General features: G+C 72.3%; 52 protein-coding genes (1 of these 52 only partly in view). 12 read left to right on the forward strand and 40 right to left on the reverse strand.

Annotated elements, in window-relative coordinates; genetic code table 11:
• Positions 1-19: 19 nt before the first annotated feature.
• Complete coding sequence (locus IE108_RS21345) at positions 20-790, forward strand: serine hydrolase (protein ID WP_373297020.1); 771 nt, start codon at positions 20-22, stop codon at positions 788-790.
• Here the strand turns inward: IE108_RS21345 and mycP are convergent.
• Entirely contained in the window at positions 775-1,971 is a 1,197-nt protein-coding gene (gene mycP, locus IE108_RS21350) for a type VII secretion-associated serine protease mycosin (RefSeq protein ID WP_064727000.1), read from the reverse strand. The two genes, IE108_RS21345 and mycP, sit on opposite strands and share 16 nt — an antisense overlap.
• Positions 1,968-3,695, reverse strand: a complete 1,728-nt coding sequence (locus IE108_RS35260) for a hypothetical protein (protein ID WP_308433794.1) — start codon at positions 3,693-3,695, stop codon at positions 1,968-1,970. The genes mycP and IE108_RS35260 overlap by 4 nt, the downstream gene beginning before the upstream one ends.
• Positions 3,696-3,977: 282 nt before the next feature.
• On the opposite strand from IE108_RS35260, the gene IE108_RS21360 reads away from it, so the two are divergent.
• Positions 3,978-5,180: an amino acid deaminase/aldolase gene (locus tag IE108_RS21360; protein ID WP_064727001.1), complete on the forward strand. Its 1,203-nt coding sequence runs from the start codon at positions 3,978-3,980 to the stop codon at positions 5,178-5,180.
• Positions 5,181-5,211: 31 nt separating this feature from the next.
• Here IE108_RS21360 and IE108_RS21365 read toward each other — a convergent pair whose 3' ends face one another.
• The 4 genes from IE108_RS21365 to IE108_RS21380 are packed head-to-tail and all read right to left on the reverse strand — an operon-like array spanning position 5,212 to position 9,814.
• Positions 5,212-6,216 (reverse strand): DUF2510 domain-containing protein, encoded by a 1,005-nt coding sequence (locus IE108_RS21365; RefSeq protein WP_064727002.1) that lies wholly within the window; start codon positions 6,214-6,216, stop codon positions 5,212-5,214.
• Positions 6,217-6,253: 37 nt separating this feature from the next.
• Positions 6,254-7,036: a 3-oxoacyl-ACP reductase gene (locus tag IE108_RS21370; protein WP_064727003.1), complete on the reverse strand. Its 783-nt coding sequence runs from the start codon at positions 7,034-7,036 to the stop codon at positions 6,254-6,256.
• Positions 7,033-8,442, reverse strand: a complete 1,410-nt coding sequence (locus tag IE108_RS21375; protein ID WP_064727004.1) for an aldehyde dehydrogenase family protein — start codon at positions 8,440-8,442, stop codon at positions 7,033-7,035. Before IE108_RS21375 ends, IE108_RS21370 begins: the two co-directional genes overlap by 4 nt.
• Before the next feature lie 7 nt (positions 8,443-8,449).
• Positions 8,450-9,814 carry a glutamine synthetase family protein gene (locus IE108_RS21380; RefSeq protein ID WP_064727005.1) on the reverse strand — a complete coding sequence of 455 codons (1,365 nt, stop codon included), beginning with the start codon at positions 9,812-9,814 and terminating at the stop codon, positions 8,450-8,452.
• 73 nt (positions 9,815-9,887) lie between these two features.
• On the opposite strand from IE108_RS21380, the gene IE108_RS21385 reads away from it, so the two are divergent.
• Both IE108_RS21385 and IE108_RS21390 read left to right on the forward strand, forming a co-directional pair.
• Positions 9,888-10,622, forward strand: coding sequence for a FadR/GntR family transcriptional regulator (locus IE108_RS21385; protein ID WP_064727006.1), 735 nt, complete (start codon positions 9,888-9,890; stop codon positions 10,620-10,622).
• A 79-nt stretch (positions 10,623-10,701) separates the two neighbouring features.
• Entirely contained in the window at positions 10,702-11,397 is a 696-nt protein-coding gene (locus IE108_RS21390) for a gamma-glutamyl-gamma-aminobutyrate hydrolase family protein (RefSeq protein WP_064727007.1), read from the forward strand.
• Positions 11,398-11,425: 28 nt separating this feature from the next.
• Here IE108_RS21390 and IE108_RS21395 read toward each other — a convergent pair whose 3' ends face one another.
• A complete protein-coding gene (locus IE108_RS21395; RefSeq protein WP_229852245.1) occupies positions 11,426-12,373 on the reverse strand; it encodes a LysR family transcriptional regulator in 948 nt (315 codons plus the stop codon).
• A 70-nt stretch (positions 12,374-12,443) separates the two neighbouring features.
• Between IE108_RS21395 and IE108_RS21400 the strand changes: the two genes are divergently transcribed.
• Positions 12,444-13,598 carry a TDT family transporter gene (locus IE108_RS21400; protein ID WP_064727009.1) on the forward strand — a complete coding sequence of 385 codons (1,155 nt, stop codon included), beginning with the start codon at positions 12,444-12,446 and terminating at the stop codon, positions 13,596-13,598.
• Here the strand turns inward: IE108_RS21400 and IE108_RS21405 are convergent.
• The 4 genes from IE108_RS21405 to IE108_RS21420 all read right to left on the reverse strand — a co-directional run bounded on the left by IE108_RS21405 (position 13,525) and on the right by IE108_RS21420 (position 18,928).
• Complete coding sequence (locus IE108_RS21405; RefSeq protein WP_064727010.1) at positions 13,525-14,250, reverse strand: helical backbone metal receptor; 726 nt, start codon at positions 14,248-14,250, stop codon at positions 13,525-13,527. The genes IE108_RS21400 and IE108_RS21405 overlap by 74 nt on opposite strands.
• Positions 14,247-14,816 (reverse strand): helix-turn-helix domain-containing protein, encoded by a 570-nt coding sequence (locus tag IE108_RS21410; protein WP_064727011.1) that lies wholly within the window; start codon positions 14,814-14,816, stop codon positions 14,247-14,249. Before IE108_RS21410 ends, IE108_RS21405 begins: the two co-directional genes overlap by 4 nt.
• A 415-nt stretch (positions 14,817-15,231) precedes the next feature.
• Complete coding sequence (locus IE108_RS21415) at positions 15,232-17,847, reverse strand: ABC transporter permease/substrate binding protein (protein WP_064727012.1); 2,616 nt, start codon at positions 17,845-17,847, stop codon at positions 15,232-15,234.
• Entirely contained in the window at positions 17,840-18,928 is a 1,089-nt protein-coding gene (locus tag IE108_RS21420; protein WP_064727013.1) for a quaternary amine ABC transporter ATP-binding protein, read from the reverse strand. The genes IE108_RS21415 and IE108_RS21420 overlap by 8 nt, the downstream gene beginning before the upstream one ends.
• Positions 18,929-19,121: 193 nt before the next feature.
• Here IE108_RS21420 and IE108_RS21425 point away from each other — a divergent pair, with 193 nt between their 5' ends.
• Together IE108_RS21425 and IE108_RS21430 are read left to right on the forward strand one after the other, a co-directional pair.
• Positions 19,122-20,027 (forward strand): 5'-3' exonuclease, encoded by a 906-nt coding sequence (locus IE108_RS21425; protein WP_064727014.1) that lies wholly within the window; start codon positions 19,122-19,124, stop codon positions 20,025-20,027.
• A gap of 167 nt (positions 20,028-20,194) precedes the next feature.
• A complete protein-coding gene (locus tag IE108_RS21430) occupies positions 20,195-21,037 on the forward strand; it encodes a siderophore-interacting protein (protein ID WP_064727015.1) in 843 nt (280 codons plus the stop codon).
• A gap of 84 nt (positions 21,038-21,121) precedes the next feature.
• On the opposite strand, the gene IE108_RS21435 is transcribed toward IE108_RS21430, so the two are convergent.
• Positions 21,122-21,703, reverse strand: a complete 582-nt coding sequence (locus IE108_RS21435; RefSeq protein ID WP_064727016.1) for a GNAT family N-acetyltransferase — start codon at positions 21,701-21,703, stop codon at positions 21,122-21,124.
• Between the two features lie 80 nt (positions 21,704-21,783).
• On the opposite strand from IE108_RS21435, the gene IE108_RS21440 reads away from it, so the two are divergent.
• On the forward strand, positions 21,784-22,755 hold the full coding sequence (locus IE108_RS21440) for an RluA family pseudouridine synthase (protein ID WP_064727017.1): 972 nt from the start codon (positions 21,784-21,786) through the stop codon (positions 22,753-22,755).
• Here the strand turns inward: IE108_RS21440 and IE108_RS21445 are convergent.
• The 16 genes from IE108_RS21445 to IE108_RS21520 form a co-directional block, all read right to left on the reverse strand.
• A complete protein-coding gene (locus IE108_RS21445) occupies positions 22,749-24,245 on the reverse strand; it encodes a cytochrome P450 (protein ID WP_064727018.1) in 1,497 nt (498 codons plus the stop codon). The two genes, IE108_RS21440 and IE108_RS21445, sit on opposite strands and share 7 nt — an antisense overlap.
• 52 nt (positions 24,246-24,297) lie before the next feature.
• Complete coding sequence (locus IE108_RS21450; protein ID WP_064727019.1) at positions 24,298-24,918, reverse strand: GTP-binding protein; 621 nt, start codon at positions 24,916-24,918, stop codon at positions 24,298-24,300.
• Positions 24,899-25,315, reverse strand: a complete 417-nt coding sequence (locus IE108_RS21455; protein ID WP_064727020.1) for a DUF742 domain-containing protein — start codon at positions 25,313-25,315, stop codon at positions 24,899-24,901. Before IE108_RS21455 ends, IE108_RS21450 begins: the two co-directional genes overlap by 20 nt.
• Positions 25,312-25,689: a roadblock/LC7 domain-containing protein gene (locus tag IE108_RS21460; protein ID WP_202544993.1), complete on the reverse strand. Its 378-nt coding sequence runs from the start codon at positions 25,687-25,689 to the stop codon at positions 25,312-25,314. Before IE108_RS21460 ends, IE108_RS21455 begins: the two co-directional genes overlap by 4 nt.
• A 26-nt stretch (positions 25,690-25,715) precedes the next feature.
• Positions 25,716-27,335 (reverse strand): sensor histidine kinase, encoded by a 1,620-nt coding sequence (locus IE108_RS21465; protein ID WP_064727022.1) that lies wholly within the window; start codon positions 27,333-27,335, stop codon positions 25,716-25,718.
• Between the two features lie 337 nt (positions 27,336-27,672).
• Positions 27,673-30,525 carry a DEAD/DEAH box helicase gene (locus IE108_RS21470; protein ID WP_079163451.1) on the reverse strand — a complete coding sequence of 951 codons (2,853 nt, stop codon included), beginning with the start codon at positions 30,523-30,525 and terminating at the stop codon, positions 27,673-27,675.
• Positions 30,526-30,591: 66 nt separating this feature from the next.
• A complete protein-coding gene (gene tatC / locus IE108_RS21475; RefSeq protein ID WP_064727024.1) occupies positions 30,592-31,542 on the reverse strand; it encodes a twin-arginine translocase subunit TatC in 951 nt (316 codons plus the stop codon).
• Between the two features lie 47 nt (positions 31,543-31,589).
• Positions 31,590-31,877, reverse strand: a complete 288-nt coding sequence (tatA, locus tag IE108_RS21480; protein ID WP_064727025.1) for a Sec-independent protein translocase subunit TatA — start codon at positions 31,875-31,877, stop codon at positions 31,590-31,592.
• Positions 31,878-32,151: 274 nt separating this feature from the next.
• Positions 32,152-32,346, reverse strand: coding sequence for a hypothetical protein (locus IE108_RS21485; protein WP_064727026.1), 195 nt, complete (start codon positions 32,344-32,346; stop codon positions 32,152-32,154).
• A gap of 10 nt (positions 32,347-32,356) precedes the next feature.
• Positions 32,357-32,617 (reverse strand): hypothetical protein, encoded by a 261-nt coding sequence (locus IE108_RS21490; RefSeq protein WP_064727027.1) that lies wholly within the window; start codon positions 32,615-32,617, stop codon positions 32,357-32,359.
• Between the two features lie 29 nt (positions 32,618-32,646).
• Positions 32,647-33,693, reverse strand: a complete 1,047-nt coding sequence (locus tag IE108_RS21495; RefSeq protein ID WP_079163453.1) for a helix-turn-helix transcriptional regulator — start codon at positions 33,691-33,693, stop codon at positions 32,647-32,649.
• Positions 33,694-33,711: 18 nt separating this feature from the next.
• On the reverse strand, positions 33,712-34,665 hold the full coding sequence (locus IE108_RS21500) for a helix-turn-helix transcriptional regulator (RefSeq protein ID WP_064727029.1): 954 nt from the start codon (positions 34,663-34,665) through the stop codon (positions 33,712-33,714).
• 137 nt (positions 34,666-34,802) lie between these two features.
• Positions 34,803-35,174, reverse strand: coding sequence for an FKBP-type peptidyl-prolyl cis-trans isomerase (locus IE108_RS21505; protein WP_064727030.1), 372 nt, complete (start codon positions 35,172-35,174; stop codon positions 34,803-34,805).
• A 60-nt stretch (positions 35,175-35,234) separates the two neighbouring features.
• Positions 35,235-36,242 carry an FKBP-type peptidyl-prolyl cis-trans isomerase gene (locus IE108_RS21510; RefSeq protein ID WP_064727031.1) on the reverse strand — a complete coding sequence of 336 codons (1,008 nt, stop codon included), beginning with the start codon at positions 36,240-36,242 and terminating at the stop codon, positions 35,235-35,237.
• Between the two features lie 144 nt (positions 36,243-36,386).
• On the reverse strand, positions 36,387-37,748 hold the full coding sequence (pafA, locus tag IE108_RS21515; RefSeq protein ID WP_064727032.1) for a Pup--protein ligase: 1,362 nt from the start codon (positions 37,746-37,748) through the stop codon (positions 36,387-36,389).
• Between the two features lie 9 nt (positions 37,749-37,757).
• A complete protein-coding gene (locus tag IE108_RS21520; RefSeq protein ID WP_064727033.1) occupies positions 37,758-39,017 on the reverse strand; it encodes an MFS transporter in 1,260 nt (419 codons plus the stop codon).
• Positions 39,018-39,132: 115 nt separating this feature from the next.
• Here IE108_RS21520 and IE108_RS21525 point away from each other — a divergent pair, with 115 nt between their 5' ends.
• Positions 39,133-40,143 carry a LacI family DNA-binding transcriptional regulator gene (locus IE108_RS21525; protein ID WP_064727034.1) on the forward strand — a complete coding sequence of 337 codons (1,011 nt, stop codon included), beginning with the start codon at positions 39,133-39,135 and terminating at the stop codon, positions 40,141-40,143.
• 41 nt (positions 40,144-40,184) lie between these two features.
• On the opposite strand, the gene prcA is transcribed toward IE108_RS21525, so the two are convergent.
• The 6 genes from prcA to arc all read right to left on the reverse strand — a co-directional run bounded on the left by prcA (position 40,185) and on the right by arc (position 46,384).
• Positions 40,185-40,952 (reverse strand): proteasome subunit alpha, encoded by a 768-nt coding sequence (prcA, locus tag IE108_RS21530; protein ID WP_064727035.1) that lies wholly within the window; start codon positions 40,950-40,952, stop codon positions 40,185-40,187.
• A gap of 62 nt (positions 40,953-41,014) precedes the next feature.
• A complete protein-coding gene (gene prcB / locus IE108_RS21535; RefSeq protein ID WP_064727036.1) occupies positions 41,015-41,860 on the reverse strand; it encodes a proteasome subunit beta in 846 nt (281 codons plus the stop codon).
• Positions 41,812-42,417, reverse strand: a complete 606-nt coding sequence (locus IE108_RS21540) for an endonuclease VII domain-containing protein (protein WP_079163455.1) — start codon at positions 42,415-42,417, stop codon at positions 41,812-41,814. The genes prcB and IE108_RS21540 overlap by 49 nt, the downstream gene beginning before the upstream one ends.
• A gap of 52 nt (positions 42,418-42,469) precedes the next feature.
• Positions 42,470-42,688: a ubiquitin-like protein Pup gene (locus IE108_RS21545; RefSeq protein WP_043374843.1), complete on the reverse strand. Its 219-nt coding sequence runs from the start codon at positions 42,686-42,688 to the stop codon at positions 42,470-42,472.
• Positions 42,689-42,869: 181 nt separating this feature from the next.
• On the reverse strand, positions 42,870-44,381 hold the full coding sequence (gene dop, locus IE108_RS21550; RefSeq protein WP_346010966.1) for a depupylase/deamidase Dop: 1,512 nt from the start codon (positions 44,379-44,381) through the stop codon (positions 42,870-42,872).
• A 236-nt stretch (positions 44,382-44,617) separates the two neighbouring features.
• A complete protein-coding gene (arc, locus tag IE108_RS21555) occupies positions 44,618-46,384 on the reverse strand; it encodes a proteasome ATPase (RefSeq protein WP_064731680.1) in 1,767 nt (588 codons plus the stop codon).
• A gap of 245 nt (positions 46,385-46,629) precedes the next feature.
• On the opposite strand from arc, the gene IE108_RS21560 reads away from it, so the two are divergent.
• The gene (locus IE108_RS21560) at positions 46,630-46,935 is read left to right on the forward strand and encodes a ferredoxin (RefSeq protein ID WP_064727038.1); all 306 of its coding nucleotides are present in this window, start codon (positions 46,630-46,632) and stop codon (positions 46,933-46,935) included.
• A gap of 44 nt (positions 46,936-46,979) precedes the next feature.
• Here IE108_RS21560 and IE108_RS21565 read toward each other — a convergent pair whose 3' ends face one another.
• The 3 genes from IE108_RS21565 to IE108_RS21575 form a co-directional block, all read right to left on the reverse strand.
• Positions 46,980-47,558, reverse strand: coding sequence for a hypothetical protein (locus IE108_RS21565; RefSeq protein ID WP_064727039.1), 579 nt, complete (start codon positions 47,556-47,558; stop codon positions 46,980-46,982).
• 240 nt (positions 47,559-47,798) lie between these two features.
• Positions 47,799-48,701: a tRNA (adenine-N1)-methyltransferase gene (locus tag IE108_RS21570; protein ID WP_064727040.1), complete on the reverse strand. Its 903-nt coding sequence runs from the start codon at positions 48,699-48,701 to the stop codon at positions 47,799-47,801.
• A 125-nt stretch (positions 48,702-48,826) separates the two neighbouring features.
• Positions 48,827-50,386, reverse strand: a complete 1,560-nt coding sequence (locus tag IE108_RS21575) for a site-2 protease family protein (RefSeq protein ID WP_064727041.1) — start codon at positions 50,384-50,386, stop codon at positions 48,827-48,829.
• A 171-nt stretch (positions 50,387-50,557) separates the two neighbouring features.
• On the opposite strand from IE108_RS21575, the gene IE108_RS21580 reads away from it, so the two are divergent.
• Positions 50,558-51,547, forward strand: a complete 990-nt coding sequence (locus IE108_RS21580; protein WP_064727042.1) for a RecB family exonuclease — start codon at positions 50,558-50,560, stop codon at positions 51,545-51,547.
• Positions 51,548-51,562: 15 nt separating this feature from the next.
• Positions 51,563-52,234 (forward strand): response regulator, encoded by a 672-nt coding sequence (locus IE108_RS21585; protein ID WP_064727043.1) that lies wholly within the window; start codon positions 51,563-51,565, stop codon positions 52,232-52,234.
• Between the two features lie 114 nt (positions 52,235-52,348).
• Here the strand turns inward: IE108_RS21585 and IE108_RS21590 are convergent, their stop codons facing one another.
• The 3 genes from IE108_RS21590 to metH form a co-directional block, all read right to left on the reverse strand.
• Entirely contained in the window at positions 52,349-53,953 is a 1,605-nt protein-coding gene (locus IE108_RS21590) for an ABC transporter substrate-binding protein (protein ID WP_064727044.1), read from the reverse strand.
• 374 nt (positions 53,954-54,327) lie between these two features.
• Positions 54,328-55,029, reverse strand: a complete 702-nt coding sequence (locus IE108_RS21595) for an HAD family hydrolase (protein WP_064727045.1) — start codon at positions 55,027-55,029, stop codon at positions 54,328-54,330.
• Positions 55,030-55,158: 129 nt separating this feature from the next.
• On the reverse strand, positions 55,159-57,260 hold the 3' portion of the coding sequence (metH, locus tag IE108_RS21600; RefSeq protein WP_064727046.1) for a methionine synthase. Its footprint extends 1,411 nt past the window's final position; only the last 2,102 of its 3,513 coding nucleotides appear in the window; the start codon falls outside the window, past its right edge; it ends in the stop codon at positions 55,159-55,161.

Below are 57,260 nucleotides of genomic sequence, written 5' to 3' on the forward strand. Positions count from 1 at the left end.
CGGGAGCGAGGAGGCATCGGTGGAGCAGGCGGGTGGGGCGGCGGACCGGGACGCGCTGCTGGGCGCCGCCATGGCACGGGTGCCCGTGACCGGCGGTGCCGAGGTGGCGGTGGCGGCGCTCGATCCGGCGTCCGGCGCGAGCGCCGCGTGGGGCGCCGGGCGCTTCGAGACGGCGAGCATCGTCAAGGTCGGCATCCTGGCGGCGCTGCTGCTGCGGGCCGGGGACGCGGGCCGGGAACCGACCGTCGCCGAGCGGGCGCACGCCGCGGCGATGATCGTCCGCAGTGACAACGACTCGGCGTCGGCGCTGTGGCGCGCGATCGGCGGGGCGCGCGGGCTGGACGCGGCGCACGAGCGGCTGGGGCTGACGCGCACCGAGGGCGGCGAGGGGACGCTGTGGGGGCTGACGCGGACCACCGCCGTCGACCAGGTGGCGCTTCTGCGGCAGTTGTTCGTCGCGGACGGCTCCCTGCTGGGCGGGGACGCGCGGGCCTGCGTGACCGGCTTGATGGGGCGGATCGCGGACGGTCAGCGCTGGGGGGTGTCGGCGGCGGCCGACGGTTCCGCGTGGGCGCTGAAGAACGGCTGGCTGCGGCGGAGCACGACCGGGTTGTGGGTGGTCAACAGCGTCGGGCGGGTCACCTCGGGCGGTCGCGACCGGCTGGTGGCGGTGGTGTCGCGGGGCAGCGCGACCCTGGCGGAGGGGATCTCGCTGGTCGAGGCGGCGGCCCGGGCCGCGGTGTCGGCGACCGGCGCCGGCGGGCCGGGGGCCGGTCAGAAGTCGTCGTAGCGTTCGCGGCGGCCGCGCCACAGGACCACGGCGGCGACCACCAGGACCCCGCCCGCGCCGCCGGCCAGCGGGGCCGCCCAGGCGGAGGTGGAGTCGTCGGAGGCGTCGGTGTCGGGGCCGGAACCGAAGTACTCCTCGCCGTAGGCGGCCGCGCGCAGCCCGTCCGGCTTCAGGCGGCCGGCCGCCTCGATGGCGGCGGCGGGGTCCACGAAGCCGAAGCCGCGGGAGTCGTCGCGGCCCTCGGCGGGAGCGTTGCGGGCGGTGTCCTCCAGCAGCCCCTTGACCTGGGCCGGGGAGAGGTCCGGGTGGGCCGCCTTCACCAGGGCGGCGGCGCCCGAGACGAAGGCGGAGGCGGCGCTGGTGCCCCAGCCCTCGTAGTACCGGTGGTCGGGGTCGGCGATGATCACGTCGACGCCGGGCGCGCTGACCGTGGCGTACCAGCGGCGGGTGGAGAACGAGGCGCGGGTGCCGTAGCGGTCGACGGCCGTGGCGGCGATGACGCCCGGGTAGGCCGCCGGGTAGGAGACGTGGTCGCCCTTCTCGCCGCCGTTGCCCGCCGAGGCGACGACGATCACGCCCTTGCCGAGGGCGTACTGGATGGCCTCGTCCTCGGCGGGTTCGGGGTGCGCGGAGGCGGAGTCGTCGCCGAGGGAGAGGTTGATGATGTCGGCGCCGTGGTCGGCGGCCCAGCGGATGCCGTCGGCGAGGGCGTTGCCCCGGGTCTTGCGGGCCTTGGCGCGGGACGGGTCGCCGTCCTCCAGGATCACGCGCAGGGGCATGATCCTGGACTCCGGGGCGATGCCCATGACGCCGTCGGCGTTTCCGGCGCCGTGGCCGTGCCCGGCGATGATCCCGGCCATGGCGGTGCCGTGCCGGGCCCAGGCGCGGTCGCCCTCGCTCGCGCCGAAGCCGACCATGTCCTTGCCGGTGAGGACGTTGCCGGCCAGGTCGGGGTGGTCGGCCTCCACGCCCGTGTCCAGGACGGCGACGGTGACGCCCGCGCCCTTGGTGGTGCGCCAGGCGTCCTGGGTGTGCATGGCGTCCAGGGCCCACTGCTGGGCGCGGATGCCGTCGGCGTGGGCGGCGGGCGCGGGGGCGAGCGCGAGGGCGGTGGCCAGGAGGAGGCTCAGGGCGCCTGCCGAGCGGCGGGTGCGGGGGGTGTGCGGCCGGGGTGTGTTCACGAGGGGTGCTCCGTGGCGGGGCCGACGTTCTTGCGCAGGGCGCGTTCGACGCGGTCGGCGAGGCCCTTGGCCTCGTGGCCGAGGCCGGCCTGGGCGGGGGCGGACGTGGCGCCGGACTCCATGGCCTCCCCGGCGGGCTGCGGGTCGTCGACGGTGCGGGCGTCGGCCCAGCCGGAGACGGCGTAGACGACGACGGGGGCGTCGGTGAGGACGGACACCGTCCAGGAGGCCCGCTGCCGGGCGCCGAACCCGGCGGCGGCCGTGTCCTCGGCGGCGTACGGCAGCGGCATGAGGTCGTCGCGGCCGCCCAGGCCCTCGGTCTCGAACCGTTTCGACAGTGAGGTCATGGCGGCGGCGTCGGCCTTGGTGAACAGCATGCCGACGGTGGTGACGTGGCTGCGGGTGGCGTCGGTGTACGTGGCGCGCAGCAGGCGCCGGCAGCCGACGGGGTCGAGCACCTTGGCCAGCAGCCGGTCGAAGGCCGCGGCGCAGTCGGCGTCGGGGGCGACCGCCACCCGGGTCCAGGTGCGGTCGGCACCGCCGGGGCCGGCGCCCTGTCCGTTCACGGTGGGCGGGAAGAGCTGGTCGACCGGCACGCTGTGCCACAGGTCGCCGGCCTCGGCGAAGGCGCCGCCCGCGCCGCCGTCGCCGGAGTCCCCGGCGAGCCAGCTGCCGGTCACCGCTCCGGTGAGGAGGCCCACGCCGAGTACGAGGCAGACGGCGGCGGCGAGGGCCTGCGGGCGCAGCCGGCCGCCGAGCGGGCGGGGCCGGGCGAGGCCGTCGTACCCCTCGGGCCGCGCGAACGACACCCTGGGCCGCCCGTCGCCGGGGGCCGCCGGGGCGCTCCAGGACAGCGCGGGGTCGGGCCGGGAGCCCGCGTCCCCCGGCTCGGCCGGCACGGGCCGCAGCCGCCGGGTCGTCTCGGAGGGGATCTCCGCGGGCGCGCCGGGACCGCGCGCCGTAGCCGCGTCCGGCACCGCGCCCGCGCGGGGTGCGGCCGGGGCTGCCGGGGACGTGCCGGGACGGGACGCCGCGCCGCCGCCGACCACGGGCGGGGCGTCGGGGAACCGGGCCGACGCACGCGGCGCGGGCTCGCGGCCGACCGACGGCGGGGCGTCCGGGAAGCGGGCGGAGGCGCGCGGCGGGGGGACGTTCCGTGGACCGCCCGACGGGTCGTCGAGGTGGAAGCGCGGGTATCTGGGCTGCGCGCGACCGGAGTTGCCGGGGTCCGAGGAGGTCCGGCCGGAGGTCCCGTCGGTGCCCCGGAGGGGTGCGGGCGGCCCGTCCGACGGCCGTCGAGGGGCCCCGGCCGTGTCCTGCGGTGCCGGTGCCCGGGACGGGCGGGGCGGCGCGGCGGGACGCGGTGGAGTCCGCGGGCGCTCCGGAGCGCCCGGGAGGGCGGCGGTGCCGGAGACGGACGCGGTGGGTGAGGCGGTGGCGGGCGAGGGGGAGGACGGTGTGCCGGAGCCCTCGGCGGTCTCCGTCGCCGGGATCGCGCTGCCCGGGCCCCACGCGGCCGCCGGGCGGGGACGTGACGGGGCCTCGGAAGCGGCCGGCGGAGGTGTGGCGGGCCGGGAGGGGGCGTGGGCCGGCGGGGGCGGTGTCGCGGGGGGCCGGGGGGATTCCGGGTGGTCCGAGGCGGTGCCGGAGGCGGGTGCCGGGTGGTCGCCCGGCGGGACGGTGGGGCGGGGCGGATGGGAGGCGCGGCGCGCTTCCGTGCTCATGCACCCCCCCGTTTCTCGGGCCCGGGCCGTTCTCCGGCGCGGGCCGGTGATGTCTCCTGCCCCGGCCCGGCGCGGACCGTTCCGTCCCGGGCACGCTACCCGCACGGAAGGGCCGTCATCCCGGCGCGGAGCCCGGCGGCCCGGTCGCCGGGGTCGTTCCGCCGTGCGTGCGCGTCACTCTACGGCGTGACCCCGCCCGGCGGGGAACCAGTCCGCACGCCCGTGGCATTGGCCCGGAACGTCCCCCTACCCTGCGGTAATCCCGTCTGGCAGGCTGCGGGCATGACTGCGCGCGCCGCCGACCGGGCCCGTTACGACCGGGCCACCGCCCATCTGGACGCCCCCGTGGCCATCGTGGACCTGGAGGCCTTCGACGCCAACGCGGACGACCTGGTCCGCCGGGCCGGCGGCAAGCCGGTCCGGGTGGCCAGCAAGTCCGTACGCTGCCGTGCCCTGCTGGAACGCGCCCTGGCCAAGGACGGGTTCGCCGGGATCATGTCGTACACGCTGGCCGAGTCCCTGTGGCTGGCCCGCTCCGGTTTCGAGGACGTGCTCCTCGCCTACCCGTCGGCGGACCGCTCCGGTTACGCCGAACTGACCGCCGACCCGAAGCTCGCCGCCGCGGTGACCGTGATGATCGACGACCCGGCCCAGCTGGACCTCGTCGACGCGGCCCGGGACGGTGGCCGCGAAGTCGTGCGGGTCTGCCTGGAGTTGGACACCTCGCTGCGGATGTTCGGCGGGCGGGTGCGGGTCGGCGCCCGGCGCTCGCCGCTGCACTCCCCCGCGGACCTGGCCGACCTGGCCCGCGCGGTGGTCCGCCGCGAGGGGTTCGAGGTCGTCGGCGTCATGGCGTACGAGGGCCATGTCGCCGGGGTCGGTGACGCGTTGGCCGGGCGGCCGCTGCGCTCGCGTGCGGTGCGGCTGATGCAGGCCGCCGCCCGGCGGGAACTCGCCGAGCGCCGCGCCGCGGTGGTCCGGGCCGTGCGGGCCGTGGTGCCGGGCCTGGAGTTCGTCAACGGCGGCGGCACGGGCAGCGTGCAGCACACCGCCGCCGAGGACGCGGTCACCGAGATCGCCGCCGGGTCCGGCCTGTACGTGCCGCGCCTGTTCGACAACTACACGTCGTTCACCGGCCGTCCGGCGGCGCTGTTCGCGCAGCCCGTGGTGCGGCGGCCCGGCGTCGGGGTGGTGACCGTGCTGGGCGGCGGCTATCCCGCCTCCGGCGCGGCGGGCGCCGACCGGCTGCCGGAGCCGTACCTGCCGGAGGGGCTGCGCTACGACCCCCAGGAGGGCGCCGGCGAGGTGCAGACGCCGCTGCTGGGCTCCCCGGCCGACGACCTGCTCATCGGCGACAAGGTGTGGTTCCGGCACGCCAAGGCCGGTGAGCTGTGCGAGCGTTTCGACGCGCTGCACCTGGTGGAGGGGGACGCGGTGACGGCGACGGTACCGACGTACCGGGGCGAGGGGCGGACCTTCCTCTAGGCCCCGACCAGGCCCCGGCGCCATCGCGCGGTCAGTCCGTCGGGCCGATGCCACTGCCCACGCCCCCGCCGGTGTCCGCGTCGCCGATGGGCCGGATGCCCTTGGTGATCCGGTCCATGTCGGCGAGCGGCGGCCCCTCCCCGCCCGCGTCGAAGACGTAGCGGACGAGGATCGGGGACTCGGTGCCGACGGTGGAGGGGAACACCAGCGACTGCACGTAGCCGCCGGGCCCCTTGGCCGTCCGCACCCGCCAGCGCACGTAGTAGCCCGCCCGTCCGGCGACCGCGACCTGCCCGGACGCCACCTCCTCATGCGACTTGATGCCGCCGAAGGGCTTGTTGCCGATCAGGTCGCGGTCGTAGGCGTCGTCGGCGGCGTCCTCGATGTCCTGCCGGGCGAGGGTCTTCGGGGAGGACTCGGCGTTCGACGTGACGGTGCGGGAGACGACCATTCCGTGCCGGCACACGCCGCCGTCCGCCGGGCAGTCGTAGGTGCCGTCCGTGGTCATCATGACGTCGTCCTCGGCGACGTACTCGGGCCGGACCCAGCCCCGCGGCAGCGGGAAGGTGACGCCGTTGAGCTGGTCCTCGACCACGGCGGGGCCGTCCGCGGAGGGTTCGGAGCGGGTGGGCGACGGCACGTCGGTCACCGGCGGGTTCCCGGTGTCCGTCGGGACGGCGGGCGGGGCCTGGGCCCCGGGGGCGGTTCCGTCGTCCTCGCCCAGGACGAACACGCCGGTGACGATGGCGCCGACCAGCACGGCCGCGGCGAGGGTGAGCGCCACGGCCCTCCCCCGCCCCGTGCCGCCCGCCCGTCCCTGGGCCGCGCCGGTGGACAGCGGCACGGTCGACGGCTGCCCGGGCGGCGCCTGGGACACCGGGTACGAGACGGGGGCCGCGCCGACCCCGGTGCCCACGGGCCCGCCGTAGCCGGTGTCCGCGGGCGCGCGCCGGTGTTCGGTCCAGGACGTGCCGTCCCACCAGCGTTCCTGATGGGCGGCCGAGGGGTCGCGGTACCAGCCGGGCGGCGGCGTCATGCTCATTCCGGCACTGTAGGACGAGCCGTGCGGTGATCTACAGCGGTGTGACGTACGCCCCGGAGATCCCGCCGTCCACCAGGAAGTCGGTGGCGTTGACGAAGGAGGAGTCGTCGCTGGCCAGGAAGGCGACGGCGGCGGCGATCTCGTCGGCCTCGGCGAACCGCCCGAGCGGAATGTGCACCAGGCGGCGGGCGGCCCGCTCCGGGTCGGTGGCGAACAGCTCCCGCAGCAGCGGGGTGTTGACCGGCCCCGGGCAGAGCGCGTTGACCCGGATGCCCTCCCGGGCGAACTGCACGCCCAGTTCACGGGACATGGCGAGGACACCGCCCTTGGACGCGGTGTACGAGATCTGGGAGGTGGCCGCGCCCATGCGGGCCACGAAGGACGCGGTGTTGATGATGGAGCCCCGGCCCTGGCGCCGCATGTAGGGGATGGCGGCCTTGCAGCACAGGTAGACGGAGGTCAGGTTGACCTCCTGGACGCGCTTCCACGCCTCCAGGCCGGTCTCCAGGATCGAGTCGTCGTCGGGGGGTGAGATGCCCGCGTTGTTGAAGGCGACGTCGACGCTGCCGTAGGTGTCGTACGCCGTGCCGAACAGCGCCTCGACCTGTTCCGGGTCGGTGACGTCGACGCCGACGAAGGTCCCGCCGACCTCCTCGGCCGCCGCCTTGCCCCGGGTCTCGTCGACGTCGCCGCAGACGACGCGGGCGCCCTCGGACGCCAGCCTGCGGACGGTGGCGAGGCCGATGCCGCTGCCGGCTCCGGTGACGACGGCGGTACGGCCGACAAGCCTGCGGCAGACGATCTCTTCGCTCACTGTGCGGGGCCCTCCGTGCTCGACGAGGCGTTGCTGATGAAGACGTTCTTGGTCTCGGTGAAGGCGGCCAGCGCGTCCGGGCCCAGTTCGCGGCCGAGCCCGGACTGCTTGAACCCGCCGAACGGGGTCCAGTAGCGCACGCTGGCATGGGAGTTGACGGAGAGGTTGCCGGCGCGGAGCGCGCCCGAGACGCGCAGCGCGCGGCCGACGTCCCGGGTCCACAGCGAGCCGGACAGGCCGTACTCGGTGGCGTCGGCCAGCCGGATCGCGTCGGCCTCGTCGTCGAAGGGCAGGACGACGGCGACGGGCCCGAAGACCTCCTCGACGGCCGCCCGCGCCTCCGGGCCGACGCCGGTGAGGACGGTCGGCGGGAACCAGAAGCCGGGGCCGCCCTCGGGGGCCTTGCCGCGGATGCCGTCGGCGTCGTCGGGGACGTAGGAGCGGACGCGGTCCAGTTGGGCGCGGGAGATCAGGGGGCCCATCTGAGTGTTCTCGTCGGCCGGGTCGCCGACGCGGACCGACTCGATCGCCGGGGCCAGGAGGGCGAGGAAGCGGTCGTACACGGGCCGCTGGACGAGGATGCGGGTGCGGGCGCAGCAGTCCTGGCCGCTGTTGTCGAGGAAGGACATGGGGGTGGCGGCCGCGGCGGCCTCCAGGTCGGCGTCGGCGAAGACGATGTTGGGGCTCTTGCCGCCGAGTTCGAGGGTGACGGGCTTGAGGAGCGCGGCGCCCTTGGCGGCGACCCGCCGGCCCACGGCCGTGGACCCGGTGAAGACGACCTTCGCCACGCCGGGGTGCTCCACCAGGGCGTCGCCCGCGACGGGTCCGCGTCCGGGCAGCACCTGGAACAGCCCCTCCGGAAGACCGGCCGCCACGGCGAGTTCGGCGAGCCGCAGCGCGGTCAGCGGTGTCGTCTCGGCGGGCTTGAGGAGGACGGCGTTGCCGGCCGCGAGCGCCGGAGCGGTGCCCCAGGCGGCGATGGGCATCGGGAAGTTCCAGGGGGCGATGACGCCGACGACGCCCAGCGGTTCGAGGATCGTCACGTCGAGGCCGCCGGGCACCGGGATCTGCCGTCCGGTGAGCCGCTCCACTCCCCCGGCGGCGTAGTCGAGCAGGTCGCGGACGTTGCCCGCCTCCCAGCGGGCGTTGCCCACGGTGTGGCCGGCCTCCCGGACCTCCAGCGCGGCCAGTTCCTCCAGGTGCCCGTCGACGGCGGCGGCGAAGCGGCGCAGCAGCCGCGCGCGGTCGGCGGGGGCGAGGGCGGCCCAGGCGGTCTGCGCCCGTGCGGCCCGTACGACGGCCGCGTCGACGTCGGCCGCGGAGGCGGCGGGGACGGTGGCGACGACCTCCTCGGTGGCGGGGTTCAGTACGCGCAGTTCGCCGGACGTGTCGTGCGACTCGGACAACGGTGCCTCACATGCGTTCGAAGGAGCGGCGCAGTTCCCAGTCCGTGACGGCGGCGTCGTAGGCGTCGACCTCGACGCGCGCCATGTTGCGGTAGTGGGCGACGACCTCGTCGCCGAAGGCGGCCTTGGCGAGCGCGCTGTTCTCCCACAGCTCGGCGGCCTCGCGCAGGGTGCCGGGAACGTGCGCGTAGTCGGCGGTGTAGGCGTTGCCGGCGCAGGGTTCGGGCAGTTCCAGGCGCTGTTCGACACCGTGCAGGCCGGCCGCGACCATGCCCGCCACCGCCAGGTACGGGTTGACGTCGCCGCCGGGCAGCCGGTTCTCGAAGCGCAGGGAGGCGCCGTGGCCGACGACGCGCAGGGCGCAGGTGCGGTTGTCGCGGCCCCAGGCGACCGCCGTAGGCGCGAAGGAGCCGGGCTGGAAGCGCTTGTAGGAGTTGATGTGCGGGGCGTACAGGAGGGAGAACTCGCGCAGCGCCGCGAGCTGTCCGGCGAGGAAGTGCCGCATGACCTCGGACATGCCGCCCTCCCCGTCGCCGGCCATGGCGCCGGTGCCGTCCTCGCCGGCGAGGGAGAGGTGGATGTGGCAGGAGTTGCCCTCGCGCTCGTTGTACTTGGCCATGAAGGTGAGGGACATGCCCTCCTGGGCGGCGATCTCCTTGGCCCCGGTCTTGTAGATCGCGTGCTGGTCGCAGGTGATCAGGGCGTCGTCGTAGCGGAAGACGATCTCGTGCTGCCCGGGATTGCACTCGCCCTTGGCGGACTCGACGGTGAGGCCGGCGCCCGCCATCTCGTTGCGGATGCGGCGCAGCAGGGGTTCGACGCGGCCGGTACCGAGCACCGAGTAGTCGATGTTGTACTGGTTGGCCGGGGTCAGACCGCGGTAGTCCGCGTCCCAGGCCTGCTCGTAGGTGTCCCGGAAGACGATGAACTCCAGCTCGGTGCCGGCCCGCGCGGTCAGGCCGTGGCCGGCGAGGCGTTCGAGCTGGCGGCGCAGGATCTGGCGGGGCGCGGCGGGCACCGGGCCGCCGTCCTCCCAGGCGAGGTCGGCGACGACCATGGCGGTGCCCGCGTTCCACGGCAGGCGGCGCAGGGTGGCCAGGTCGGCGTGCATGGCGAAGTCGCCGTAGCCGCGGTCCCAGGAGGACATCGCGTAGCCGTCCACGGTGTTCATGTCGGCGTCGACGGCGAGGAGGTAGTTGCAGCCCTCGGTGCCGTGTGCCAGGACCTCGTCGAGGAAGAAGCGGGCCGCGAACCGCTTGCCCTGGAGGCGGCCCTGCATGTCGGGGAAGGCCAGGACGACGGTGTCGATGTCTCCGGCGGCGACGAGGGCGTGCAGTTCCTCGACCCCGAGCGGGGGTGTGCGGTCGGGCACGGGGAGAGCCTCCTTTGGCCGGGAGCCATAAGGTATTGCCGGGAACCATTGCTTGGGAAGGGGGCGCGGCCGCATGCCGGAGGAATCCGGGGGGAGCGTGGCGGACCGGCTCGCACCGGTGCTGCGGCCGGTGCGCGCCGGCAACGGCTTCGAGGAGGCGCTGGAGCAGATCCTCCAGGTGGTCAGGCTGGGCCTGGTGTCCGACGGGGAGCGGCTGCCGGCCGAGCGGGAGCTGGCGGAGCGGCTCGGGATCAGCCGGGTGACGCTGCGTGAGGTGCTGCGGGTGCTCCAGGACCAGGGGCTGGTCCTGGCCCGGCGGGGCCGGTACGGCGGAACGTTCGTGCTGCCCCGCCCCGACGCGGGCGGCGAGGACGAGCTGCGGCGCCGGGTGGCCGGGGTCGACATCGAGGACGTACTGCGCTTCCGCGAGGTGCTGGAGGTCGGCGCGGCGGGTCTGTGCGCGGCGCACGGGCTGCCGGACGACGGGGCGGGGCGGCTGCGCGGGGCGCTGGCGGCCACGCGGGACGCCCCGCTGGGGCGGTACCGGCGGCTGGACACGATGCTGCACCTCACCCTCGCGGAGCTGTCCGGCTCACCGGCGCTCGCGGCGCAGTACGCGGCCGTCCGGGCCACCCTGAACGACCTGCTGGACTGCATCCCGCTGCTGGTGCGCAACCTGGAGCACTCCCAGCACCAGCACGCGGCCCTGGTGGACGCCGTGCTCGACGGGGACGCGGACGGGGCCCGGGAGATCGCGCGGGAGCACTGCGCGGGGACGGCGGCGCTGCTGCGGGGGTTCCTGACGTGAGGTGGCCGCGCGGGCGGTCGCGCCGGCAAAGGTATGGGGACGGTCCGTGAAGGCGGGCGGAGGACGGAGGGCTCGGACGGTGACGGACAGGCCGCTGATCGGTGTCAGCACGTATCTGGAGACCGGCGCGCGCTGGGGCGTGTGGGAACTGGAGGCGGCGCTGCTGCCCGCCGGGTACCCGCGGCTGGTGCAGCGGGCGGGCGGACTGGCGGTGATGCTGCCGCCGGACGCCCCGGAGCACGCGGCGGCGACGCTCGCCCGCCTCGACGGGCTGGTGATCGCGGGCGGCCCGGACGTGGAACCGGTCCGCTACGGCGCCGAACCCGACCCGCGCACCGGCCCGCCCGCGCGGGCCCGCGACACGTGGGAGCTGGCGCTGATCGAGGCCGCCCTGGCCGCCCGGCTGCCGCTGCTGGGCGTCTGCCGGGGCATGCAGCTCCTCAACGTCGCCCGGGGCGGCACCCTCGTCCAGCACATCGAGGGGCACGCCGAGGTCGTGGGCGCGTTCGGAGGGCATCCGGTCAAGCCGGTGCCGGGCACGCTGTACGCCGGTGTGGTGCCGGAGGAGGCCTTCGTGCCGACCTACCACCACCAGGCGGTCGAGCGGCTCGGCACGGGCCTGGTCCCCTCGGCCCACGCCGCGGACGGCACCGTGGAGGCCCTGGAACTCCCGTCCGCGCCCGGCTGGGTCCTGGGCGTGCAGTGGCACCCGGAGATGGGCGAGGACGTACGCGTGATGCGGGCCCTGGTGGAGGCGGCGGCCCGGCGGTCCTGACCCGGCCGAGGGCGGACACGCCGAGCCCCTACACCCGCGTCAGCGACAGCAGGTGCCGGGCCGGTCCCGTCGGCCGGTGTCCCGTCGGCCAGACGGCGCGCAGGTCGCGGGCGAGGGTGACGTCCGCGAGGGGGACGCTCACCAGGCGGCGGTTGGTCAGTTCCTCGCCGACCGCGAGTTCGCTGAGGACCGAGGGCCCCGCGCCGCTCACGGCCGCCGCCTTCACCGCCGTGGTGGAGGACAGCTCGATCAGGGGGCGGGCCAGACCGCCCAGGGCGGCGTCGAGGACCTGCCGGGTGCCCGAGCCCTTCTCGCGCAGGATCAGCGGGGTGGCCGCCAGTTCGGCGGCCGCCAGCGGGTGCCTGCGGCGCGCCCACGGGTGGCCCGGCGCGGTGACGACCACGAGCCGGTCGTGGGCGATGACCGCGGAGTCGAGGCCCGCGGGGACGCTGACCCCCTCGACGAAGCCGAGGTCGGCCTCGTCGGCCAGCAGACGCGCCGCCACCGTCGCCGAGTTCCCGGCGAGCAGGGAGACCGCCGTGTCGGGCAGCTGGGTGCGCAGCGCGACCAGCCAGCCCGGCAGCAGGTACTCGGCGATCGTCATGCTCGCCGCCACCCGCAGCCGCGAGTCCCGCCGGTCCCGCAGCGCCTGCGCGCCCGCGTCGAACGCCTCGGCGGCCTCGACGATCCGCCGCGCCCAGTCCGTGACCAGCACGCCCGCGTCGGTCAGCCGGGAGCCGCGCGGCGAGCGGTCCACCAGCGCGACGCCCAGCTGCCGTTCCATCGAGCGGACGCGGCTGCTGGCGGCCGGCTGCGTGATGCCCAGCTCGCGCGCGGCACCGCCGAGGCTGCCCAGCCTGGCCACCGCCAGCAGCAGCTCCATCGCGCCGAGGTCCGGGACCCGGTGCGCCAGCGAACCCGGCACCCCCTGACCACCCCGGCCGGTCTGCTCACCCTCCGCCATGCTCCTGCCCATAACCCCAGCTTATGCCCTCATAGAGACATGATCCCTGGTCAGCGGCTTCGCCTCCGGTGAGGGTGGAGGCATGGTCACCGTCGCCCAGCCCCACTCCCCCGCCACCCCGGCCCGGCGCGTCCCGGCCGTCCGCCACCTCGGGCCCAACTGGTACGCCTGCGTCATGGGCACCGCCGTCGTCGGCGGCGCGGGAGCCGCGCTGCCGGGGCACATACCCGGACTGCGCACGGTGTGCACGGCGATCTGGGCGCTGTCGCTCGTCCTGCTCGCGGTGCTGCTCGTGGCCCGGTCCCTGCACTGGCTCCACCACCGCGACCAGGCCCGCGCCCACCTCCTCGACCCGGGCGCGGCCCCGTTCTACGGCTGCCTGTCGATGGCGCTGCTGGCCGTGGGCGGCGGCGCCCTGACGGTCGGCCGGGACTGGACCGGCACAGCCGCGGCCGTCGCGCTGGACGCCGTGCTGTTCACCGCCGGTACGGTCGTCGGGCTCGCGGCGGCGGTGGCGGTGCCGTACCTGATGGCCGTGCGGCACCGGGTGGAGCCGGGGCAGGCCAGTCCGGTGTGGCTGCTGCCGCTCGTCGCACCCATGGTGTCGGCGGCCGTCGGCCCGCTGCTGGTCCCGCACCTCCCGCCGGGCCAGCCCCGCGAGACGCTGCTGCTCGCGTGCGTCGCCCTGTTCGGCGTGAGCCTGCTGGCGACGCTGGTCACCCTGCCGCTGGTCTTCGGCCGGCTGCTCACCGGCGGCCCGCTGCCGCTCGCGCTCACCCCGTCGCTGTTCCTGGTGCTGGGCCCGCTCGGGCAGTCGACGACCGCGGTGGGCGCGTTCGCCGACGTGGCCCCGGGGGTCGTGCCGGCGCCGTACGCCGAGGGCTTCGCGGTGCTCGCGGTGCTCTACGGCGTGCCCGTGACGGGCTTCGCGCTGCTGTGGCTGTGCCTGGCCACCGCGCACGTCGTGCGGGCCCGGCGCGAGGGCATGGGCTTCTCGATGACCTGGTGGTCGTTCACCTTCCCGGTGGGCACCTGCGTCACCGGCGCGGCGGCCCTGGCCCGGCACACGGGGCTGGTCGCCTACGAGGCGCTCGCCGTCGTGCTGTACGCCCTGCTGGTCGCCGCCTGGACCGTCGCCGCCGCGCACACCGTGCGGGGGCTGCTCAGCGGCGCGCTGCCCGCAGGGCCTCGGCCAGGGCCCGGGGCGCCCGTCCCAGCGACGGTCCGTACCACGTGAGGTACCGCCCGTCGACGAGGGCGCAGGGCAGGCCGGGGAAGGCCTCCGGGCCGTCGTCGGCGGTGAACCGGTACGGCTCGTCCGGCAGGACCACGACGTCCGGGCGGGCGGCCCGCAGTTCCTCGACGGGGATCTTCGGATACCGCTCGGGGTGGGAGGCGTGGAGGTGGTCGACGCCCAGGCGGGCGAGCACGTCACCGGCGAAGGTGTCGCGGCCCAGCACCATCCAGGGCCTGCGCCAGATCGGCACCACGGCGCTCCGGCGCTCCCCGGGGAACGGCGGCGCCGGGTCGCTCCAGGCAGCCTCGGCGTCGTCGAGCCACCACGGGCGGGACGGGGCGCCGCACGCGGTGAGCACCCGGTCCAGCTCGGTCCAGGCCTGCGGCACGGTGCGCACCTCGGTCACCAGCACCTCGACGCCGGCCGCGCGCAGGGCGTCCAGGTCGGGCGCGCGGTTCTCCTCCTCGTTGGCGATCACCAGGTCGGGAGCGAGGGCGGCGATCCGGTCGGTGTCCGGGTTCTTGGTGCCGCCCACGCGCACGGCGTCCAGCCCGGCCGGGTGGGTGCACCAGTCGGTGGCACCGGCGAGGACACCGGGGAGGGTGCGGGCCACCGCCTCGGTCAGGGAGGGCACCAGGGAGACCACCCTCACCGCCGGGGCCCCTCCCGGACCGCCTCGATGTGCTCGGCGACGGCGACCACGACCAGCCGCGTGTCGGGCACCGTGGCCCGCCACCGGTGCCGTACGCCGCCGGTCAGGTACAGCGTGTCGCCCCGGCCCAGCCGGTAGGCACGGCCCTCGGCCTCGATCTCCACGGCGCCCTCGGCGACGAACATCAACTGGTCGTTGCGGTACTGCAGTTCACGGCCGACGTCATGGTCGCCGGTGAACTCGGAGGCGTGCATCTGGTGGTGCCCGCGCACCAGGGAGCGCACCTTGGGGGCCAGCTCGGGGTCGGGGTCCTCGTCGCGGACCACGTCGACGCTGCACGCGGGGTCGGCGGCGGCGAGCAGCTCCACGGCGGTGGTGCGCAGGGCGTCGGCCACCTTCTCCAGGGAGCTCTGGCTGGGCCGGGCCCGGTCGTTCTCGATCTGGCTGAGGAAGGGCACGGACAGGCCGCTGCGCTCGGACACCACGGCGAGCGTCAGGTCGAGGGAGCGGCGCCGGCGCCGCACGGCCGCGCCGACCCGGAGGTGCTGATCCTTGTGGTCGCCCATCGCTCCGGCTCCCTCCTTCACCCGTCGTCGTACCGCCGCCGTGCCCGTTTCGGGGCGCCGTCCTCCTGATGAGTTCTCTGCACCCTACGCATGTTCGGCAAACCGTTTCATGCGGCCGTCACATCGACGTCACGGTGCGGTGGCCGGGACCTCACAGTTCTCGCCACGCACGGGCCGCCCCGTCCCACGTGTCGGACGCCCTACCGGTTCAAGGCGTGGACGGCCCGGGGTGTTCCCGCCAGCCCCTCCCGCCCCGGCGATGCGATGCTCGGGCGCGGGGTTGGCGCTCCGTGGTTGTCCAAATCCTTACCGTGTCCCCGGGGTCCCCGGGCGGAAAGACCCGAGGGGTGGGCCCGGCGCGCACCGTCAGGAGGCGCTGCCGGGCCCACCCCTCGGGGCGGACGTCCGTGCGGTACTACTGCGGGGTCATCCGGCCGACCATGTCCGGGTGCTCCTCCAGCCAGGCCGCGACGGCTTCCTCCTCGTGGCCCTGACCGCGGTCCTTGATCTCGGCCTCCAGCGTGCCCAGCTCGTCCTCGCTCATGTGGAAGTTCTTGATCCACTTGGTGAGCTGCGGGTACTGCTCGGGGAACTTCTTGCTGGAGATGGTGCGGATCGTGTTGCCCTCGCCGAAGGCCTTCTTCGGGTCCTTCAGCTTGGTCAGCTCGTAGTCGCTGTAGGCCCAGTGCGGGGACCACAGGGTGACCGCGACCGGCTCCTTCTTGGCGTAGGCGCGCTTCAGCTCCGCCAGCATGGCCGGCGTGGAGCCGTCGACGATCTCGTACTCGTCCTCCAGGCCGTAGCCCGGCAGCACCTCGTCCTTGGCGAGCTGCATCTCACCGGTGCCGGGCTCGATGCCGATGATCTTCCCGTCGAAGAGGTCGGCCTTGCCCTTGAGGTCCGCGAGGGACTTGACGTCCTTCACGTAGGAGGGGACGGCGATCTCCAGGGAGGTCGGTTCGTACCAGGTGCCGAGGTCGGTGAGGTTGTCCTTGTTCTTGTCCCAGTAGTTCTTCTGGGCGTGGGGCAGCCAGGCGTCGAAGTTGAGGTCGAGGTCGCCCGAGGCCAGACCGGTGTAGACCGGGCCGACGTCCATCTGCTTCAGGTTCATCTTGTAGCCGCGGCGCTCCAGGACGTTCTTCCACAGGTAGGTGACGGCGACGTCCTCCTCCCACGGGAACCAGGCCACGTCCAGGGCGCGCTTCGCCTCGGCCGGGGTGGCGCCGCCGGCGCCCGCGACCGGGGCGAGCTTGTCGACGAGGTCCGGGTTGCTCTTCAGCCAGGTGCGGACGGCGTCCTGCTGCTTGCCCTTGCCGGCCTTGTTGATCTCGGCCTCCAGGCTGGTGAGCTGCTTCTCGTCCAGCTTGAAGTCCTTCATCCACTTGGCGGCGGTGGGGTCGTCGCCGGCGAAGCCCTTGCGGGAGAGCGTGTGCACGCCGTCGCCCTTGCCCCAGGCTCCCTTGGGGTCCTTGAGCTTCTTCAGGTCGAGGTCGTTGTACGCCCAGTGCGGGGACCAGAGCGTGACGACGATCGGTTCCTTCTTGCTCATCGCCCGCTTCAGCTCGGCCAGCATCGCCGGCGTGGAGCTGTCGACGACCTTGTACTCCTTGTCGAGCCCGTACTCCTTGGCGACCTTGTCCTTCAGCAGGGCCATCTCGCCGGCGCTGGACTCGATGCCGGTGATCTTGCCGCCGAACTGGCCGGCCTTGCCCTTGAGGTCCGCCAGCGTGTTGACGTCCTTCATGTACGCCGGGACGGTCAGCTCCAGCGACGTGTTGTCGTACCAGGAGCCGAGGTCGTCGAGGCGGTCGCCGTACTTCTTCCAGTACTGGGCGTGGGTGGTCGGCAGCCAGGAGTTGGTGACGATGTCGATGTCGCCCTGCGCGAGGGAGGTGTAGAGCGGTCCGGCGTCGAACTGCTTGGCCTCGACCTCGTAGCCGCGCTGTTCGAGGATCTCCTTCCACAGGAACGTGGAGGCGACGCCCTCGTCCCACGGCACGTAGCCGAGGGTGACCTTCTTGCCCTGGCCGACGTTCTTGCCGTTCGCGACGGCCTCCGAGTCGCCGGAGCCGCCGAAGACGCCCATGCCGCCGGCCACCAGGCCGAGGATCACGACGCCGATGACGGCGACCTGCGGGCGGGGCCGGTACGACCAGATCTTCAGGCCGCCGAGGCTGCGGGCCTTGGCGGCGGCGCGGCGGCCGAGCGGCGAGACCTGGGTGCCGAGTGCGCTGGTCATGCGGTCCAGGTAGATCGCGAGGATCACGATGGCCACGCCGGACTCGGAGCCGAGGCCGACGTTGAGCTGGCCGATGGCCTCGTTGACGTCGCCGCCCAGGCCGCCGGTGCCGACCATGCCGGCGATCGCGGCCATGGACAGGCCGAGCATGATGACCTGGTTGACGCCCGCCATCACCGTGGGCAGGGCCAGCGGGAGCTGGACGCGCAGCAGGGTGTTGCGGGGCGTGGTGCCGAAGGCCTCGGCGGCCTCGACCAGTTCCTTGTCGACCTGGCGGATGCCCAGCTCGGTCATGCGCACGCCGGGGGCGAGCGCGAAGATCAGGGTGGCCACGATGCCGGCGGAGGCGCCGGTGCCGAAGAACAGGATGGCCGGGATGAGGTAGATCATCGCGGGCAGCGTCTGCATGAAGTCCAGCACGGGCCGGACGATGCCGCTGACCCGGTCGGAGCGGGCCGCCCAGATGCCGACGGGTACCGCGACCACCAGCGCGATGATCGTGGCGACGAGCACCAGCGACAGGGTGATCATCGCGTTCTCCCACAACTCCATGGAGTCGATGAACGCGAATCCCACGAAGGTGAGGACACCGGCGAGCGTGCCGCGCAGCCAGAAGGCGATGACCGCGAAGATGCCGGCGAGGAGCAGCGGTTCGGGCGCCTGGAGGACGGCGTTGATGCCGTCGTAGGTGCCGGTGAAGACGGTCTTCAGGAAGTCGAAGAGCCACGCGACGTGTTCGAGCAGCCAGTCGACGGTGCTGTTGACCCAGTCGCCGAGCGGGATCCTAGGCACGGGCCATCACCTTTTCGGGACCCTGGTCGCGCGGGCTGTCGCAGGTGCCGGGCTCGGCCTGCTCGTCCCCGAGGAAGCCGACGAGTCGGCGGGTGGGGACGACCCCGACCAGCTCGCCGTCGCCGTCGACGACCGCGACCGGGTGCGGTACGCGGGCGCTGATCGCGCACAGGTCGGTGAACGACGTCTCCGGGGTGGCCGTCTCGCAGTCGCAGTCGGCCTCGTCGCCGCGGACCTCGGTCTCCATCACGGCGGCGGTGGTCAGCACGCGGGAGCGGTCGACGTCCTGGGTGAAGGAGGCGACGTAGTCGTTGGCGGGGCGCATCAGGATGTCCTGCGCCGTGCCGATCTGGACGATCCGTCCGTCGCGCATCATCGCGATGCGGTCGCCCAGGCGCATGGCCTCGTTGAGGTCGTGCGTGATGAAGACGATGGTCTTCTTCAGGGTCTTCTGGAGTTCGAGCAGCTGGTCCTGCATGTCGCGGCGGATCAGCGGGTCCAGGGCGCTGAAGGACTCGTCCATCAGCAGCAGGTCGGCGTCCGTGGCGAGGGCGCGGGCGAGGCCCACGCGCTGCTGCATGCCGCCGGACAGCTCGTCGGGCCAGGACTTCTCCCAGCCGGCCAGGCCACACAGGGCGAGCGCCTCGTCGGCGCGGCGTTCGCGCTCGGCGCGGGGCACGCCCTGCACTTCAAGACCGTAGGCAGCGTTGTCACGGACGCTGCGGTGCGGGAACAGCGCGAAGTGCTGGAAGACCATGCTGATGCTCTTGGAGCGGACGTCGCGCAGCTTGCGCTCGCCGATCTCGGTGAGGTCCTGACCGCCGAAGCGGACGTGCCCGGCGGTCGGCTCCAGCAGACCGTTGAGCATGCGCAGCAGCGTGGACTTGCCGGAGCCGGACAGTCCCATGACCACGAAGATCTCGCCGGGCTCCACGGTGAAGGACGCGTCGATGACCGCGGCCGTGGTGCCGGCGTCGCGCAGTTCCTCCCGGTCGGTGCCCTGCCGCAGTCGTTCGACCGCCTGGTCCGGTTTCCTGCCGAAGACCTTGTACAGGCCGTCGGCTTCTAGTCTGGCTGACACGCTTACCTCTTGCATCGGGGGCAGGGACGGGGCGTGAAGCCTCTCTAACAGTTGAATGCATCAACCAGCTTCGGCCCGGCTGCGCGCCTGCCCCGATGTTTATGTGCCAAACACACGAGTGACCCAGTTCACACGTCCTCCGGCCCGCGTCCACACGCTCTGCGGCATGATGCGAGGCGTGACCGGACGACTGATGCTCCTCGACACCGCCTCCCTCTACTTCCGCGCCTACTTCGGCGTGCCGGACTCGGTGCGGGCCCCCGACGGCACGCCGGTGAACGCCGTGCGCGGGCTGCTCGACTTCATCGACCGCCTGGTGAAGGACCACCGGCCGGACCACCTGGTCGCCTGCATGGACGCCGACTGGCGCCCGCAGTGGCGGGTCGATTTGATCCCCTCCTACAAGGCGCACCGCGTCGCGGAGGAGCGCCCGGCGGGCCCCGACGAGGAGGAGATCCCGGACACGCTCTCGCCGCAGGTTCCGGTGATCGAGGCCGTCCTCGACGCGCTCGGCATCGCCCGCGTCGGCGTGGCCGGGTACGAGGCCGACGACGTCATCGGCACGTACACCGCGCGGGCGACGGGACCGGTCGACATCGTCACCGGCGACCGCGATCTCTACCAGCTCGTCGACGACGCCCGCGGCGTGCGCGTGCTCTACCCGGTCAAGGGCGTCGGCACCCTGAACCTGACCGACGAGGCCGCGCTGCGCGAGAAGTACGGTGTCGACGGCCGCGGGTACGCCGACCTGGCGCTGCTGCGCGGCGACCCCAGCGACGGGCTGCCCGGGGTGGCCGGCATCGGCGAGAAGACCGCGGCCAAGCTGCTGGCCGAGTTCGGCGACCTGGCCGGCATCCGGGCCGCCGTGGACGAGCCGAAGGCGAAGCTCACCCCCTCCCAGCGGCGGCGGCTCACCGAGGCGGGCCCGTACCTGGACGTCGCGCCGAAGGTGGTCCGGGTGGCCGGCGACGTCCCGCTGCCGGACGTCGCGACCGCGCTGCCCCACGCGCCGCGCGACGCGGCGGAACTGGACGCGCTGGCGGCGCGCTGGGGCCTGGGCGGCTCGCTGCAGCGGCTGCTGACGACGCTGGCCGCCTGAGCGGAGCGGCGAAGGCCGCGCGCCGCGTCGGTTCCCGCCGGAGGGGAACTCGTACGGTGCTCGCGGAACACCCCGGAACTCCCCCACGCGACGCACCGACCGGACGGGGAGTGCTAACTTAGGTAAACCTAACCACTGACCCGCACGTTGTGAGCAGGGAGACCCTCATGGCAGACCGTCCGGCACGCAGGCCGCGCAAGCCGCACACCGCCCAGGTCGTCCGCACCGAGCGGCTGACCCCGCACATGCAGCGTGTGGTGCTCGGCGGCGAGGGCCTGGCCGCGATCTCCGCGGACACCTGTACCGACCACTACGTGAAACTGCTGTTCGCCGCCGAGGGCGTGACCTACCCGGAGCCCTTCGACCTGGAGCGGATCCGCGAGGAGTTCCCGCGCGACCAGTGGCCGGTGACCCGCACGTACACCGTGCGCCACTGGGACGCCGAGCACCTCGAGATGACACTGGACTTCGTCGTCCACGGGGACGAGGGGCTGGCCGGCCCCTGGGCCCGGCGCGTGCGGCCGGGCGAGACCGTCCGCTTCATGGGCCCCGGCGGCGCCTACGCCCCCGACCTCAGCGCCGACTGGCATCTGCTGGCCGGTGACGAGAGCGCCCTGCCGGCCATCGCCCGGTCCCTGGAGGCGCTGCCCGACGGCGCCCGCGCCTTCGCCTTCGTGGAGGTGGACGGCCCGGAGGAGGAGCAGAAGATCGACTCCGACGTGGAGGTCGTCTGGCTGCACCGCGGTGGCCGTCCGGTGGGCCAGGCCCTCGTCGAGGCCGTGCGTGCCCTGGACTTCCCCGAGGGCCGGCCGCACGCCTTCGTGCACGGCGAGGCCGCCTGCGTGAAGGAGCTGCGCCGGTACCTGCGGGTCGAGCGGGAGCTTCCCCGCGAGGACCTGTCGATCTCCGGCTACTGGCGGCTCGGTCACAACGAGGACGGCTGGCAGGCGTCGAAGCGGGAGTGGAACGCCCGCATCGAGGCCGAGCAGGAGGGCGCCCCGGCCGCGTAGCCGGGGGCCGCACGCGAGCCGCCCTGACGACCGGTTGGCGCCGCCCACTCCGTGCGGCGCCACCCGCGCTCCGCTCCCCCGGTCTCAGTCGCCCCGCACGCGCGCGTGCAGGTGCATGTCGTGCCAGCCGTCCGGATGCAGCAGGGCACTGCGCTTGGTGCCCTCCAGCGCGAAGCCCGCCTTCTCGGCGACCCGGCAGGACGCGCCGTTGGCCACCGCGTGGGAGAGTTCCAGGCGCTGGAAACCGATCCGGTCCAGGGCCCAGTGCGCGAGCGCCCGGGTGGCGCGGGCGGCGACCCCCTTGCCACGGGCGGCGGCGGTCGTCCAGTAGGCGACCTCGGCCACCCCGTCGCCTAGCACGACCTCGCGCAGCGCGACCCGGCCGGCCAGCAGGCCGCCGGTCTCCTCGACCACCGCCCACTGGGCGCCCCGCTCGCCCGCCCAGCCCCGCCGCCACTCGGCGATCCAGCCGCGCACCTCGTCCTCGGAGTCGGCCGCGCGGATGTGCCACTGGTGCATCACCGGGTCCTGGAAGGCGGCGTGCACGGCGGGGGCGTCCTCGTCGCGCCACGGGCGCAGCAGGAGGCCGTCCCCCGTGGCGAGCGTGGGCTGCGGTGTGCCGGAGAGGGTGCCGGCCGCCAGGACCGGCTGCGTGAGGTAGGGCATGCGCCGCATCCTGCCAACCGGCGCGGCCGGCGGCCCAGCGTTTTTCCGCGGCCGGCGCCCGCCTCGTAGGCTGGCCGGTGATGAGACGCCGTACGCCTCCCCCGCCCTCGCCCCTGCCGCAGCGCGACGGCATCGACGCGGTACGGGTGCGGCTGCCCGCCGAGGGGCCGTGGGCCACGGTGCGGGACCACCTGGCGGAACGGCTGTCCGGCGCGGGTGCCGGCGTCGTCGACGGCATGTTCGCCGCCGGCCTGTTCGTGACCGCCGACGGGCGGGCGGTGCCGGCGGACGCGCCGTACGAGCCCGGGATGTTCGTGTGGTTCCACCGCGAGACGCCCGCCGAGGTGCCGGTGCCCTTCCCACTGGAGGTCGTGTACCGCGACGCGCACATCGTCGTCGCCGACAAGCCGCACTTCCTGGCCACCACCCCGCGCGGCGGACACGTCGTCCAGACCGCGCTGGCCCGGCTGCGCCGCGAGCTGGACCTCCCCGCCCTCGGCGCCGCGCACCGCCTGGACCGGCTCACCGCCGGACTGGTGCTCTTCGTCGTGCGCCCCGGGGAACGCGGCGCGTACCAGAGCCTGTTCGGCGAGCGCCGGGTGCGCAAGGTGTACGAGGCCGTCGCGCCGTACGACCCCGCCCTCGCCCTTCCCCGGACCGTGCGCAGCCGCATCCTCAAGGAACGCGGCGTCCTGGCCGCCCGCGAGATCGAGGGCGAGCCCAACGCCGTCACCCGCGTCGAACTGGCCGCACACCGGCCCGCCCCGGCCGCCGGCTGCCCGGACCTGGGCCGGTACCGGCTGGAGCCCGCGACCGGCCAGACCCATCAGCTGCGCGTGCACATGAACGCGCTGGGCGTGCCGATCCTCGGCGACCCCCTCTACCCCGAGGTGGCCCCCGCCGTGCCGGCCGGTGACTTCCGGCGCCCGCTGCAACTGCTGGCGAGTGAGCTGGGGTTCACCGATCCGGTCACGGGGCGCGAGCACCGCTTCCGCAGCGGGCGGACCCTCGGGGCGTGGACGGCGTACGAGGAGTGGGCGGCCGGTCAGTAGCCGCGCCACCAGAGCAGGAAGCGCTGCCAGGCGCCGCGCGGCCGGGGCTGCTCCGGCACCGGCGCCGGTGAGGGCGCCGCGGCGTACGCCGGCACCGGAGCCGGCGGGTAGGAGGGGACCGGCGGCTGCGTCCGCTCCTCCGGGCTCGGGATGCCGACGTGCCAGCCGGGGCGCCGCGCGGGGGCCGGGGCGTGGCTCGGCTGCTGCCTGATGTCCTGCTGCTCCTTGGGCTCGAACCGCACCGGCAGCTCCACCAGGTGCCGGGAGGCGATCGAGGACCGCCACCGCAGGTCGTCCTCGTCGCAGGCGAGCTGCACGTCGGGCAGCCGCATCAGCAGCGCGTCGATGCCCGCGTCGGCGATGGCGCGCCCGATGTCCTGCCCCGGGCACTCGTGCGGGCCGCCGCCGAAGGCGAGGTGGGAGCGGTTGCCCTGCATGCTCGCGGCGAGGTCGGGGCGGATGCGCGGGTCGACGTTGCCCGGCGCGATGCCGAGCAGCAGTCCGTCGCCGGCCCTGATGCGCTGGCCGCCCAGTTCCGTGTCCTGCTTGGCGAAGTAGGCGAAGACGGTGCTGAACGGCGGCTCGTCCCACAGCGACTGCTCCACCGCCTCCGGCACGGTCATCTGCCCGCCGCTGAGCTGGGCGCGGAAGCCGGGGTCGGTCAGCACCACGCGGAGCACGTTGCCGATGAGGTTGACGGTGGCCTCGTAGGCGGCCAGGAGCACCACCCGCAGGTGCTCCCTGACCTCGTCGTCGGTGAGCCCGGCCGGGTGCGTCACCAGGCGCCCGGCGATGTCGTCGTCCGGGTTGGCCCGGCGCTCGGCGGTCAGGCGTTCCAGCGCCGCCATGACGTAGGCGTGGCTGGCGATCGCCGTCTCGGTGCCCTTGAGGGTGTCGCGGGCCGCCTCCACCATCCGGTCGCTGTACTCGTCGGGCATGCCGAGGAGGTGGCACATCACGCCCATCGGGAGGTGCTCGGCGAACTGCCCGACGAGGTCGGCGCGGCCCTCCTCGCAGAACCGGTTGACGATGCGCTGGGTGTACCGCTTGATGTGCCGGCGCAGCTCCCGGAAGTCGAGGTCGGACATGGCGCTGGTGACGGCGCCGCGCAGCCGCTTGTGCTCGTCGCCCTCGGCGTGCGAGCAGATGGGCTGCCAGGCGATGTGCGGCATCAGCGGGTGGTCGGGCTTGACCATGCCCTCGTTGAGCGGGTTCCAGATCCGGCTGTCGCGGCAGAACTGGGCGGGGGTGCTCACCATGTGCAGGTTCTCGGCGTGTCCGAGGACCACCCACATCGGCACGTCGTCGTGGAGCAGCGCGGGAGCCACCGGCCCGTGCTGCGCGCGCAGCCGGTCGTACAGCTCGTCCAGGTCGTCCGCCTCGTGCAGCCGGTGCAGTCCGCCCGGTCCGAGGCCGTGGGCGGGGCAGCCGGGCGGTGGGTCGAGCAGGGGTTCGCCCGTTCCGGTCGGGGAGTGGCGTTCAGGCGTCACAGTCTCGCTCCGCAGCAGAAGTGTGGGTCGGGGGTCGGTCGGCGGTGCACGGTCAGGTGAGCGCGCCCTTCACGGCGAGGGAGTGCAGGAAGCGCATCAGGGTCATCAGGACGTCGCGGCTGGAGGCGCGGCGCCGGACGTCGCAGTCGAGGATGGGGATCTCGTCCGGCAGGTCGAGCGCGGTGCGCAGCTCGGCGACCGGGTAACGGGGGGCGTCGGGGAAGGTGTTGACGGCGACCACGAAGGGCACGCCGCGCTCCTCCAGGCGCCCCATGACGTCGAAGCTGACCTCCAGGCGACGGGTGTCGACCAGGACCACCGCGCCCAGGGCGCCCTCGAACAGGCCGTTCCACAGGAACCAGAAGCGCTCCTGCCCGGGTGTGCCGAAGAGGTACAGCACCAGTTGGTCGGTGATGCTGATGCGGCCGAAGTCCATGGCGACCGTGGTGGCGGTCTTGGAGGCGGAGCCGTAGTTGTCGTCGACGCCGATACCGGCCTGGGTCATCGTCTCCTCGGTGGTCAGCGGCCTGATCTCGCTGACCGAGCCGACCATCGTGGTCTTGCCGACGCCGAAGCCGCCCACGATGACGATCTTCACGGCCGCCTCGGCCGTGTGCGGCAGCCGGTCCTCGGTCCGCGGGCCCGGGATCGTGTCAGAGTTTTTGAAGTCCATGCATCACCGCTTCGAGGAGGTTCCGGTCGGCCACCTTCTGGCGGACGATCGAGGCGCGGGCCTGCACCAGCTCCGCCGCGAGGAGGTCGGTGATGAGTACGGTCACCACGCTGAAGGGCAGGCTCAGATAGGCCGACAGCTCGGCCACGGACAGGGGTGCGGCACACAGCCGCAGCAGGGCGGCCTGCTCCGGGGTGGCGGACACCGGGGGGTCGGCGCGGGCCACGATCAGGGTGACCAGGTCGATGTCGGCGCGCTCGCCGCCCCCCTCCCCGCCGATGACGAAGAGCCGCTCGGGGTTGCGGATCTCGCCCTCCTTGCCGGGCGGGGCGGGCGCGGGCACCTCGGCGGGCCGGTCCCCTCCGGGAGCTCGCCTCCGGCGTTGGGGAGGAGTCATACGGTCTGCCCGTTGCGCCGTGCGGGACTGGTGAGGTGGGGGCCGATGCGGGCGACCAGGTCGGCCATGCTGAGGCCCATGCGGCCGGGTTCGCAGCGGACGTCGGAGAGTACGGCGAGGTAGGCGTTGGGTCCTGCGGCCATCAGGTAGAAGTAGCCGCCGTTCATCTCGATGAGCACCATCTTCATGTCGCCGTCGCTGGTGGGGATCTCCTGGCTGACGGCGCCCGCGAGGCTCTGGAGGCCCGCGCAGGCGGCGGCGACGCGGTCGGCGGCGTCCGGGTCGCCGGAGTAGCGGGCGATGCGCAGGCCGTCGGCGGAGAGCACGACGATCATCTCGATGCCCGGGACACCGTCGTAGAGGTCCCGGAGCATCCAGTCGAACTTGCCTTGCTGCTCGATCACTTGAGGTTCCCCTCGTCGTCTGCCGGGGCGTGGGCCGGCTCGTTGCTGCTGGACTGCTGGTGGGCCTGGGTGATGCCGGGGTGGCCCTTGAGGCCCTCCCAGAAGGCACCGATCCAGTGGCCCGGCGGGAGTTGCCCGGAGGTGTCCGGCTCGGGCTCGGGCTCCTCGGGCGGCAGGCCCATGCGGGCGCGTTCGGCTGCCTGGCGGGCCTCGCGCTCGGCGTCCTCGCGCTCCCAGACGGCCTGTTCGGCCAGGCGCTGGCTGAGCGGCATCTTGACGCGGCTGCGGCGCTGCGGGAGCCCGCCCGCCGTCCACTCGGTCACCTCGGGGACGTCGTCCTCCATGGAGACGCCGGCCGGGATGCGCGGGCTGGTGGGGCGGCGCTTCTTGGGCTTGCGCTGCGGTCCGGGCAGGGCGTCCGGGCCGGGGGTGGGGATCGAGGTGGCGCCGATGCCGTGGGCGAGGCCGACGCCGGGCTCGGTGGTCATCATCTTGCTGGGCACGATGAGGATCGCCCGGACCCCGCCGTACGCGGAGGCGCGCAGCGAGACGTCCATGCCGAACTGCGTGCACAGCCGGCCGACGACCGACAGGCCGAGGCGCGGGTGGTGGGCGAGGTCCTGCACGTCGGTGCCGCGCTTGGCCTGCTCCAGCAGCCCCTCGATGCGGCCCCGGGACTCCTCGCTGAGACTGACGCCGGCGTCCTCGATCTCGATGCAGACGCCGCTCTGCACCTCGGTCGCGGTGACGTGCACCTTGGACGCGGGCGGCGAGTAGCGGGTGGCGTTGTCGAGCAGTTCGGCCGCGGCGTGGATGACGGGCTCGACCGCGGTGCCCTTGATGTTGACCTTGGCGATGGAGGCCAGGTTGATCCTGCGGTACTCCAGGATCCGGGACATGGCGCCGCGCAGCACGCTGTAGAGGGCGACCGGTTCGGGCCACTGGCGGCCGGGGCGGCCGCCGCCGATGACGGAGATCGAGTCGGCCAGCCGGCCGATCAGCGCGGTGCCGTGGTCGATGCGCAGGAGGTCGTCGAAGACCTCGGGGTTGCGGCCGTGGTCCTCCTCCATCTCGCGCAGTTCCTTGTTCTGCTGGTGGACGATCGCCTGGACGCGGCGGGCGATGTCGACGAAGGAGCGCTCCGCGGACTCGCGCATGGAGTCCTGGTGGTCGACGATCTCGCAGACCATGCGGATCAGCCGGCGCTGGGGCTCGCCGAGTTCGGTGTAGGCGGGGTCGACCTCGCCGAGGCGGCGCATCACCTCCGCGGGGGTGCTCCCCTTGCGCATGAAGTCCAGTACGTCGGGCAGGACGACGCCGCCGAGGTGGACCATCTCCTCGTGGTGGCTCGCCGCCCGCTGTTCCAGATACGCGCTGTGACGGGCGTGCGCGGCGCGCTCGGCCCGCAGCGTCCGGCCGCGGCGTACCGCTTCGGCCGCCGCGGAGACGACCAGCAGGGTGGCGACGGCACCGCACAGGCCGACGGCGAGCCGGGCCGGTTCCGCCACGAGGGCGACGGCGGCCCCGGTGACCGCGGCCATCAGTATGGCCGGCAGCAACAACGTGCGCGCGTTGGGAAGTTCACGGCGACCTGGAGGGGAATCAACACTCACCATGTAGGCCCTCTGAAAACGAATCGGCGGGGATGGGGGAGCTTGCGGCGGGGTATCTCTGGGAGTTGTCGGGGCGATCGGCGCATTGGGAACAAGCGCGCGATTACACCTCAACTCGGTGCGCTGCGGGCGAGCTTAGTCCGAGCGGATCATCGCCGTGTCATATTCGGCAACCGCCTGAAACGGCCCCGGAGGCTGCAGTAAGGTCGGCCCATTTGCACGCCGGGGAATCATTCGAACACGATGAGTGAGCGCGTACGCGCGTGCGAAACTCACTCACCGTGATGAGGGAAGGGCCCGGCGGATCACCGCCGGGCCCTTCGAAAGCCGTACCGTCCGGTCAGCCGACGGACGAGTAGGCGACCACTCCGCGCAGCAGTTCCTCGACGGCCTTGCGCGCGTTCTTCGGGACCGTGGAGCCCTGGGCGGGAGCGGCGGCCGCGATCTGGCCGAGCACGTCGATGACCTGCTTGCACCAGCGCACGAAGTCGCCCGCCGGCATCTCCGCCTCGCGCAGCACCTCGTCGAGCCCCTTGCCGGACGCCCACATGTACGCCGCCCAGGCGAAGCCGAGGTCGGGCTCGCGCTGGCCGACGCCCTCGGTCTGGCTGATGCCGAAGTCCTCCTCCAGCGCGTCGAGGCGGCCCCAGATGCGGACCGTCTCGCCGAGGGCGGCCTTGGCCTGCCCCGAGGGGACCTTGGGCGCCATCGCGTCGTCGGCGGCCCGGGACTCGTAGACCAGGGCCGAGACGCAGGCGGCCAGTTCGGCCGGCGAGAGGCCTTCCCAGACCCCTTCGCGCAGGCACTCGCTGGCGAGCAGGTCCAGTTCGCCGTAGAGCCGGGCGAGGCGCTTGCCGTGCTCGGTGACCTCGTCGCCGCGCAGGTAGTCCAGCTCGGTCAGCAGCGCGACGATCCGGTCGAAGGTGCGGGCGATGGTGTTGGTCCGGCCCTCGATCCGGCGCTCCAGCTGCGAGGTGTCGCGCAGCAGCCGGTGGTAGCGCTCGGCCCAGCGGGCGTGGTCCTCGCGGTCGTCGCAGCCGTGGCAGGGGTGGGCCCGGATGGCCTTGCGCAGTCGGGCGATCTCCCGGTCGTCGGCGGCCTGGGACCGCTTCTTGCGGGCCCGCTCCGGGGGGATGTGCCCGGCCTTGGTGCGCAGCGCCGAGGCGAGGTCGCGGCGGGACTGGGGCGAGCGCGGGTTGAAGGACTTCGGGATCCGCATCCGCTCCAGCGCCTCGACCGGCACCGGGAAGTCCATCGACGCCAGCCGCTTGACCTGCCGCTCGGCGGTCAGCACCAGCGGGCGGGGCCCGTCGTGGTGCTCGAAGCCGCGGTGTCCGTTGGACCGGCCGGCGGGCAGGCCCGGGTCGAGCACCAGGGCGAGGCCCGCGTACTTGCCCGTGGGGACGTGGATGACGTCGCCCGGCTTCAGCTTCTCCAGCGCCACGGCGGCCTCGGCGCGGCGCTGGTTGGCACCCTGCCGGGCCAGCTCGGTCTCCCGGTCCTTCAGCTCGCGGCGCAGCCGGGCGTACTCCTCGAAGTCGCCGAGGTGGCAGGTCATGGAGGCCTGGTAGCCCTCCAGGCCCTCCTCGTTGCGCTGCACCTGACGGGAGATGCCGACGACCGACTTGTCCGCCTGGAACTGCGCGAAGGAGGTCTCCAGCAGCTCCCGCGAGCGGTGCCGGCCGAACTGCTCGACCAGGTTGACGGCCATGTTGTACGACGGCCGGAAGCTGGAGCGCAGCGGATAGGTGCGGGTGCCGGCCAGTCCCGCCAGGTGCTCGGGGTTCATGCCGCGCTGCCAGAGCACCACGGCGTGGCCCTCGACGTCGATGCCGCGCCGGCCGGCCCGGCCGGTGAGCTGGGTGAACTCGCCGGGGGTGATGTCGGCGTGCTGCTCGCCGTTCCACTTGACGAGCTTCTCCAGCACCACCGAGCGGGCGGGCATGTTGATGCCGAGGGCGAGGGTCTCGGTGGCGAAGACGGCCTTCACCAGACCGCGGACGAACAGCTCCTCGACGACCTCCTTGAAGGTCGGCAGCATGCCCGCGTGGTGGGCCGCGATGCCGCGCTCCAGGCCCTCCAGCCACTCGTAGTACCCGAGGACGTGCAGGTCCTCGGTGGGGATGGAGGCGGTGCGCTCCTCGACCAGCGCCCGCACCCGGTCCCGCGCGTTCTCGTCGTTGAGCCGCAGGCCGGCGTACAGGCACTGCTGGACGGCGGCCTCGCAGGCCGCGCGGCTGAAGATGAAGGTGATGGCCGGCAGCAGCCCCTCCGAGTCCAGCCGCTCGATGACCTCCGGCCGGCTCGGCGTCCAGACCCGGGCGCGCTGTCTGCGCTCTCGCTCCCGGTCGGCCTCCTTCATGGCCCGGCCGCGCCTGCGGTCCTGGTACGACGGACGGCTCGCCTCCAGGCGGGCCATGCGGGTGAGGTCGGGGTTGACCGCCTTCTTGTGGCCCTCGCCCTCCTCGAACAGGTCGTACATCCGGCGGCCGGCGAGCACGTGCTGGAACAGCGGCACCGGCCGGTGCTCGGAGACGATCACCTGGGTGTCGCCGCGCACGGTGTCGAGCCAGTCGCCGAACTCCTCCGCGTTGGACACGGTCGCCGACAGCGACACCAGGGTGACCGACTCGGGGAGGTGGATGATCACCTCCTCCCACACGGCACCGCGGAAGCGGTCGGAGAGGTAGTGCACCTCGTCCATGACCACGTGCCCGAGGCCGCGCAGGGTCTGGGAGCCCGCGTACAGCATGTTCCGCAGGACCTCGGTGGTCATGACGACGACCGGGGCGTCGGAGTTCACGCTGTTGTCGCCGGTGAGCAGGCCCACCCGGTCCGAGCCGTAGCGGCGGCACAGATCCGCGTACTTCTGGTTCGACAGCGCCTTGATGGGGGTCGTGTAGAAGCACTTGCGGCCCTGCTGGAGGGCGAGGTGGACGGCGAACTCGCCGACGATCGTCTTGCCGGAGCCCGTGGGCGCGGCCACGAGGACGCCCTTGCCCGCTTCGAGGGCCTGACAGGCCTCGATCTGGAAGGGGTCGAGGCCGAAGTCGTACATCTCGCGGAAGGAGGCGAGCGCGGTGGCCTGCTCGACAGCGCGCTGACGGGCTGCCGCGTACCGCTCGGCCGGTGAGAGATCCTCTGTCATCGTGCTTTCGAGCGTACCGGGCCGCACTGACAACAGGACGATCATTATCCGGAACGGCCCTGTGGGGGTTCCGTGGGGGCGGCGGCGCCCGCGGCCACCGCCCCGGTGCGGTCAGGTGACGTCGTCGTAGCCGTTGACCCGGTCCCTGGTGGCCTGCTCGGGCAGGGCGCGGGCGGTGGTCACGGCCTCGACCTCGCCGATGCTCTCGGGGGAAAGGTCCAGGTCCGAGGCCTCGTCGTCGTCGGGCTCCAGGGCCTCGCGGCGGGCCCTGCGGCGGTCGTTGACCAGGGAGACGGCGACGGCGCCGAAGTACAGCACCCAGATCGGCCCGGCCAGCAGGATCATGGTCAGCGGGTCCGTGCTCGGCGTGGCGATGGCCGCGAACAGCGTGATGCCCATGATCATCGCGCGCCACCAGCCGAGCATCCGCCTGCCGGTCAGCACGCCGGTGAGGTTGAGCATGACGAGCAGCAGGGGCAGCTCGAAGGAGAGGCCGAAGACGATCACCATGCGGGTGACGAGGTCGAGCAGCTCGTCCAGCGGCAGCAGGTTGTCCACGTCGCTCGGCGTGAACTCGATCAGCACCTCGGCGGAGGTGGGCAGCACCGCGTAGGCGAAGTAGGCACCGATCAGGAACAGCGGCGCGCCGGTGGCGACGAACGCGTAGGCGTACTTCTTCTCGTTCCTGTGCAGACCGGGGGCGACGAACGCCCACAGCTGGTAGAGCCAGACCGGCGAGGCCAGCACGATGCCCGCCGTCAGGGACACCTTCAGCGCCAGGGTGAAGGGGCCCAGCAGACCGTTGATGGTGATCTGCGCGCACGGCTCCGCGCCGGACCTGGCCTCCGCCAGTTCGGCGAAGGACTTGTCGCAGCCGATCGAATCGAGGATCGGCCCGGTGAGGAGATTGATGATCGCCTCGTAGAAGAAGGCGGCGACGACGGTGACGGCGACGATCGCCAGCAAGGCCTTCGCGAGCCGGTTGCGGAGCTCACGAAGGTGCTCCGCCAGGGGCATCCGCCCCTCGGGGTCCCTCTCCTTGGTGCGGGCAGGCTTCAGCAACCCACGTTCCCATCTCGTGCGGCGGGCCGGAGGTCACCGGCCCTGCGTCAGCGCTTGGTCGTGTCCGTCGGCTCGTTGACCGGCCGGGAGCTGGTCACGTCGCCGGGGGCGGCCTGGATGGTGCGCTGCGCCGCGGACTGCTCGGGGTTCGGCGGGTCGGCGGGGGCGGACGCGTCGGTCTTGCCCTCGCTCTTCATCGCCTTGGCCTCGCTCTTGAGGATGCGGGCCGACTTGCCGAGGGACCGCGCCATGTCCGGAAGCTTCTTCGCGCCGAACAGCAGGATGATGACGACGAGGATGAGAATGATCTCGGGGGCGCCGAGCCTTCCGAACATAAGTCTTTACCTTCTCACCGAGGCGGCTGGGTGGGTGCTGTCCGACCACTCGGACCTGCGTCCGACCGATCGTCTTGTGCAGCGATCGTAACGCTCAGGGGTGAACGTGAGGCAATCCCCGTGCGTACTCCCGTCCGCGGCCGGGCCTCGTTTTCCGGGCCGCGACCAGCAGCGTACCTGCCGGGGCCCGTGGGGTGACAGGGCGAAGCGGTCCAAAACGTGACTCCCGCGTGTCCGCCCCGACGGTCGCGGGGCCGCGTGCGCGGCCCCTCGTTCACAGGGCGTCCACGGACCGGGCGGCCTTCTCGGTCGCCCGCTCCAGGTCCTCCGCGGCGCGGCCGATGCGGTGGGTCGAGTCCTCCACCTGCCTGGCCAGGCGCTGTGTCTCCACGAACACCCGCACGGCGAGCACCGCGAGGACGGCGAGACCAAGAAAACCCAGGGCAACGGCGAGCATCGGCCAGAACATGACGTCGAGACTAGACGGTGGAGTGCAGCCGCAGGGTCCTGACCCCGCCGCCCGTCAGCAGCTCCACGACCCGCTCCCCGGCCGGCTTGCGGACGGCCGAGCCGCACTCCGGGCAGGTGAACGAGTAGAAGGTGGTGCGGCTGGTGGCGCCGATGGCCAGCCGCAGCGCGCTCGCGGCCAGTTCGAAGCGGCCCCGGCAGTCCGGGCAGCCCGCCTTGAAGACGATCGGCGACACGCGTCTCATGCCGGCGAACGCGGACGCCGCCGACATGCCCGGCCCACCCGGCCCCAGGGGCTCGCTCACAGTCCTCGCTCCTGCCTGTCGTGCGGGCCGCCGGCCGGGCCGGCGGTCGCGCCGGCCGGCTCGATCCCGTCGTAGGCGGCCAGCGCCTCCCGGGCGGCGTGCCGGGCGCTGGCGGCCAGCTCGGGCGGGGAGACGATCCGTCCGTCGCGCCCCAGCCGGAGGGCCAGGCGCCGCAGGGAGGCGGGCTCGGGGGTGCGCAGGGTGATGCGCAGTCCGCCGTCGGGAAGCTCCTCCGCGCTGTCGTGCGGGTAGTACTCGGCGACCCAGCGTCCGCCCGGGCCGACCTCGACGACGACCTCCGGGTCCTCGGCGGCCGGCTGCACCAGCCCCTCCGACAGGTCCCGCAGCTCCACCTCGGGCGGCGCGGACGGCTCGTCCAGGATGCGGATCTCGGCGACCCGGTCGAGGCGGAAGGTGCGCCGCGCCTCGGAGCGGCGGCACCAGGCCTCCACGTAGGTGTGCCCGACGCTGACGAGGCGGATGGGGTCGATCTCGCGCTCGGTGACCTCGTCGCGGGCCGGTGAGTAGTAGCGGATCCACAGCCGCCGGCGCTCGGAGATCGCCCGGTCGACGTCGGCGAAGACGCCGCCCTCCGACTCGAAGGTGACGGACAGCCGCGAACTGGCGCCCGCGGCCTCCCCGGCCGAGGTCTCCACCTTGGCGGTCGCCCGCAGCAGCGCCTGCCGGTCGCTCTCCCGCAGGCCCGGCAGGGTCGCCACGGCACGCGCGGCGACCAGCAGCGCGGTGGCCTCGTCGGCGGCGAGCCGCAGCGGCTCCGCGGCGTCCGCGCCGAGCGCCGCCGGGTTGTGCCACCAGATGCGCTCGCCGTCGGTGTCGATGTCGAGCAGGTCGCCGCCGCGGAAGCTGGTGCCGCACATCGGCAGCACGTCGAGGTCGGAGACCAGCTCGTCCTCGGTGATGCCGAAGGCCCGCGCCACGTCCTCGATCCGTGCGCCGGGGCGCTCCCGCAGATACGTCACCAGGGAGAGCATCCGCCGGGTCTGGTCGATGGCGTTCACTGCCCTGACCGGTTTGCCTGCCACTGTGTTGTCCGCTCCCCCTCAGCCCTTGGCCACGGCACGCAGCCGGTCCACCACGTCCGCACGCAACTCCGCGGGCTCCAGCACCACCACGTCCGGCCCGAACTCCACCAGCCAGGCGTCCAGGCCGTGCCCGTACGGAATCTCCAACTCGTCCCAGCCGTCACCGAGTTCCCGTACGGCGGTGGCCTTCGCCCGAAGGGGGTAGCCGGCGCCCGAGCGCAGCCGGATGCGGGCCGAGCGGTCGGCGGTCTCCCCCGCCCAGCTCGCGACCGTCTCGCGCACCGTGACCACGTCCGGCACCGGCGCGGTGAAGCGTCCGCCGCGCGAGCGCACCCGGCCGGTGATCCGCGACAGCCGGAACACCCGCTCGGCCCCGCGGTCCCGGTCGAAGCCCGCCAGGTACCAGTGCCCGCGCCAGCACTCCAGCGCCCACGGCTCCACGTGCCGCGGCTCGGGCTGGGCGGCGTTGGCCTTGCGGTAGTCGAAGCCGACGGGCCGGCGGTCGCGGCAGGCCAGCATCAGCGGCTCGAAGGCCGCCTCGTGCACCGGGATGCGCGGCTCCAGCGCGCTGTGCGGCTCATAGGGGTCGACGTCCTCCGGCAGCCCCGCGGCGCGCAGCTTCTGCAGGGCGCCGCTGGCCGCGCCGGCGAGCCGGGCCTGCTGCCACACCTTGGCGGCGAGTCCCAGCGCGGCGGCCTCCTCGGCGTCCAGCGTGATGGGCGGCAGGCGGTTGCTGTCCCGGCGGGCCAGGTAGCCGATCTCGCCGTCGAGGCTCTCCACGGTCTCGATGACCAGTCCGAGTTCGCGCAGGTCGTCCTTGTCGCGCTCGAACATGCGGTTGAAGGAGTCGTCGGAGCCCGCTTCGAGGTACGCCTCGAGGGATTCACGCAGCTCACGCTTGCTGAGCGGCCGCCGTGTCCCGAGCAGACACAGCGCCAGGTTCATCAGCCGCTCGGCCTTGGCAATGGCCATCGACGCCCTTCTCCCTATGGTGCTTACGACGGATGACCGTACCGCCCCGAGACGGCGCGGCAAAAGCCGAGGGCCCATGCCCGGACAGGCATGGACCCTTGATGACCGGCTCTGATCACCGTCCGTTCGGACGTGGATCAGACTCCGAGCAGATCGACCACGAAGATCAGCGTCGAGCCGGGCGGGATCGCCGGGGTCGGGCTCTGGTCGCCGTACGCGAGGTGCGCCGGGATGGTCAGCTGGCGGCGGCCGCCGACCTTCATGCCCTGCACGCCCTGGTCCCAGCCCGCGATGACGCGGCCGCCGCCGAGCGGGAAGCGGAACGGCGTACCGCGGTTCCAGCTGGCGTCGAACTCCTCGCCGGTGCTGAAGGTCACGCCCACGTAGTGGACGGTCACGGTCTGACCGGCCTCGGCCACCGGGCCGTCGCCCTCCCAGATGTCCTTGATCTCGAGGTCCGCCGGCGGCTCGCCGCCCGGGAAGTCGACCTCGGGCTTGTCGATGCTCACGTGTTCAGCTCCTGCTTGTCTGCGGAAAGGCAACGGGCCAAGTCTTACATCCCCGGGGCGTCACATCTTCGCCAGGATGTCCACGGAGAAGACCAGCGTCGAGTCCTTCTCGATGCCGCTGCCCTGCGGCGGGCTGTCCCCGTACCCCAGGTCCGGCGGGATGACGATGAGGACGCGGCTGCCGACCTTCTTGCCGGTCAGCCCCTGCGACCAGCCCTTGACGACCTGCTGCAGCGAGAACGACGTCAGCTGCTTCCTGCTGTACGTCGAGTCGAACTCCTTGCCGCCGTCCCACACGACGCCCTTGTACTGCACGAGCACGCTGTCCTGGGCGCCGACCTCGGCGCCGTCGCCCTCAAGGACGTACTCCGCCACGAGCTTCTTCGGCGCGTCGCCGTCGGGCACGTCGATGGAGGGTGCCTTGCCGTCGGTGTTGGTGCCGACCTTGGGCAGCGCCGCGTCGTCCTGCGGCACCTCCTTGCCCTTGGCGGAGCTCTTGGCGTTGAAGGTGTCCTGCAGGTCGACCACGAAGACCAGCGTGTCGGTGCCCTTGATGCCCGCCTGCTCGTTGCCCTGCTCGCCGTACCCCCACTTGGGCGGCACCGAGAACTCGACGCGGCTGCCGGTCTTCTTGCCGGTGAGCGCGTACCGCCAGCCGTCGATGATGCTGCCCTGGGCCAGCTGGATGACGAGCGGGGTCTTCCGGTCGTAGGAGTTGTCGAAGACCTTCGCGCTCTGCCAGACCTGGCCGAGGTAGTTCGCCGACACGAAGTCGCCCTCCGCGACGGCCTTGCCGCCGCCGGCGATGACCGTCTTGACCGCGAGGTCCTTGGAGGGGTCCCCGCTGCCCTTGGCGACCGTCGGCTTCTCGTCGAACTTCGTCCCCGCCGTGATCGCCGGCAGCGGACCGTCGACGATCTTCGGCGGCGGCGGTGCCGACGACGAGGGCGACGCCTCGGGCGACGCGCTGTCGCTCGCGCTGCTCGAGGAGCCGGAGTCGTCGTCACCGCATGCGGCGAGCGTGACCAGTCCCGCGGGGACGGCGATGATGAGGGAGCGTCGGCGCACGGTGGGGGCCTCGTATCGATGGGGGTCTGCGTGATGGCGTGCGCGCAACTCTACGGCGTGAGAAGGGCACCGTACGGATAACGTACGGTGCCCGTGTGGCGTTCCGCCCTTTCGCGCGGTGACGCCTTGCTCACCCGGCCCGGATCACATGCCCGCGATCAGCTTCTCCACCCGGTCGTCCACCGAACGGAACGGGTCCTTGCACAACACGGTGCGCTGCGCCTGGTCGTTGAGCTTGAGGTGGACCCAGTCGACGGTGAAGTCCCGCCGCTGCTCCTGGGCCCGCCGGATGAAGTCGCCGCGCAGCCGGGCCCGAGTGGTCTGCGGCGGAACGGACTTGCCCTCGAAGATCTTCAAGTCGTTGGCGACCCGGGCCGCCTGGCCCTTCTTCTCCAGCAGGTAGTAGAGACCACGACGGCGGTGGATGTCGTGGTAGGCGAGGTCTATCTGCGCGACCCGCGGATGCGACATGGTCATGTTGTGCTTGGCCCGGTACCGCTCGATGAGCTTGTACTTCATGACCCAGTCGATCTCGGTGTCGATCCGGTCGAGGTCCTCGGCCTCGATCGCGTCCAGCGTGCGGCCCCACAGCTCCAGCACCCGCTCCACGGTGCCGGTGCGGATCCCGCGGCGCTCGCAGAAGTCCACGGCCTTCTCGTAGTACTCCCGCTGCACCTCGAGCGCCGAGGCCTCCCGGCCGCTGGCCAGGCGCACCTTGCGCCGTCCGGTGATGTCGTGGCTGACCTCGCGGATCGCCCGGATCGGGTTCTCCAGGGTGAGGTCGCGCATCACGGTGCCCGCCTCGATCATGCGCAGCACCAGGTCGGTGGCGCCGACCTTGAGCAGCATGGTCGTCTCGGACATGTTCGAGTCGCCCACGATGACGTGCAGCCGCCGGTAGCGCTCGGCGTCGGCGTGCGGCTCGTCGCGGGTGTTGATGATCGGCCGGGAGCGTGTGGTCGCGGAGGACACGCCCTCCCAGATGTGCTCGGCCCGCTGGCTGACGCAGTACACCGCACCACGCGGCGTCTGCAGCACCTTGCCGGCTCCGCACAGCAGCTGCCTGGTCACCAGGAACGGGATGAGGATGTCCGCGAGCCGCGAGAACTCCCCGTGCCGCGCCACCAGATAGTTCTCGTGGCAGCCGTAGGAGTTGCCGGCGGAGTCGGTGTTGTTCTTGAAGAGGTAGACGTCGCCCGCGATTCCCTCCTCGTGCAGGCGTCGTTCGGCGTCCACCAGGAGTCCTTCGAGAATGCGCTCGCCCGCCTTGTCGTGGGTGACGAGTTCAATCACGTTGTCACATTCGGGTGTGGCGTATTCCGGATGTGATCCCACGTCGAGATAGAGGCGGGCCCCGTTGCGCAGAAAGACGTTGCTGCTGCGGCCCCATGACACGACACGGCGGAAGAGGTACCGCGCCACCTCGTCAGGCGACAGGCGGCGCTGTCCCCTGAACGTGCACGTGACGCCGTACTCGTTCTCCAGCCCGAAAATGCGGCGGTCCATGACTGAACATTACGCCCGATGACCCGAACTGAAACGGGGTTCGACGGCACGGTTTGGATCATTTTCCGATGAAGCCGCAACCACCGCTCCCCGCGCGGGAGCTGCGAGGACCCGCCCCGTGGCCACCAGCACGAGCAGCGACACCGCCCCCGCCGCCCCGGGCACCGCGAAGCCCCACAGGGCCCCGCCGTGCTCCACCACGGGCCCCGCGAGCCCGGTGCCCACCGACGCCCCCACGGTGAAGGTCGTCACCAGCCACGAGAACGCCTCCGTCACGGTGCCGCGCGGAGCGTGCACGTCGACGAGGACGAAGGCGCACGCGATGCAGGGCGCCAGGAAGACACCGGCGAGCACCGTGAGCAGCACCATGGCGACGGCCCCGGGCATCAGCGTCAGCGGCAGGTAACAGGCCGCCAACAGCGCCACCAGCAGCCGCAGTCGCCGGGCCGGCTCCCCCGTCCACCGCCGCGCCCCGTACACCGCTCCCCCGACCAGCGCGCCGAGCCCCAGGGCCGCCATCAGCCACCCGTACACCGCGTCGCCGCCGTGCTCGTCCGCGTACGGCACCGACGCGACGGTGATGGAGCCCAGCGCCATGCCGATGAACAGGAACGCCCCCAGCAGCGCCAGCAGCCCGCCGGAACGCAGCGCGCCCAGCCAGTGCGCCTCGCGCGGCGCCGACCGCCACGCGCGCGAGGGCGGCGACACGACGACGGACAGCGCGCCCAGCACACCCAGCCCGTTGAGCACCAGCAGCGCCACCAGCGGCGACCACAGGGACACGCACACCGTCACCAGAAGCGGTCCGACGGTGAACATGACCTCCTGGGCGACGGCGTCCATGGCGTACGCCGTGTGCACCTGGTCCTCCTTGCCGAGCACGCTGGGCCACAGCGCCCGCAGGCCGCCCTCCAGCGGCGGCGTGAACAGCCCGGCCGCCCCCACGGCCGCGTACGCGAGCACCGGCGACCCGGTGCCCGCGAAGGCGAACACGGCCATCGCCAGCGCCGAGAGCACGGCGGCGGGCAACTGCACCCGCGGCTGCCCGCGCAGATCCACCAGCCGCCCCAGCACGGGCTGCCCCACCGCGTTCGCGACCCCGTACACGGCGGCCAGCGCCCCCGCGAGGCTGTACGAGCCGCCCTCCGCGCGCACGAAGAGCACGATCGCGATCGCCGCGGTGGCGTTGGGCAGCCGCCCCACCAGCGTGCCGACCAGCAGCCGCACGGCGTGCCGCGCCCGGAGGATGTCCAGATATCCGGCAGCCACGCGGCGCCCCCTCTTCTCTGCTGTCTCCGCGATCATGGAAGTGTTACGTATAACTTCGCGTGCCATACGTACCATGTCGCCTGTTCGGGAGTCCAGACGAAAGCGCAGGCGAACGGTGGCACGAGGCAGCACCCGCCCCACGAGCCGGGACGTCGCCCAGGCGGCCGGGGTGTCCCAGGCGGCCGTCTCCCTGGTCCTCGGCGACAAATGGCGCGGCCGCGTGTCCGAACCCACCGCGCAGCGGGTCCGCGAGGCCGCCCAGGACCTCGGCTACCGGCCGAACCTCGCCGCGCGCAACCTCCGGCTCGGCCGCACCCGCACCGTACTTCTGGTCGTCCCCGCGCTGACCACGGAGTTCTTCGCGGAGGTGTACACGGGCGCCGCGCGGGTGGCGGGCGAGCACGGCTTCGGCGTGGTGCTCTACCCCTCCCCCGAGGGCGTGGGCCCGGCCCGGGACCCCTTCGCCTCCGCGCAGGCGGCACTGGACGGCGTCATCGCGTCCTCCATGGCCGCCGACGCCCTCTCGGCCATCCGGGGCGACCAACTGCCCCTGGTCATGCTCGACAGCGACCCCGAGGGCAGCCTGGGCGCCGCCACGGTCAACCTCGACATCGCCGACGGCATCCGCCAGGTCGCCGAGCATCTGCTGGCGCTGGGCCACCGCCGCTTCCTCCACCTCGCGGCGGACGTGCCGTCCTGGACCTTCGAGGTACGCGCACGCGAGCTGGCGGCCCGCCTGTCGGCCGCCCCCGGCACCGACCTGAGCACGGTCCGCGCGCCCATCTCCATCGACGGCGCCCGCATCGCCACGGAGGCCGCGCTCGGCGCCCCCGGTCCCCGGCCCACGGCCCTGGTCTGCGACGACGACAAGCTGGCGGCCGGCGCCTACAAGGCGGCCCGGCGCGCGGGGCTGCGCGTCCCCGACGACCTCTCGGTCACGGGGCTGGACGACCTGGGTCTCGCCACGGCCATCGACCCGGAGCTGACAACCGTCCGCCTGGACGCGGAGGCCTTCGGCGAGCGCGGCATGCGGGCCCTGCTCGCCGTACTGGACGGGCGGACCCCCGAGGAGGGGGACCTGCCGGTCAGCCTGGTGGTACGGGGCTCCACGGCACCGCCGCGCTGAGCCGGACCCGGGGCGGCCCGGAAAGGCCGCCCCGGCTCTGCCTACTCGTCCGCCCCGGCGTCGGTGTCGTCCGCCTCGGACCCGGCGGAGTCACCGGCACCCGCGCTCGCCCCGGAGTCCAGCAGCCGCGACAGCTGCGCGCCCACGATCCGCTTGAACTTCCGCTGCTGCGGCCGCGTACGGTCCAGCACCGCGACCTCCAGGCGCTCCGCCGGAATCTCCCGCTCGCTCCCGTTCGTGTCGCGGGACAGCGCCTGCACCGCCAGCTTCAGCGCCTCGGCCAGCGTCATGCCGTCCCGGTGCCGCTGGTCCAGGTAGCCGCTGATCTGCTCCGCGTTGCCGCCGACCGCGACCGAGCCGTGCTCGTCCACGATGGAGCCGTCGTGCGGCAGCCGGTAGATCTGGTCGCTCTCGGGACCGTCACCGACCTCGGCGACGACCAGCTCCACCTCGTACGGCTTCTCGGCCTGGCTGGAGAAGATCGTGCCCAGCGTCTGCGCGTACACGTTCGCCAGGCCCCGGGCCGTCACGTCGTCCCGGTCGTAGGTGTAGCCGCGCAGGTCGGCGTAGCGCACGCCGCCGATCCGCAGGTTCTCGTACTCGTTGTACTTGCCGGCGGCCGCGAAGCCGATCCGGTCGTAGATCTCGCTGAACTTGTGCAGCGCGCGGGACGGGTTCTCGCCGACGAACACGATGCCGTCGGCGTACTGCAGCACGACCAGGCTGCGGCCACGGGCGATGCCCTTGCGGGCGTACTCCGCCCGGTCGGCCATCGCCTGCTGGGGAGATACATAGAACGGCGTCGACACCGGTTATCCGTCCCTTTCTGTGGAGAACACTGGACCACCTGACAACACGAGACCGGCTCCCGCTACAGCAGCGCGGCCCGCGGGCCGTCGGGCTGCTCGAGCCTGCGCTCCAGGACCGAGCGGGCCAGCTCCGCGGACTCGTCCTCGCCGAGCCGGCGGAAACCGTCCTCGGTGATCACAGTGATGATCGGGTAGATCCGGCGGGCGACGTCGGGACCACCGGTCGCCGAGTCGTCGTCTGCCGCGTCGTACAGCGCCTGGACCACCAGCGTCGTGGCCTGCTCCTCGGTGAGGTCGTCGCGGAAGAGCTTCTTCATCGCGCCGCGGGCGAAGACCGACCCCGACCCCGTCGTCGCGTAGTTCCGCTCCTCGGAGCGCCCGCCGGTGACGTCGTACGAGAAGATGCGGCCGGTCCCCCGGTCCACGTCGTACCCGGCGAAGAGCGGCACCACGGCCAGGCCCTGCATCGCCATGCCCAGGTTGGACCGGATCATCGTGGACAGGCGGTTCGCCTTGCCCTCCAGGGACAGCTGGGCCCCCTCGACCTTCTCGAAGTGCTCCAGCTCCAGCTGGAACAGCTTCACCATCTCCACGGCGAGACCCGCCGTACCGGCGATGCCCACCGCCGAGTACTCGTCGGCCGGGAAGACCTTCTCGATGTCGCGCTGGGCGATCATGTTGCCCATGGTGGCCCGCCGGTCACCGGCGAGGACGACGCCCCCCGGGAACGTGACGGCCACGATCGTGGTGCCGTGCGGCGCCTCGATCACGCCCTGCACCGGCGGCAGCTGCCGGTTGCCCGGGAGCATCTCCGGCTGGTGCTCACCGAGGAAGTCCATGAACGAAGAGGACCCGGGCGTCAGGAAGGCAGCCGGTAGACGCCCGGTGCTACGAGTGTTGGCTTCCACGCGATTCCCTCCACGTAAGCGGCAGCCCGCCTTATGACATCGGGCCGATCCTTGAACTGCCCCAAGGCTGCGTTGCAGCTGAAGCACAGTACGCCTCGGACCCTACCCGTCTTGTGGCAGTGATCCACATGTGCGGCCGGAGCCGCCAAACATATGCAGCAGACGCCGCCTTGATCGGCGATCAACTTGTCGCGCTCGGCCTCGGTCAGACCGTAGTTGCGCTTCAGATGCACTTCCCGCCCCTGGATGGCCCGGCATGCCTTGCAGCGGGTCGACAGGCCGTCGGAGGCGGTCGCATTGCGGTGCCACTCACCGTGAGGCTTGACTTCACCGCAGGTCCTACAGAGCTTGTGCCCTGCTGGTACCTCGGCCTTCTCGCGGACAGTCAACCCCATGGCCTCCCGGCGACGCCGGTAGTGCGCGGCGCTGTACTCCGCCGCACACTCCCGACACCGCACTTGGAGGCCGTCAGCACGGTTCTTGTCCCGGGCGAACCCGGCCACGGGCAGCTCCCGTCGGCAGCCGGTACACCGCTTCTCACCCGATGCCCCAACCACCCCAAAAACCCCCCGTCACCTTCTATTCGAAGGACGTGCGTCCATCGAGTCCTTACTCTCCACCCTTTTGCACGAAGCTTCGCACGAAATCCTCGGCATTCTCTTCGAGTACGTCGTCGATCTCGTCCAGGACGGAGTCCACGTCGTCGTTCAGCTTCTCCTGGCGCTCCTTGAGGTCCTCGGAGGCCTGCGCGTCCTGCGCCTGCTCCTCGACCTCCTCGGTGGATCGCGTGGCCTTCTGCTGCCCGCCGCCGGTGTCCTTGGTCGCCATAACCCTCACCCCGCTCGGTTCGCCCGACACAGTTGCTCGGTCAAGATCAGACCCTACAAGCCGGGTCCGACATCGGCCCCGCAGTTCCTACAACGTGCGGGGGCCATCTCGATGGTTCCCGGACCGGGTGGCTTTCCACCTCGTCCGGCGGTCTCCTTCCGGTGTACCCGCTTCCGCGCCCTCACCCGCCCGTCAGGACCTTGACCAGGTCTTCCGCGGTGCGGCAGCGGTCCAGGAGCTCCTTGACGTGATTACGCGTTCCGCGAAGCGGTTCCAGGGTTGGTACCCGCTGGAGCGAGTCCCGGCCCGGCAGATCGAAGATCACCGAGTCCCAGGAGGCCGCCGCGACGTCGTCCGCGTACTGCTCCAGACACCGGCCGCGGAAGTACGCGCGGGTGTCCTCGGGCGGCTTCGTGCGGGCCCGCTCGACCTCGTTCTCGTCGAGCAGCCGCTTGATGCGGCCGCGTTCCACCAGACGGTTGTACAGGCCCTTGTCGGGGCGTACGTCGGCGTACTGCAGGTCCACGAGGTGGAGCCGGGCCGCGTCCCAGTCCAGGTCGTCGCGGCGCCGGTAGCCCTCCATCAGCTCCCGCTTGGCGACCCAGTCCAGCTCGCCGGCGAGGCTCATCGGGTCGTTCTCGAGCCGGTTGAGAGTGTCCTCCCAGCGGCCCAGGACGTCCTTGGTCTGGTCGTCGGCGTCCGCGCCGTAGCGCTCCTCGACGTACTTGCGGGCCAGTTCGTAGTACTCCATCTGGAGCTGCACGGCGGTGAGTGTGCGGCCGCTGCGCAGCGTGACCAGGCGCTTGAGCGTGGGGTCGTGCGAGACCTGGTGGAGGGTGCGGACGGGCTGGTCGACGGCCAGGTCGACGGCGATGAACCCGTCCTCGATCATCGACAGGACGAGGGCCGTCGTGCCGAGCTTCAGGTAGGTCGAGATCTCCGACAGGTTGGCGTCGCCGATGATCACGTGGAGCCGCCGGTACTTCTCGGCGTCCGCGTGGGGTTCGTCGCGGGTGTTGATGATGGGCCGCTTCAGCGTCGTCTCCAGGCCCACCTCGACCTCGAAGTAGTCGGCGCGCTGGCTGAGCTGGAAGCCGTGTTCGTGCCCGTCCTGGCCGATGCCTACGCGGCCGGCGCCGGTGAAGACCTGGCGGGAGACGAAGAAGGGCGTCAGGTGGCGCACGATGTCGGAGAAGGCGGTCTCCCGCTTCATCAGGTAGTTCTCGTGCGTGCCGTAGGAGGCGCCCTTGTTGTCGGTGTTGTTCTTGTAGAGGTGGATGGGCTGGGCGCCGGGCAGCTGGGCGGCCCGGTCGGCGGCCTCGGCCATGATGCGCTCGCCGGCCTTGTCCCAGAGCACGGCGTCGCGGGGGTTGGTGACCTCGGGAGCGCTGTACTCGGGGTGGGCGTGGTCGACGTAGAGCCGTGCCCCGTTGGTGAGGATGACGTTGGCCAGACCGATGTCCTCGTCGGTGAGCTGGCTGGAGTCGGCCGACTCGCGGGCGAGGTCGAAGCCTCGCGCGTCCCGCAGCGGATTCTCCTCCTCGAAGTCCCAGCGGGCCCGGCGGGCCCGGTGCATCGCCGCCGCGTAGGCGTTGACGATCTGGGACGAGGTGAGCATGGCATTGGCGTTCGGGTGGCCGGGGACGGAGATCCCGTACTCCGTCTCGATGCCCATTACTCGCCGTACTGTCATGCGGCCCTCCTTGCCCGGCGGTGCCCTCGGTCGTGGGCTCCGCTCAAGTACCGCTGGCGCTCCGATGCGTGTGCGGTGCCCGTCCCCGCACTGCGCGACTCGGCGGTATGGAAGAGCCTAGAACGCCTCTGCACCGGTGGGGAGATCATTTGCGGCATTGCCTTGCTCCAGTCGGGGCTCCGGAAAACAGTCGGCTGCGGGTACCCATTGAAGGGGACCCGCAGCCGCCCCGCCTTTTACAGGTACTGACCGGTGTTCGCCACCGTGTCGATCGAGCGTCCGGTGTCCGCGCCCTGCTTTCCGGTGACGAGCGTACGGATGTACACGATCCGCTCGCCCTTCTTTCCGGAGATCCGGGCCCAGTCGTCCGGGTTGGTGGTGTTGGGCAGGTCCTCGTTCTCCTTGAACTCGTCCACGCAGGCCTGGAGGAGGTGGGAGACGCGGAGGCCCTTCTGGTTCTTGTCGAGGAAGTCCTTGATCGCCATCTTCTTGGCGCGGCCCACGATGTTCTCGATCATGGCACCGGAATTGAAGTCCTTGAAATAGAGGACTTCCTTGTCGCCGTTGGCGTAGGTGACTTCCAGGAAGCGGTTCTCCTCGGATTCGGCGTACATGTGTTCCACCGCCGTCTGGATCATGCTCTGGACGGTGGCCGCCTTGTCCTTCTCGTGCTCCGAGAGGTCGTCGGAGTGGAGGGGCAGGCGCTCGGTGAGGTACTTGCCGAAGATGTCCTTGGCCGCCTCGGCGTCCGGACGCTCGATCTTGATCTTCACGTCGAGCCGGCCGGGCCGCAGGATGGCGGGGTCGATCATGTCCTCGCGGTTGGAGGCGCCGATCACGACCACGTTCTGCAGGCCCTCCACGCCGTCGATCTCGGCGAGCAGCTGGGGGACGATGGTGTTCTCCACGTCCGAGCTGACACCGGAGCCGCGGGTGCGGAAGAGGGACTCCATCTCGTCGAAGAAGACGATGACGGGGGTGCCCTCGCTGGCCTTCTCCCTGGCCCGCTGGAAGACCAGGCGGATCTGCCGCTCGGTCTCGCCGACGTACTTGTTCAGGAGCTCGGGGCCCTTGATGTTGAGGAAGAAGCTCTTGCCGGCGGCCTGGCCGGTCACCTCGGCGACCTTCTTGGCCAGCGAGTTGGCGACCGCCTTGGCGATGAGCGTCTTGCCGCATCCGGGGGGCCCGTAGAGCAGGACGCCCTTGGGCGGACGCAGCTCGTGCTCCCGGAACAGGTCCGGATAGAGATAGGGGAGCTCGACCGCGTCGCGGATGGCCTCGATCTGTCCGCCGAGGCCGCCGATCTGCTCGTAGCCGATGTCGGGGACCTCTTCGAGGACGAGTTCCTCGACCTCGCTCTTGGGCACGACCTCGTAGACGTACCCGGAGCGTGGTTCGAGCAGGAGGGCGTCGCCCGGGCGGATGGTCAGGCCGCGCAGCGGTTCGGCGAGCCTCACCACCCTCTCCTCGTCGGTGTGCCCGAGCACCAGGGCGCGCTCGCCGTCCTCGAGGATCTCCTTGAGGGTGACGATGTCGCCGACGCTCTCGTACTCCATGGCCTCGACCACGTTGAGTGCTTCGTTGAGCATCAGTTCCTGGCCGCGCCGGAGCTCGTCGAGCTCGACGCTCGGGCTGACGTTCACCCGGAGTTTGCGGCCGCCGGTGAAGATGTCGGCGGTGCCGTCCTCGTTGGCCTGCAGGAAGACTCCGAAGCCGGCCGGTGGCTGGGCCAGCCGGTCGACCTCCTCCTTGAGGGCCACGATCTGGTCGCGGGCCTCGCGGAGTGTGCCGGCGAGCCGCTCGTTCTGCGCGGAGACGCCGGCCAGGTTGGTCTGCAGTTCGACGATCCGCTCTTCGAGAATTCTCGTGTGCCGCGGAGATTCGGCGAGCTTGCGTCGCAGGACGGCGATCTCCTGCTCAAGATAGGCCACCTGCCCGGCCGGGTCGTCGGACCCGCGTCCCGGGCGGATGCCGCGGTTCATGTCGTCGTCGTGGGCTGCCACGGTCCTCACCTCCTCCATGGGGAGCTGGACGCTTCCAGACCCTACCTGGGTGGGTGTCGATTGAAACCCCTAGATCACAAAGACTGTCGGGGTGTGTCCGATCTTCACCCTTGCGCTCTCCCTCACGCCAGGGGAATACCCACCGGACGTGAATGGAACCCAGGCGGGGGTACGCTCGAAGCGTTCAACACCCGTCAGAGCTGGCCGGATTCCCGAACGGCTCGGCGCAGGAAACGGCAGGAGAGATGAGCGTGCAGCAGGAGGCCGGAGTCGACGGCGAGGCTCTGGAGGTCTGGATCGACCAGGACCTGTGTACCGGCGACGGCATCTGCGCCCAGTACGCGCCGGAGGTGTTCGAGCTGGACATCGACGGTCTGGCGTACGTGAAGGGGGCCGGCGAGGAGCTGCTCCAGGCGCCGGGCGCGACAACACCCGTGCCGCTGCCGCTTCTCACCGACGTGGTCGACTCCGCGAAGGAGTGTCCGGGTGAGTGCATCCACGTGCGTCGGGTTTCGGACAGGGCCGAGGTCTACGGTCCGGACGCAGAGTGACCAAAATGTGACTCATCGCCTACGCTGTGTGACTGCCTGCCGGGTCACACCGTTCGCGCCTGGGAGGGCGTCTCGCCGACGAACGCGCCGTTCCGCCAGCGCCACTTCGGGTGGTCGGTGACGTCGGGGCAGCAACTGGGCACGTCGGCCGACGAGTAGCCGAGGAGGGTGGCCCGGACCAGGCCGCCGCCGTCCACCGCCAGGTCGGTGACCGTGTGGCGGTCCTTCGGGTCCACCAGGGTGGCGACGACCCGGGGCTTGCCGCCGTCCGCCCCGCGCGTGAGGACGTACACGCCGTCGGGCGGGGTGCCCATGGGGGCGTCGCAGTGCACGGCGGCCACGGTCTCGGGCCGTCCGTCCCCGTCGAGGTCCCCGGACGCCTTCTTGCGCACCACCGCTTCGACCGGGCCGCAGTCCAGGGGGAAGGCGACGGCCGCGGGGTCGGGGGGCGTGCCGTGGGCCGGCGCGGTCCGCGTGCCGGTGGCGGGCTGCGCGGCGGTCGCCGCGTCGGGCTGGAGGACCGAGGACAGGGCGACCACCGCGGCGACGGCCGTGGCGGTGGCGACCCAGTGGATCGGCCGCGTGTGCGTGTGGGACAGATCCGGAACGGCGAGGTGCTGCACGAGGAGTGTCTCCTGTGAGGGCTGTACCGGTGGGGGTGGCCAGCATCGTGCCACACGTCACAGTGCGGGGGAACGGTGGGGTGGGTACTCGGACGGATTGCCGATGGCACCCCGGTGCGCGCGGTCCTCGCCGGGTCGCAGCGGCGCGGGCAACACGACGGAGCCGTGGTGGAGTTCCCGGCATGGTGCGGGAACTCCACCACGGCTCATCGGCGTTGGTGGGTGGAGCAAAGCCTGCGCCTAGCGGCCCGAGCCTCCGTCGGCGTTGGGGCCGGAGTAGTCCTCGCCGTAGGCGCCCTTGGCGGGACGGCGGCGGCGCATGGGCGGCTCGACGCCGTCGGCGAGGCGCCGGGCGGTGAGCAGGAAGCCGGTGTGGCCGATCATCCGGTGGTCCGGGCGGACGGCGAGGCCCTCGACGTGCCAGTTGCGGATCATCGTCTCCCAGGACGTCGGCTCGTTGAAGGAGCCGATCTCGCGGATGGACTCGACGGTCCGGGCGAGCTGGGTGGTGGTGGCGACGTAGCAGCACAGGATGCCGCCGGGCACGAGCGCCTTGGAGACGGCCTCCAGGCACTCCCAGGGCGCGAGCATGTCGAGGATGACGCGGTCGACCTCGGTGTCGGACAGGTTGTCCTGGAGATCGCCGACCGTGAGCTGCCAGGCGGGGTGCGGCTCGCCGAAGTAGCGCTCCACGTTCTGGCGGGCGATGTCGGCGAAGTCCTCGCGGCGCTCGTAGGAGTGCAGCATGCCCTGGTCGCCGATGGCGCGCAGCAGGAAGCTGCTCAGCGAGCCGGAGCCGACGCCTGCCTCGACGACGCGTGCGCCGGGGAAGATGTCGGCGAAGGCGAGGATCTGCCCCGCGTCCTTCGGGTAGACGACGGCTGCCCCGCGGGGCATGGACAGGACGTAGTCGGGGAGCAGGGGGCGCAGCGCGAGGTAGGCGACGTTCCCGGTGGTGCGGACGACGCTGCCCTCGGGAGCACCGATCAGTTCGTCGTGGGGGAAGGAACCCTTGTGGGTGTGGAAGTTCTTCCCGGCCTCGAGCGTGAACGTGTAGTGGCGGCCCTTGGGGTCGGTCAGCTGAACCTGGTCCCCGACCTTGAAGGGCCCGCGCCTGCGGGCGGCACCGGTCGGTTCGGACATGTGACCAGCCTACCGGTTCCCTGCGGGGGGCCGGACCAGCGCAGGGGGCGGTGGCCGCGTGCGTGCCGACGGCGCGGGCCGTACGGGGTCGCTCGCGCGGTGACCCGCGCCCCTTCGGGGCTCGTTCAGCTCGGCCTTGCCATGGCCTTCACGAAGGCGCGCTCGACGTCGGCCGCGGACAGGACGCCGTAGATCGCGCCGGTCTCCTCGACGACCAGGTACTCGCTGGCGGGGTTGGCGCGCAGGGCGTCCAGCAGCTCCTCCCCGGACAGCTCGGCGGAGACCCGCATGCCGTCGGTGAGGTCCTGGGCGAGGGTGCTCACCGGCACCCAGGGGCGGCGGTGCTCGGGCACGCCGACGATGGCGGCCTCGCGGACCAGGGAGACGGGGCCGCCCTCGCTGTCGACGACGACCAGGGCGCGGGCGCCGGAGGCGTTGGCGCGGCGCAGGGCCTCGGAGAGCGGGGTGTCCGCGGGTACCGGGACGGCGCGCCGGGTGAGGGCGCGGGCGCGCAGCTCGGGGAGGTGCTCGCGCAGCCGGGCCATGCGGAGGCTGTTCCCGGCGCCGGTCCAGATGATGGCGGCGAGGATCGCGGCGAGCAGGGCGTCCATGACGGTGTCCATGCCGACGTTGTCCACGGCGTCGGAGCCGAGGGCCCCGGACTGGGTGAGCAGCGGCAGGCCGATCAGGACGGAGACGGCGAGGGCCCGGCCGACCCAGGCGGCGGCGACGGTGCCGTGCATGGGCTTGCCGGTGATCTTCCAGACGACGGCGCGGAGCATGCGCCCGCCGTCGAGGGGGAGGCCGGGCAGCAGGTTGAAGGCGGCCACGATCAGGTTGGAGATCATCAGCCCGGCCAGGAGGACACCGGGGACGGTGCCCGGCTCCACGGGGAGCAGGGCGAGGTAGAAGACGCCGGACAGGACCAGGGAGAGCAGCGGGCCGACGAAGGCCAGCACGAACTCGCGCCCGGGGGTCTCGGCCTCCTTCTCGATCTCGGAGACGCCGCCGAAGAACTGGAGCTGGATGCGGCGCACCGGGAGCTTGAAGCGGAGTGCGGCGACGGTGTGGGCCAGTTCGTGGACGAGGACGGAGGCGTAGAAGGCGACCGCGAAGAAGAGGGAGACCAGGTAGCGGGCGGCGCCCAGCTCGGGCAGGACCCGGTCGAGCTGCCCGCCGAACACCCAGGTGATCAGGGCGGCGACCAGGAACCAGCTGGGCGCGACGTACACGGGAACGCCGAAGGGCCTGCCCATCAGCAGCCCTCCCCCGGGCTCGGGTTTGCGCTGCGGCGGGCGCCCGGGGCCGCGGCCCCGGCCGGTGCCGTGCGGCCCGCCGGCGGCGTGGTGAGCCGGGACGTGCGGGCCGCGGCCGGGCTCCGGGTGCTCCGGCTCGTGAACCGGAGGCTCCGGGGCCGGTGCCTCCGGGGCCGGTGCCTCCGGGGCGGGGGGCTGCGGGGCGGGGGGCTCCGGGGTGGGCGGCTGCGGGGCAGGTGGCTGCGCCGCCGGGCCGTCGGGTGCCGGGTGCTGGGGGTCCCGGGGATCCGGGCCCGGTGTGCCGGGCGTCGCGGCGGCCGCGGGGTCCGGCTGTGTGCCGTCGGCGGCCGGGGCCGTGGGACCTGACTGGGGCCGGGCCGGCTCGTCGTTGCCGGACCGCGGCTGCCCGCTCCCGCCGCTCACGTCCACGCTGTCCCCTCGTTCGAAGCGTCTCCCGCCTGCCCGACGGGAGGGTCTCCTGTCGATGGTATGCGTCCACCGCCGCCCGTTCCGCCCCGGCACCCCTGTCCTTCCCTTCCGTCACACCGGTCGGGGCGCGGGCTGGGTGACTGTCAGTGGCGGGCCGTAAGGTCTGTGGGCATGGAGACGAGCACGGAGGAAGTCGCGGAGGAGGCGGGCGGCCCCGCCCGACTGGCGACGGCGACGACGGCGGTGGACGGCGCGGACGCGGCGGTGGTCCCGGCGGCCCCCGGCCCGGTTCCCGTGCCCGCCCCGGTGGCGATACGGCCCGCCTCCCTCTCCCCGTCCCGGGCCGGCGACTTCATGCAGTGCCCCCTGCTGTACCGGTTCCGGGTCATCGACCGGCTGCCGGAGAAGCCCAGCGAGGCGGCGACCAGGGGCACCCTGGTGCACGCGGTGCTGGAGCGGCTCTTCGACGCTCCCGCGGCCGAGCGCACCGCGCCGAGGGCCAGGGCGCTGGTGCCGGGCCAGTGGGACCGGCTGCGGGAGAGCAGGCCGGAGGTGGGCGAGCTGTTCGCGGACGACCCGCGGGGCGAGCGGCTGGCCCGGTGGCTCACCGAGGCGGAGCAGCTGGTCGAGCGCTGGTTCACCCTGGAGGACCCCAGCCGGCTGGAGCCCGCCGAGCGGGAGCTGTTCGTGGAGACGGAGCTGGACTCCGGCCTGCGGCTGCGCGGCATCATCGACCGCGTCGACGTGGCCCCCACCGGCGAGGTGCGGATCGTCGACTACAAGACGGGCAAGGCCCCCAGGCCGCAGTACGCCGAGGGCGCGCTGTTCCAGATGAAGTTCTACGCGCTGGTGGTCTGGCGGCTGAAGAAGGTCGTCCCGCGCCGGCTCCAGCTGGTGTATCTGGGCAGCGGCGACGTCCTCACCTACGACCCGGTCCTCGCCGACCTGGAGCGGGTGGAGCGCAAGCTGCTGGCCTTGTGGGAGGCGATCCGGCTGGCGACCGAGACGGGTGACTGGCGGCCGCGTCCCACCAAGCTGTGCGGCTGGTGCGACCACCAGGAGCACTGCCCGGAGTTCGGCGGCACTCCCCCGCCCTACCCGCTGCCGGTGAGGGCGCCCGAGTCCGACGGCACCGAGCAGGGCAGAATGGGCCCGGGCTAGCCGAAGGAGACTCACGTGGCCATCCGCGTCCTACTGGTCGACGACCAGCCGCTGCTGCGCACGGGCTTCCGGATGATTCTGGAGGCGGAGCAGGACATCGCGGTCGTCGGCGAGGCCGGAGACGGCCTCCAGGCGCTCGACCAGGTGCGGGCGTTGCAGCCCGACGTCGTGCTGATGGACATCCGCATGCCGCGGATGGACGGTGTGGAGGCGACCCGGCAGATCACCGGGCCCGAGCGCGACGGCCCGGCGAAGGTGCTGGTGCTGACCACGTTCGACCTCGACGAGTACGTGGTGGAGGCGCTGAAGGCGGGCGCCAGCGGCTTCCTGCTCAAGGACGCTCCGGCCAACGAGCTGGTGCAGGCGATCCGGGTGGTGGCGGGCGGCGAGGCGATGCTCGCGCCGAGCATCACGCGGCGGCTGCTCGACAAGTACGCCACCCACCTGCCCTCGGGCGACGAGCCGGTGCCGGACACCCTGCACACGCTGACGGACCGTGAGGTCGAGGTGCTGAAGCTGGTGGCGCGGGGCCTGTCCAACGCGGAGATCGCCGCCGACCTCTTCGTCAGCGAGACCACCGTGAAGACGCACGTGGGCCATGTGCTGACCAAGTTGGGCCTGCGGGACCGGGTGCAGGCCGCGGTCTACGCGTACGAGAGCGGTCTGGTCCGCCCCGGCGCGCAGTAGCGCCTCCGGCACGCCGCCCGCGCGCGGCGGGCCGGCGTCCCGCACACGCGAAAGCCCGAAGGGCGCCCTTCTCCGGTCGGAGGAGGGCGCCCTTCGGTTCGTGTCGCGCGGGTGTCAGCCGCTCACGCCCCGGCCGAGCTCCCAGAGCTGGAGGGACGAGGAGGAGTTGAGCAGGTAGGCGGTGCCGGTGACGTCGTCGCGGGCCGCCACGTACTGCTTGCCCTGCCACAGCGGGATGACCGGGACGTCCTCGGCGGTGATGTCCTGGATCTCGGTGAGGGTGTCGACCGCGGAGAGGCGGTCGGCCTCACGCCGGGACTCGGGGATCAGGTCCTTGATGATCTTCGGGTTCAGGTAGGGCGAGTTGAGCGTGTTGTCGTTGTCGAGGAACGGCGCGATGAAGCTGTCCGCGTCCGGGAAGTCGGGGAACCAGCCCATGCCGAAGACGTCGTACTTCAGCTCGCGCTCGGCGGGCCGGAAGACGTCCCAGGGCTTGCCCTCGATGTCGACGTCGAAGAGGCCGCTCTCGTTGAGCTGGCGCTTCAGCTCCTCGAACTCGGGCTTGGTCGCGGCACCGTAGTGGTCCGTGGTGTAGTGCAGGGTCAGCTTGACCGGGGTGTCGATGTCGGCCGACTTCAGCGCCTGCTTCGCCGCGGCGGGGTCCGGGTCGCCGTACTTGTTGAAGAACGAGTTGGAGTGGCCGGTGATGCTGGCCGGGACCATCGAGTACAGCGGCTCGGCCTGGGAGCCGTAGACCTTGGCGACGAGTTCGTCGCGGTTGATGAGCTGGGCCATGGCCTGCCGGATGGCCTTGTCCTTCACGCTGGGCGCGTCGACGTTGAAGCCCAGGTACCGGATCTCGAGACCGGCCACCTCGATGAGCTTGACCTCGCTGTCGGGGCTGTTGGAGAGCTTGCGGATCTGCTCCGGCGTCATCGCACGCGTCATCACGTCGATGTCGCCCTTCTCCAGCGCGGCGCCCATGGCGTCGGCGTCGTCGTAGGAGACCAGCTCGACCTCGTCGTTGTTCACCTCGAAACTGCCCTTGTAGTTGGGGTTCTTGGTGAAGACGACCTTGTTGAGGACGCCGTCCTTGGACTCGCCCTTCATCTCGTACGGGCCGGAGCCGCTCAGCTCGAAGCCCTCGCGCAGCTTGTCCTTGGGGTAGGACGCCTCGTCGACGATGCCGGCCACGGGCGTGGACAGCTTGTACGGGAAGGTCGCGTCGGCGGTGTTGAGGTGGAAGATGACCTCGCGGTCGCCCTGGGTCTCCACCGTGTCCACCGTCGAGAGCAGGGCGGAGACGCCGCTGTCGCCCTTGAGGGATATCGCGCGGTCGATGGAGTACTTGACGTCCTTCGCGGTGATGGCGTCGCCGTTGGCGAACTTCAGGCCGTCGCGCAGGGTGCAGGCGTAGCGCTCGTTGCCCGTGTCCGTGAAGCCGCACTTCTCGGCCGCCTCGGGGACGGGCTCGCCGTCACCGCGCGGCTGGGTCATCAGCGTCTGCGAGGTGTGGCGGAGGATGTTCCAGGCGCCGACGTCGTAGGCCCAGGCCGGGTCGAGGGGCGCCGGGACGTCCTTGGTGATGGTGAACCGGTCCGTGGTGCCGACGACGATGGCGTCCCCGTCGCCGCTGCCGCCGTCGGACCCGCCACAGGCGGCGAGCACGGGCGCGAGCAGACCGACCACGGCCGGCAGCACCAAAGTCTTACGGTTCATGCTCGAGTTTCTCCAGAGCTGTCGGTCCGTGTATCCGGCATGCAGGGGTGTCGCGGCGGATCACGGGGGTAGTTGCGGACGTTCTCGCGACGAGATTAGTCCGCGCCCGCACGGGGGCTCTCGGGCACCGGAGTTGAGGGCTCATCACGGAGCGAAACCGGGTGTGGACACACCGAAAACCCGACAGTGGAAGGATTAGTGCAGGCTTTCACCAATCAGGACACAAGGACACCTCGACAACGTTCGCCAGGTCGAAATCAGCACACCCACGCACGCCTGTCGACCCCTGGCAAGGTGGTGAACGTCACACTGGGGCGTGTGCGGCCGGTGCCTCGATTCGGCCATCGGGAAACCGGGACGTCCGCCGTGAAAAGTCAGAGCATCACGGTCATCAGACCGCGCAGAAACGTCAGGTCGACCTCTTCCAGCGAGCCGACCACGGTGCGCCGCTCGGCGGGCTTGATGGGGGCGACCGAGGGCACGGCGACGACCTGGCAGCCGGCCGCCTCGGCGGCCGCGACGCCGGTCGCGGTGTCCTCGACGACGGCGCACCGCGCGGGGTCCACGCCGAGCCCGGCGGCGGCGGCCAGGTAGGGGTCGGGGTGGGGCTTGGTGCGCGCCACCTCGTCGCCGGCGACGGTGAGGGTGAAGTGCCGGGGGCCGAGCGAGGCCAGCACCCGGTCGATGATGCGCCGGTGCGAGGCGGAGACCAGGGCGGTGGGGATGTCGTGCGCGGTCAGCTCCGCGAGCAGCCGGGCGGCTCCCGGCATGAGCCGCAGGTCGCTGCCGATGCGCTGCTCGAAACCGTCGTTGAGCAGCACGCTCAGCTCGGCGAGGGTGATGTCGGCGCCGGTGGCCTCGATCAGGAAGCCCGCGCTGCGGGTCATGGGGCCGCCGACGACGACGTGGCGCCAGGAGTCGTCGAGGGTGTGGCCGAGGGAGGCGAACACCTCGACCTCGACGTCCCACCAGAAGCCCTCGGTGTCCACCAGGGTGCCGTCCATGTCGAGGAGCACCGCCTGCAGCGCCGAGCCTTCGGCCGTACGGGTTCCGAGTGCGGGGACCGTGCTGGTCATCCACGTACCTCCTTGAAGGGACGATCAGGCCGGTTCCCTCGTGGGAACCGGCCTGCGGTGGACCGACCAGTGTACGTCGTGCGGGACCGGAATGCCTGATGTGGCCCGTGGAGCGGCTCCGGAGGTGCCTCAGCGGGCGTTGAAGTACTTGGCCTCCGGGTGGTGGATCACGATGGCGTCGGTGGACTGCTCGGGGTGCAGCTGGAACTCCTCGGACAGGTGCACGCCGATGCGCTCCGGCTGCAGCATGTCGGCGATCTTGGCGCGGTCCTCCAGGTCCGGGCAGGCGCCGTAGCCGAGGGAGAAGCGGGCGCCCCGGTACTTCAGGGCGAACATGTCCTCCATCTCGGCCGGATCCTCCCCGCCGAAGCCCAGCTCGGAGCGCACGCGCGCGTGCCAGTACTCGGCGAGGGCCTCGGCGAGCTGCACGGACAGCCCGTGCAGTTCGAGGTAGTCGCGGTAGGCGTTGGCCTCGAACATCCTGGCCGTCTCCTCGCCGATGCGGGAGCCGACGGTCACGACCTGGAAGCCGACCACGTCCCGCTCACCGGACTCCTCCGGCCGGAAGAAGTCGGCGAGGCACAGCCGCCGGCCGCGTCGCTGGCGGGGGAAGCTGAAGCGGGTGCGCTCGTTGCCGTCGTCGTCGAGGACGATGAGGTCGTCGTCCTTGGAGACGCAGGGGAAGTAGCCGTAGACGACGGCCGCCTCCAGCAGGTTCTCGGTCTGGAGCCGGTCGAGGAGCCCGCGCAGCCGGGGCCGGCCCTCGGTCTCCACCAGTTCCTCGTACGAGGGGCCCTCGCCGGTGCGGGCCTGCTTGAGGCCCCACTGGCCCTTGAACAGCGCGCCCTCGTCGAGCCAGGAGGCGTACTCCTTGAGCTGGATGCCCTTGACGACGCGGGTGCCCCAGAACGGCGGCTCCGGCAGCGGGTTGTCGGTGGCGACGTCGGAGCGGACGTGACCCTCCTCGGGCCGCTCCTCGACCTCGATGCCGGCCGCGCGGACCCGGCGCTGCTTCAGCTCGGGCAGCTTGGCTCCCGGCACTCCGCGCTTGATGCCGATCAGCGCGTCCATCAGGCGCAGGCCCTCGAAGGCGTCGCGGGCGTAGCGGACCTCGCCGTCGTAGATCTCGTGCAGGTCCTGCTCGACGTAGGCCCGGGTGAGGGCCGCGCCGCCCAGGATGACGGGGTAGTCGGCGGCCAGCTTGCGCTGGTTCAGCTCCTCCAGGTTCTCCTTCATGATCACCGTGGACTTGACCAGGAGCCCGGACATGCCGATGACGTCGGCCTTGTGCTCGTCGGCCGCCTCCAGGATCGCGGAGACCGGCTGCTTGATGCCGAGGTTGACGACGTTGTAGCCGTTGTTGGACAGGATGATGTCGACGAGGTTCTTGCCGATGTCGTGGACGTCGCCGCGGACCGTGGCGAGCACGATGGTGCCCTTGCCGTCGTCGTCGGTCTTCTCCATGTGCGGTTCCAGGTGCGCCACCGCGGTCTTCATGACCTCGGCGGACTGGAGCACGAACGGCAGCTGCATCTGGCCGGAGCCGAACAGCTCGCCGACGACCTTCATGCCGTCCAGCAGGGTCTCGTTCACGATCTCCAGCGCCGGACGCTCCCGGAGGGCTTCGTCGAGGTCCTGCTCCAGGCCGTTGCGCTCACCGTCGATGATGCGCCGCTTGAGCCGCTCGTCCAGCGGCAGCGCCGCGAGCTCCTCGGCCTTGGACGCCTTGAGGGACTTGGCGGTGGCACCCTCGAAGAGCTGCATCAGCTTCTGCAGCGGGTCGTAGCCCTCGCCGCGCCGGTCGTAGATCAGGTCGAGCGCGGTGGTGACCTGCTCGTCGTCGAACCGGGCGATCGGCAGGATCTTGGACGCGTGGACGATCGCCGAGTCCAGGCCCGCCTTGACGCACTCGTCCAGGAAGACGGAGTTCAGCAGGATGCGGGCGGCCGGGTTGAGGCCGAAGGAGATGTTGGACAGGCCGAGCGTGGTCTGCACGTCCGGGTGCCGCCGCTTCAGCTCCCGGATGCCCTCGATGGTGGCGATCCCGTCCCCCCGGGACTCCTCCTGGCCGGTGCAGATGGTGAAGGTCAGGCAGTCGACGAGGATGTCCGACTCGTGGATGCCCCAGTTGCCGGTGAGGTCGTCGATGAGCCGCTCGGCGATCTCGACCTTCTTCTCGGCGGTGCGGGCCTGGCCCTCCTCATCGATGGTCAGCGCGATCAGCGCGGCAC

This window comes from Streptomyces parvulus (genome assembly GCF_014648855.1).
GTDB classification, from domain to species: Bacteria; Actinomycetota; Actinomycetes; order Streptomycetales; family Streptomycetaceae; genus Streptomyces; species Streptomyces parvulus.

Coding starts and splice junctions, on each gene's coding strand:
- IE108_RS35260 (WP_308433794.1), bottom strand. CDS start 3,695: ATGAGCACGGAAGCGCGCCGCGCCTCCCATCCGCCCCGCCCCACCGTC.
- IE108_RS21360 (WP_064727001.1), top strand. CDS start 3,978: ATGACTGCGCGCGCCGCCGACCGGGCCCGTTACGACCGGGCCACCGCC.
- IE108_RS21365 (WP_064727002.1), bottom strand. CDS start 6,216: ATGACGCCGCCGCCCGGCTGGTACCGCGACCCCTCGGCCGCCCATCAG.
- IE108_RS21385 (WP_064727006.1), top strand. CDS start 9,888: ATGCCGGAGGAATCCGGGGGGAGCGTGGCGGACCGGCTCGCACCGGTG.
- IE108_RS21395 (WP_229852245.1), bottom strand. CDS start 12,373: ATGGGCAGGAGCATGGCGGAGGGTGAGCAGACCGGCCGGGGTGGTCAG.
- IE108_RS21400 (WP_064727009.1), top strand. CDS start 12,444: ATGGTCACCGTCGCCCAGCCCCACTCCCCCGCCACCCCGGCCCGGCGC.
- IE108_RS21410 (WP_064727011.1), bottom strand. CDS start 14,816: ATGGGCGACCACAAGGATCAGCACCTCCGGGTCGGCGCGGCCGTGCGG.
- IE108_RS21425 (WP_064727014.1), top strand. CDS start 19,122: ATGCTCCTCGACACCGCCTCCCTCTACTTCCGCGCCTACTTCGGCGTG.
- IE108_RS21430 (WP_064727015.1), top strand. CDS start 20,195: ATGGCAGACCGTCCGGCACGCAGGCCGCGCAAGCCGCACACCGCCCAG.
- IE108_RS21435 (WP_064727016.1), bottom strand. CDS start 21,703: ATGCCCTACCTCACGCAGCCGGTCCTGGCGGCCGGCACCCTCTCCGGC.
- IE108_RS21440 (WP_064727017.1), top strand. CDS start 21,784: ATGAGACGCCGTACGCCTCCCCCGCCCTCGCCCCTGCCGCAGCGCGAC.
- IE108_RS21450 (WP_064727019.1), bottom strand. CDS start 24,918: ATGGACTTCAAAAACTCTGACACGATCCCGGGCCCGCGGACCGAGGAC.
- IE108_RS21455 (WP_064727020.1), bottom strand. CDS start 25,315: ATGACTCCTCCCCAACGCCGGAGGCGAGCTCCCGGAGGGGACCGGCCC.
- IE108_RS21460 (WP_202544993.1), bottom strand. CDS start 25,689: ATGCTCCGGGACCTCTACGACGGTGTCCCGGGCATCGAGATGATCGTC.
- IE108_RS21465 (WP_064727022.1), bottom strand. CDS start 27,335: ATGGTGAGTGTTGATTCCCCTCCAGGTCGCCGTGAACTTCCCAACGCG.
- IE108_RS21470 (WP_079163451.1), bottom strand. CDS start 30,525: ATGATCGTCCTGTTGTCAGTGCGGCCCGGTACGCTCGAAAGCACGATG.
- tatA (WP_064727025.1), bottom strand. CDS start 31,877: ATGTTCGGAAGGCTCGGCGCCCCCGAGATCATTCTCATCCTCGTCGTC.
- IE108_RS21485 (WP_064727026.1), bottom strand. CDS start 32,346: ATGTTCTGGCCGATGCTCGCCGTTGCCCTGGGTTTTCTTGGTCTCGCC.
- IE108_RS21490 (WP_064727027.1), bottom strand. CDS start 32,617: ATGTCGGCGGCGTCCGCGTTCGCCGGCATGAGACGCGTGTCGCCGATC.
- IE108_RS21500 (WP_064727029.1), bottom strand. CDS start 34,665: ATGGCCATTGCCAAGGCCGAGCGGCTGATGAACCTGGCGCTGTGTCTG.
- pafA (WP_064727032.1), bottom strand. CDS start 37,748: ATGGACCGCCGCATTTTCGGGCTGGAGAACGAGTACGGCGTCACGTGC.
- IE108_RS21545 (WP_043374843.1), bottom strand. CDS start 42,688: ATGGCGACCAAGGACACCGGCGGCGGGCAGCAGAAGGCCACGCGATCC.
- dop (WP_346010966.1), bottom strand. CDS start 44,381: ATGACAGTACGGCGAGTAATGGGCATCGAGACGGAGTACGGGATCTCC.
- IE108_RS21560 (WP_064727038.1), top strand. CDS start 46,630: ATGAGCGTGCAGCAGGAGGCCGGAGTCGACGGCGAGGCTCTGGAGGTC.
- IE108_RS21570 (WP_064727040.1), bottom strand. CDS start 48,701: ATGTCCGAACCGACCGGTGCCGCCCGCAGGCGCGGGCCCTTCAAGGTC.
- IE108_RS21580 (WP_064727042.1), top strand. CDS start 50,558: ATGGAGACGAGCACGGAGGAAGTCGCGGAGGAGGCGGGCGGCCCCGCC.
- IE108_RS21590 (WP_064727044.1), bottom strand. CDS start 53,953: ATGAACCGTAAGACTTTGGTGCTGCCGGCCGTGGTCGGTCTGCTCGCG.
- IE108_RS21595 (WP_064727045.1), bottom strand. CDS start 55,029: ATGACCAGCACGGTCCCCGCACTCGGAACCCGTACGGCCGAAGGCTCG.